This window comes from Luteibacter sp. NPDC104163, from assembly GCF_055584245.1.
In genome coordinates this window covers 63,184-118,179 of the sequence record NZ_JBVJMK010000002.1, presented here as the reverse complement: position 1 = coordinate 118,179, position 54,996 = coordinate 63,184, and the positions used below count along the sequence as shown (strand labels likewise).

Here is a 54,996-nt window from a genome sequence, read left to right as displayed (position 1 = left end):
CCTGGTGACGCGAAAAGCATCGATCTTCATTGCGTAGTGTTCCTTCGTTTGCCCGTAGGAATGCCGCGCACATTGCGTGGCGGCGTTGTCACTGCAGGGCGCTCCAGCGCAGGAATTTGCGATCCCCCGAGCCGGCACGCCGACTTCCCCCTGTCGATCGAGCAGGCACGGTTGAAACTTTCGCCAACCTTTCCCGAAAGTCGAACAGGTTGACGGTGGACGCGGTCTTGTGACGGCGTTCGTGCACGCCAGGTGAAATCGGCAACGCGTCTGCTAGGGCGGAGAAACGTTGGAGCTAACGCATGCGCAAGTTCTTGCGCGGAGAGCCGCGGCTACGAGACGTCCGCAAGCGGCAGGTAAATCTCCGTCACCGCTTCGTGCTCCGGTACATCAGGGAAAAACGTCACGCGCTTGAAGAACAGCGGCGCGTCGCGCGGGGTCTCACCGCTGGCACTAAGCCACTCCCCATAGAGGAAGCGCACGCTGTCACCCAGCTGCGCATCCGAACCGGTATGGCGAAGAACGGCACAACGCCCAGCCCCGATCGTCGCCGCCACGACGCCTTGCTCGTTCGGCGCGACCTCCGCGCAGGTGCAACAGAGGTCCATGCGGTACGCGTCCGGCGGGGTCTCATCCGGGTCGTCGTAGGCAATGTTCCAAGTGGACGAACGCGATGGCGGCAGGCGGTTCTCCTTACGCCACGCGATAAACCGGCGGATCGTTTCGCCGATCAGCTCCGGCGCACCCCGATGCGGCAGGCACGCCACGGCGGTTTCGGGGAAATCGATAATGCGCACATCGTCATGGTCGTGCGTTAGCGGCATGGCGAACCTCCTCACCTGGTCAAGATCCTGCCAGGCGCGCGCCCAGCGCGCCCAGTCCGGTTGTTCGCGAAACGCAGCAGGCGACGCGCCCAACCGTTGGCGAAACGCGCGTGAGAACCCCTCCGCACTTTCATACCCGGCCTGCAGTGCCATCTCGGTGACTGACACATCGGGGCGGAATGCCGCCTGCCATGCCGCCCGTTTGAATCGCGAGAGCTGCACATAGCGGTGCACGCCCATACCCGTGAGCGCCGCGAAGCGGCGGTGGAAATGGAACGGCGAATAGGCTGCCTTGCCGGCGAGAACGTCAAGCGACAGCACCTCATCGAGGTGGCTATCGATGTAACCAAGCAACTGGCGGAAGCGGTCGTCATTCATGGGCAAAGCGTAGCCGCTGCCGCGAAGCTACGCATGACCGATCTTGCGCATGTGCCGCAGCGATCCGGAAAAAGCTCAACCCGGACGGCGGCAGGTAGCAACCTCAACCCAGCGCACGTGCAGCCATCCTGGATGCAACAAGAGGACGCACTGACCACCCACAGCGACGTCACCATCCGGAAGCCGGTCGAGAGCAAATCGCGCCGACAAACCGAAAGTAAAGCTCGTTGAACTACCAAGTTCGACGGCAAGGCTTGCGGGGCTTGAACGCGAAGCGGCGCTCTCGGAAATGGAGAGTACGCTTGCTACCTCAGCCCGCGTCCCACGCGGAGAATCGAAATGCCTGTTCGCATACGAGATCATCTGCACGGACCAGTACGCGGTGCCGACGAAGAGGATGGCTGAAAACAGAGCGCTTCCAAATAAGTGTTTCGGCGCAAGCCCGCGCCAGGGCGGGATCCCCGCGATGATCCAGACGACCGCTGCTACCGACCATCCGGCGGTGGCGAAGCCCGGCGCAAGCGTCTGCCAGCCATACATCGCTCGCGTGAATACCACGCCCGGCAGCAAGCTGATCAGCACGAGGACGATGCCGTGGATAGCTTCAGCTGCACCGCAGGAAGTCAGCACCAGAAGACGGCGGATGAGCACGAGTGCGGTCGCGACAACGACATTAGCGATGGCCAGCGCCCAGGCGAACGTGTGTGCTGGAGCCAGCAGGACATAGACGGAAAGTAGCCCAGTGCCCCCGACGATGATCCGCTCGATGAGCTTGCTGCGGTGCCAGTTTGTGAGCCGCTCATCGGGCGACTCACCGTAGGCCCGGTTTCGCTGCGCCGCGGAGCGCTCGAGCACATCGGAGAAGGCCCTGACTTCATCAGGCGACATCGAATCGAACGGGCTATTTCGAACCTCGTTGCGCAACGCCTCGACCCAGGTACCGCGAAGACCACGGACAAGCGTCCCGGGCAGCACACGATCCGTCCCCCCGAGCGTGATCAGGCAGAGCGGGCCCTCGATGATCCCTTTCGTCGGAATGGCCGAATATACATCGCTCCTTTTGACCCGCCACATCTCGATGAAGAAACGGCGGAAGACCAGCGAGTCGTCTTCTACGACGGCAGCGGCCGTGAGCTGCCGCAGGGACAAGACGAGTGGCAAGCCGAAGGCCACCATGACGGCGACCGGGACGAGAACCATCACGGTTCCATCCCATTCAATGATGCGAAACACCGAGAACACCAGCAAGCCGAAAATCAGCGCACCCATGCCGTACCAGATCAACGCCGGGACATGCGGCCGCGATACCACCCTCGCACTGCTTTGCAGCGCCTCCCGCCGCCTATTCGCTTCCATACCCCACCCCTCGCAACATGCTGCGATTCTATCCCCCCTGGTTCCCAGGCACTAGATTCCGCGCTAGTACGGTCAGGAGCACGGCTGATGCGTGGCCATGGGCGTGGCCAAACGACTGAACCGAACATCCAAGCCCCCTCCCTGGCCTGAAGGCACTGTAAGTCGCACGCCTGATCCGCCTGTCAAGCGACTCAGCGCCGGGATGACGTATTCGTCGTCGGCATCGCCATCGGAGGCTGCGCGGGTTCGGGGCGGAACGACTCGGGCGGCATGCCCATCAGGTCCGAGCTGGGCGTGGCGCGCTCCACATGGATGGACCCCAGGGCCGCCATGGCGTCGAAGAAACGCCACGGCGTGCCATCGCCCACGGCGAGCGCGATGTGGGTGGAGTCGTAACGGCCCTGCGCCGAGTCGAAGCTGACCCAGCGCCCCTTGATCCACGCTTGCATCCACGCGTGGGGAATGAAAACGCGATTCGCGCCGGCGAATCGATCGACATAGACGAGCCCGGTAACGACGCGCGCGGGAATGCCCAGGGACCTCGCCATGGCCGTCAGGAGTACCGCATGTTCGGTGCAATCGCCCTTGAGCGTATGCAGGGTATCCAGGGCCGAGGCATAGCCAATATCCATGCCCTTGGTATCGATGCTATCGGTCAGGTAGGTGCGGAGCCGGCGCATACGAGCAAGATCCGAGGACGAATCACCGACGATCTTCCGGGCCGCGGCCTGGATCGCCGGGTCATCCGATTGCACCCATGGGTTCGATTCCAGATCGTCCTTCGTCGGGCCCGGCTCATCCCCGTGGGGCATGGGCTTGCCCACGTCCAGCTGGTACACCCCTTCGCTGATGTCGCTGACGCGCTGCTCGTCCGTGTCGATGAATGGCAAAGGATGATTGCCCTTCACGGAAATGCGGTAACGGATCGGCGCGACGCGCAGCGCCCCGGGGATCAACCGTGGTGAAGGCGACATGGCCGTGCGGAGGACATCCACATCGGCATCGGGTGCCGATGCGCAGGCTTCGTCACATGCCGCCATCTCGATGCGATAAGCGAACATCGGCGCGACCGACCGGCGAATGGCGCCGTCGTCATTCACCCAGATGTCGGTCCACTGTGAGCCGTTCGACCCCACCAGCTCCTCGCGCAGGTGGTGCAGCTGCTCCCTGCCCCCGGGCAGGTCGACGAGTTCATCGCCCACGACGGTCACGTCCAGGTTAGCGACCTGCTGGCGGTCGGCCTGGAACGTACGCATGGTGTACTTGGTACCCGGAGCGAACCCGTGCGCTTTCATCGCGATCCGCTGACCCTCCGACAGCGTTGCGCCATCGGGCCACGTCATCAGGCTGACCTTGGTCTGGCCGGCAAGTGTGGATGTCACCTGGAACACCTTGTCGCCGTGCGGCTCGCCCAGGACTTCGGTGGCCTCGGCACCCTGCCCTGATTTTGTGGAAAACGCGAGCGGATTTCCATCCAGCGACTCCACCAGCCGCGCATCGCTGTGCGTTATCAGCGGTGTCTTGAACCGCGCGACACGAAGATCCAGTGTCTGCGTCGTCACCACCTGGTCGCCCTGCACATCCCGCTCGACGTGCACCTTGCCGACCTTCTGGCCGTCGAGCATGACGCTCATCCATGTGTCGGTCGCCAGCGCGCAAGCAGGCGCAAGGCAGAGCCAACCCACCACAACAGCATGCGAAACGCGCATGGGAATCCTTTCTGCGTTGGATTCCTCATAAACGACATGCGGCGACAGCACGTCAAGGCCAAAAGGCCAACATGACAGCGAATTTAATCAGTAGCCGCCGGGTTGCCGTTCGACAAACCGGCGGGAAGGACGCCAGCCACTGACCGCCAGGCCGATGGCGCGACCGCTGCGGCAAGGCTGATGAGGAGGAACATGCCCCACAGCCGCTGCTTCCAGTCGAGCAGTTTCCGAACGTCGGTTTCGATCGTGCCTACCTTGGAGCGGAGCTCAGCGATTGAAACTTCGACGGACCCCATCCTTGTCTCGAGGGAGCCGATGCGCGCGTCGACAGCATCGAACTTCGCCTCCAGGCGCGCGATAGAGGATGCGATGCCCACGAGCATCTCGACGTCGACATGCGCGGGAACAAAGGGGGCATCGGATAGAACACTCATGGGCAGACCTCCGCAAAGGGACGCCCACTGTAAGCGCATGCCAAAAAAACCGATGTCAGCCCAGGGCGATAATCCGTGTAGTCCAGGCAAGAAAAAAGGCGCTGACCAAAGTCAGCGCCTTTTTATTGAAACTGGTAGCGGGGGTAGGATTCGAACCTACGACCTTCGGGTTATGAGCCCGACGAGCTGCCAGACTGCTCCACCCCGCATCAGAGAAAAAAAGTATAGCGACGTGGCCGGATTCTTGCAAGCCCTTTCTTACACATTCATGAAGAAAGGGCTGCAAAACATCCTTTAGCCGCCGAACGCCCTCTGGCACCACGCGAACAGCGGGGCCCAGGTGAAGCCCAGCACGAGCAGCGCGAGTGCGTTGATCGAGAGCATCCAGCGCGAAGCGACGTCCGAGGTAGCACGCACATCGGTACCTTCGTTCGGCGTATCGAAGTACATGACCTTCACCACGCGCAGGTAGTAGTACAGGCCGATGATGGCGAACACCGCGCCGGCGAGGGCCAGCCAGAGGTAACCCGCATCCATCGCGGCCTTCAGCACGAGCAGCTTGCCGAAGAAACCGAACAGCGGCGGCACGCCGGCCAGCGAGAACATCACCAGCAGCATCATGAAGGCGAACCACGGCGAACGCTGGTTCAGGCCCTTCAGGTCGTCGATCTCTTCGCACTCGAAGCCGGCGCGCGACAGCACGAGGATCATGCCGAAGGCAGCGGCGCTGGTGAGCGCGTAGCTGACCGCATAGAACATCGAGGCCGAATAGCCTTCCGGACCGGCGTTGACCAGGCCGACCAGCAGGTAACCCATGTGCGAGATGGTCGAATAGGCCAGCAGGCGCTTCAGGTTGGTCTGCACGATCGCGACCAGGTTACCGATGGCCAGCGAGAGCACGGCCAGCACGGCGACCATGAGCTGCCACTGCGCGGCAAGGCCCGAAGCGCCACCGGCGATGTCGCCCATGCCGGTCGACAGCAGGCGATACGCCATGCCGAACGCGGCGAGCTTCTGCGCGGAACCGATGAAGATGGTCACGGCGGTCGGCGAACCCTGGTACACGTCCGGGATCCACATATGGAACGGGGCGGCGCCGAGCTTGAAGCCGATGCCCACGATCATGAACACCAGGCCGAACAGCAGCAGCGTGTGCCACTCCGTACCGACGATGGCGGCATGGATGCCGTGCAGGTCCAGCGTGTGCGTAGCACCGTAGACCATCGACATGCCGTACAGCAGCATGCCCGAGGCCAGCGCGCCCAGCACGAAGTACTTGATCGCCGCTTCGGAGGACAGGCGCGAATCACGGTTCAGGGCGACCAGCGCATACGACGACAGCGTCAGCAGCTCGAGGCCCAGGTACACCGTGACCAGGCTGCCCGCGGCGACGAGGAACATGATGCCGATCGTGGCGAAGATCGACAGCGTGTAGAACTCGCCGAACGGAATGGCCCGCTCTTTCAGGTACGGCCGCGCGTAGATGAAGATCACCGCCATGAGCAGCAGCGAGAACAGCTTCAGCACTTCGGCCACGCCGTCGCGGACGAACATGCCGCCGAACGCCGTGGCGCTGCCGTCCGGCTGGCCGCTCACGACGAGGTAGGCGCCGATCAGCAGCACCAGCACGGAGAGCCAGTGCACCGCGCCCTTCTGGTCCGGCTTCAGGCAGGCATCCAGCAGGAGCAGGACGCAGGCCGCGACCGTGAGGTAAACCTCGGGGAGCAGGATAAGGATGTCATTGATACCAGGCATGGACTATTTCCCGCTCAGACTTTCGTAATGGCCAGCTGCTCGACGAGGCGAGACACCGACGCATCCATGAGGTGGACCAGCGGCTCCGGCCAGATACCGAAGAGCAGCACACCGGCGGCGAACGCGGAGAGCATGAAGATCTCGCGGCCGTTGACGTCGGTCAGTTCCTTCACGTGCGGGTTGGTGATGTCACCCCACAGCACGCGCTTGACCATCCACAGCGTGTAAGCCGCGCCGATGATCAGCGTGAAGGCGGCGAACAGCGCGATCCAGGGGTTGGCGCTGAAGGCGGCCAGGATGACCATGAACTCACCGACGAAACCGCTGGTGCCCGGCAGGCCGCTGTTGGCCATGGCGAACAGCACGTAGAACGGGGCGAAGATCGGCATCACGTTGATGACGCCGCCGTAGTCCTTGATCTGGCGCGAGTGCAGGCGGTCGTACAGGACGCCGATGCAGCTGAACATCGCACCCGAGATGAAGCCGTGCGAGATCATCTGCACCATCGCACCCTGCATGCCCAGGCGGGCGGCATCCGGGTTGTTGGCTTCACGCACCAGCATGAACGCGATGAAGATACCCAGGGTCACGAAACCCATGTGCGCGATGGACGAGTACGCCACAAGCTTCTTCATGTCGCCCTGGACCAGGGCCACGTAGCCGATGTAGCACACCGCGATCAGCGACAGCACGATGATCAGGCCGGCGAAATGCTCGGAAGCATCCGGCACGATCGGCAGCGAGAAGCGCAGGAAGCCGTAGCCACCGATCTTCAGCATGACCGCCGCCAGCACCACGGAACCGCCGGTCGGCGCTTCCACGTGGGCGTCCGGCAGCCAGGTGTGCACCGGCACCATCGGGACCTTGATGGCGAAGCCCAGCAGGAAGGCGAAGAACAGCCAGCTCTGCTCGGTCAGGGTGAGCGGCACCTTGGCCATGTCGGCCAGGGCAAAGCTGCCGCCGGTCTTGTGGTACAGGTAGATCAGGCCGATCAGCATGAAGATCGAGCCGAAGAACGTGTAGATGAAGAACTTCAGCGTGGCGTAGACGCGGCGCGGGCCACCCCAGATACCGATGATGACGAACATCGGGATCAGCATGGCTTCGAAGAACACGTAGAACAGCAACGCGTCCGTCGCGCAGAACACGCCGATCATGCAGCCCTCGAGGACGAGCATGGCAGCCATGTACTGGTGCGGCTTGTTCTGGATCACTTCCCACGCACCCACGATTACGAGGATCTGGGTGAACGAGGTAAGGATGATCAGCGCGACGGAGATGCCGTCGACCGCCAGCGAGTAGTTGATACCCAGCGACGGGATCCAGCTGAACGATTCGGACAGCTGCATCGTGCCGGTCGCGGCATCGTAGGCAGGCAGGAGGGCCAGGCTGGCGGCGAAGGTGGCAACCGCGACCAGCAGCGAGATCCAGCGGGCGAGGCCTGGGCGACCGGCGCCGGCCAACAGCACCGGGATGGCGCCGACGACCGGGAGCCAGATCAGCAGGCTGAGCAAGTGATTCGACATAGAGCTCGTTTCCCTTATTGCCCGATCAGCCAGTACCCGCCCAGGAGCAGGATGAGGCCGAGGATCATGGCGAACGCGTAATGGAAGAGGAATCCGGACTGCAGGCGGCGTGCGCCACCCGCGATGCGCTGCACGAGGCCGGCCGAGCCGTTGACGATGGCGCCGTCGATGAGGGCCTGGTCGCCCACCTTCGAAAGACCTTCGCCCAGCTTGACGCCGCCCTTCGCGAACACCGCGAAGTACAGTTCGTCGATCCAGTACTTATTGTTGAGCAGGTTGTAGACCGGCTTCAGCGCGTTCTTCGCCTTGTCAGCGACGGACGGGTTGAAGAGGTACACGTAGGTCGCGACGGCGAAGCCCGCGAAGGCGATCCAGAACGGAGCCTGCGTGAAGCCATGGAAGCCCGCGGCCACCGCGCCGTGGAACTCATGCGCGAGTTCGCCCAGCACGTTGTTTTCTTCGTTCACGTGGATGGCCTTGCCGAACCAGCCATCGAACAGCATCGGCTTGACGGTGAACAGGCCGACCAGGATCGAGGGGATCGCCAGCAGCACCAGCGGCACCGTCACCACCCACGGCGACTCATGCGGCGCATGCTCGAGCACGCCCGGCGTACCGTGGCCGTGGTCGTCATCGTGGTGCGCATCATCGTGGTGGTCGGCATGGGCATCGTGGCCGTGGTGGCCATGCGCCTTGTGCTCCACCGTAAAGCGCTCCTTGCCATGGAAGGTCATGTACAGGAGGCGGAAGCTGTAGAGCGAGGTCACGAACACGCCGGCGAGGACGCAGAAGTGTGCGTAGGAAGCGCCCCAGCGGTGCGATTCACCAACGGCCTCGATGATCGCGTCCTTCGAGTAGAAGCCCGAGAAGAACGGCGTACCGGCGAGGGCCAGCGAACCGATCCACATGGTGATCCAGGTGATCGGCATGTACTTGCGCAGGCCGCCCATGTAGCGCATGTCCTGCTCATGGTGCATGCCCATGATGACCGAACCGGCGCCCAGGAACAGCAGGGCCTTGAAGAACGCGTGGGTCATCAGGTGGAACACTGCGCCGCTGTAAGCGGAGACGCCGAGCGCCACGGTCATGTAGCCGAGCTGCGAGAGCGTGGAGTACGCGATGACGCGCTTGATATCGTTCTGGACGATACCGATCAGGCCGGTGAACAGCGCCGTGGTCGAACCGATGACGAGGATGAACGAGAGCGCGCCCTCGGACAGCTCGAACAGCGGCGACATGCGGGCGACCATGAAGATGCCCGCGGTCACCATCGTGGCCGCGTGGATCAGCGCCGAGATGGGGGTCGGGCCTTCCATCGAATCCGGCAGCCACACGTGCAGCGGCACCTGGGCCGACTTACCCATGGCACCGATGAACAGCAGGATGCCGATCACGGTAGCCGCATCCCACGCATGGTTCTGGGTGATCTGCAGGGTCTTGCCGACCAGTTCCGGCGCATGGTCGAAGGCGGTCTGGTAATCCAGGGTGCCCAGGAAGAACAGGATCGCCGAGATACCGAGCAGGAAGCCGAAGTCACCCACGCGGTTGACCAGGAAGGCCTTGAGGTTCGCGAAGATCGCGGTCGGGCGCTTGTACCAGAAGCCGATCAGCAGGTACGACACCAGGCCCACCGCTTCCCAGCCGAAGAACAGCTGCATGAAGTTGTTGCTCATGACGAGCATCAACATCGAGAAGGTGAACAGGGAGATGTAGCTGAAGAAGCGCTGGTAGCCCGGGTCTTCCGCCATGTAGCCGATGGTGTACAGGTGCACCAGCAGCGACACGAAGGTGACCACCACCATCATCATGGCGGTGAGGCGATCGACCATGAAGCCGACGGAGGCATGGAAGCGGCCAATTTCGAACCAGGTGTAGACATCCTGGTTGAAGTTATCCGCCCCACCCCACACCAGCTGGTAGAGCACGTAGAACGACAGGCCGCAGGCGATGGCGACGCCGAGGATGGTGGCGCAGTGCGCCCCCGCCCGGCCGATCACCTTGCCGAAGAGGCCCGCCAGGATCGCACCGGCCAGCGGGGCCAGGGCGATCGTAAGCAGGATTGAAAGCGAGAGACTCATCGGATCAACCCTTCATGCTGTCGATTTCGGCGACATTGATCGTGCTGCGGTTACGGAACAGCAGGACCAGGATCGCCAGGCCAATGGCGGATTCCGCCGCGGCCACGGTGAGGATGAAGAACACGAACACCTGGCCCTGCACATCGCCAAAGAAGCGCGAGAAGGCCACGAAGTTGGTATTCACCGCGAGGAGCATGAGCTCGATCGCCATGAGCAGCACGATCACGTTCTTGCGGTTGATGAACAGGCCAGCCACCGCGATGCAGAACAGGATCGCGCCGAGCACGATGTAATGGGAAAGCGTGATCACTTGCTGTTCTCCTGCGTCGGTTCGGCAGCCGGCGGTGCCGGCGGCGGTACCACCGAAGCCACCTGGCTCGGGGCCATCTTCACGACACGCACGCGGTCGGTCGCCTGCACGGCCACCTGCTGGGCGGCCGACTGGTGGCGCACGCCAAGGCGCTGGCGCAGGGTCAGGGCCACGGCGGCGACCACGCCGACGGTGAGGATCAGCGCGGCGATCTCGAACGGCAGCAGGAAGTCGGTGTACAGGGCCTGGCCCAGCCACGCGACGTTCGAGTTGCCGGCCGGGTTCGGGCCAAGCGTGTGGGCGTGCATGGCCTTGACGCCGATCATGGCCAGCATTTCGACCAGCATGACCAGGGCGACGATGATGCCCACCGGCAGGTAGCGGATGAAGCCCTCGCGGACGACCTCCTGCTTGATGTCCAGCATCATGACCACGAACAGGAACAGCACCATCACCGCGCCGACGTAAACGACGACCAGTGCGATGGCGAGGAACTCCGCTTCGGCCAGCAGCCAGACGCAGGCCATGCTGAAGAAGGTAAGCACCAGCGACAGCACGGCATGGACCGAGTTGCGCACGGTGATGACCATCAGGCCGGCGATGACGGCTACGCCACCGAAGAGGTAAAAACAGATGAGTTGAAGCAGATCGGTATTCATCGTATTCCCGGGCCCCTTAGCGGTAAGCCGCGTCCTGGGCGCGGGCGGCAGCGATGTCCTGCTCGAAGCGGTCACCGATGGCCAGCAGCTGGGCCTTGGTCACCACGTTCTCGCCGCGATGTTCCATGTGGTACTCGTGCACGTGCGTCTCGACGATGGAATCGACCGGGCAGCTCTCTTCGCAGAAACCGCAGAAGATGCACTTGAACAGGTCGATGTCGTAGCGCGTGGTGCGGCGCTGGCCATCTTCCGGGCGCGGGGCCGAGTCGATGGTGATCGCGAGCGCCGGGCACACCGCCTCGCACAGCTTGCAGGCGATGCAACGCTCTTCACCGTTGGCGTAACGGCGCAGGGCGTGCAGGCCGCGGAAGCGGTTCGACTTGGGGATGTGCTCGAACGGATAGCGCATCGTGTACTTCGGGCTGAACATGTAGCGCATGGTCAGGCCCATGCCCTTGAACAGCTCGAGCAGCAGGAGGCTCTTGAAATAATGGGTTACGCGGGACATGGCTCTTTAGGCTCCCGTGCCGATGTGGACCCAGCCGAAATACTTCATGCAGCCGGCGACGAGGACCCAGACGATGGTGATGGGAATGAAGACCTTCCAGCCGAGGCGCATGATCTGGTCATAGCGGTAGCGCGGGAAGCTGGCGCGGAACCACAGGAACAGGAAGGCGAAGAGGAAGACCTTGGCGAACAGCCAGAGGATGCTGGCGTGGCCCAGGATGCCGAAGCTCTCCGGGAACGGCGACAGCCAGCCACCCATGAACAGGATCGAGGTCAGGAACGAGACCAGGATCATGTTGGCGTATTCGGCCAGGAAGAACAGCGCGAACGGCGAACCGGAGTATTCCACGTGGAAACCGGCGACGATTTCCGATTCGCCTTCCGCCACGTCGAACGGTGCGCGGTTGGTTTCCGCCACGCCCGAGACGAAGTAGATGACGAACACCGGCAGCAGCGGAATCCAGTACCAGCTGAGCAGGCCGCCGTGCTGTGCATCGACGATCGCGGTGAGGTTCAGGCTACCGGTCAGCACCAGTACGCAGACGATGGACATGCCCATCGACAGTTCGTACGAGATCACCTGCGCCGCGGCGCGCATGGCGCCGAGCATCGCGTAGCGCGAGTTGGAAGCCCAACCGGCGAGGATGATGCCGTAGACGCCCATCGAGGTCATCGCCAGCAGGTAGAGCACGCCCGCGTTGACGTTGGCGAGCACCACGCCCGGGGCGAACGGCACCACGGCCCACGCCGCCAGTGCCGGTACCAGGGCCAGCATCGGCGCCAGGAAGTACAGGAACCGGTTCGCGTTGGTCGGCAGCACCACTTCCTTGATGAGCAGCTTGACGACGTCGGCGAAGGCCTGCAGGAGGCCGGCGGGGCCGACCTTGTTGGGCCCCATGCGGACGTGCATCCAGCCGAGCACCTTGCGCTCCCACCACACGTAAAGCGCGACGGTGATCACGAGCGGCAGCACGACAGCCAGGATGAACAGCACCGGCAGCAAGAGGTGGTCGAAGAGTTGATCGGCCATGGTTTACGCCTTGCTCAGGGTGATGGCGGCGCCGTACGGCGGCAGCATCGCGGTTTCGGGAAGCGCGGCATCGATCCACACGGCACCGGCAGGCACCGCGGCATCGACGACCACCGGAAGCACGCTGTCACCGATGCGGCCGTTGCCGCCATCAGCCAGGCCGAGCTTGCCGGCGTCGTCCGCGCTGACGCGGATGGCGGCGGCGCGGTTAAGCGGATGCGAGTTCAGCGCACCGGCGCGGCGCAGCACGGCGTCACCGCGATAGACCGGCACCGTGGCGATACGCGAGAGCGTAGCGGCCGCGGCACGCTGGCCAAGCACCGGGCGGACATCCGCCGTGCGCTCGACCATGCCATCACGCAGGCCCGCCAGGTCATCGAACTCGAAGCCGGCGACGTTGAGCGAACCGCCCAGCGCGCGCAGCACCTTCCAGCCTTCGCGGGCTTCGCCCGGCGCCTTCGCACCGGCGAGCACGGCCTGGGCCGTACCTTCGGCGTTCACCAGCGTGCCTTCCAGCTCCGGCGTGAGCGCGATCGGGAGGATCACGTCGGCCGAATCCTTAAGGGCATCCGAAGCGTAAGCGGCGAACGCGACGACGGTCTGCGCCGAGTGCATGGCCTGCACGGCCTGGGCACCATCGGCGAAGTCGTACGGCGGCTCGACGTTGTACAGCACGTAACCCTTGCGCGGCTGCGCAAGCATGGCGCGCACATCGAGGCCACCCGCGGTCGGCAGGACGCCCACCGTGGAGAGACCGACGGCGTTGGCACCTGCCGGGATTTCGTTGAACGCCGCACCCGCGGCCTGCGCGATGAAACGCGCGATGGCACGCAGCCACGAGGCTTCCGGGTGGTTGGCGGCGGCATGGCCGAAGATCACCACGGCGCCTTCGACCGCGAACTCCGCGTACGCGGCGCGGTGGTCGTCGGTGGTCGTCGCGGCGTTCACCACGCTGGCGATCGACTCCGGCACGGCCGCACCGTTTTCAGCGGCGACCTTGGCGAACTGCAGCAGCTCGGCGACGAGCTCGTGCGGCGGCGCAACGGCTTCACCGGCGAGATCGAAGTTGAAGTTGAAGTGCGCCGGATTCACGGCAAACACCTTCGCGCCCTTCTTCGCCGCCTGGCGGATGCGGTGGTTGAGCAGCGGCACTTCGTAACGCAGGTCGGAGCCGACGATGAGCGCCGACTTGACCTTGTCGAGCGAGGCGATCGGCGACGCGAACGGACGCGCGAAGGCGTTGTCGGCGAAGTCGAGCTGGCGCAGGCGGTGATCGACATGGGCGCTGCCCAGGCCACGCGCCAGGCGGACGAGCAGCTCGCCCTCCTCGTTCGTGGTCGCCGGGTTCACCAGGATGCCGAGGTCGGCACCCGAAACGCTCTTCAGCGCCTCGCGGGCGACCGACAGGGCGTCGTCCCACGTGGTGGTCGCCCACTGGCCGTTGCGCTTGACCATCGGCGCCTTGACACGATCCGCCGCGTACAGGCCCTGGTGGCTGTAGCGGTCACGGTCGGACAGCCAGCACTCGTTGATCGATTCGTTATCGCGCGGCACCGTGCGCAGCACTTCGCCGCGGCGCGTGTGCAGCCACAGGTTCGAACCCAGCGCGTCGTGGTAGGCCACAGACGGACGGGCGACCAGCTCCCAGGCGCGCGCCTGGAACTGGAACGGCTTGTTGGTCAGCGCGCCGACCGGGCAAACGTCGATGATGTTGCCCGACAGTTCGCTCTCGATCGTCTTGCCGATGTAGGTGCCGATCTCGAGGTTTTCACCACGGCTCATGCCACCCAGCTCGTACGTGCCGGCGATCTCGCTGGTGAAGCGGACGCAGCGCGTGCACTGGATGCAACGGGTCATCTCGGTCGCGATCAGCGGGCCGAGGTTCTCATCGGCCACCGTGCGCTTGCGCTCGACGTAACGCGACACCGACCGGCCGTAGCCGAGCGAGACGTCCTGCAGTTCGCACTCACCGCCCTGGTCGCAGATCGGGCAATCCAGCGGGTGGTTGATCAGCAGGAACTCCATCACGTTGCGCTGTGACTTGAGTGCCTTGTCCGAGCGGGTGAAGACCTTCATGCCCTCGCCCACCGGCGTGGCGCATGCCGGTGCCGGCTTCGGCATCTTCTCGATCTCCACCAGGCACATGCGGCAGTTGGCGGCGATCGGGAGCTTGCGGTGGTAGCAGAAGCGCGGAATGGCGATACCGACGGCGTCCGCCGCCTGGATGATCATCGACCCCTTGGCTACCTGCACCGGAACGCCATCGATCTCGATATTGACGAGATCCGGCGCGGCATTGGCTACGGGCTGCGCACTCATGCAGCGACTCCAGTGGTGGCCGTGTCAGCCGGGCCATCCACGATGGAACGGCCATGCTGCACGTAGTATTCGAATTCGTGCCAGAAGTGGTACAGGAAGCCCTGCACCGGCCACGCCGCGGCTTCACCGAAGGCGCAGATGGTGTGGCCTTCGATCTGGCCGGCGACGGCCTTCAGGCGGTGCAGGTCATCCTGCGTGCCCTTGCCTTCGACGATGCGCGACAGCACGCGGTGCATCCAGCCGGTGCCTTCGCGGCACGGGGTGCACTGGCCGCACGACTCAGCCATATAGAAGCGCGAGATGCGGTGGCAGGCGCGGACCATGCAGGTCTTGTCGTCCATCACGATGACGGCACCCGAACCCAGGCCCGAACCCGCCTTCTGCAGCGAGTCGTAGTCCATGGTGCATTCCATCATCTTGTCGGCCGGCAGCACCTTCATCGAGGAGCCGCCCGGGATGACCGCCTTGAGCTTGTTTCCCGTGCGGACACCGCCCGCCATCTCCAGCAGTTCGGAGAACGGCGTGCCGAGCTTGATTTCAAAGTTGCCCGGGTTGTTCACGTGGCCGGAGACCGAGAAGATCTTCGGGCCGCCGTTGTTCGGCTTGCCGATGTTGAGGAACCACTCCGCGCCGTTGCGCAGGATCGCCGGCACCGAGGCGTAGGTCTCGGTGTTGTTGATCGTGGTCGGGCGGCCGTACAGGCCGAAACCGGCCGGGAACGGCGGCTTGAAGCGCGGCTGGCCCTTCTTGCCTTCCAGCGATTCCATCAGCGCGGTTTCTTCGCCGCAGATGTACGCGCCGGCGCCGAGGGCGTTGTAGATATCCACGTCGATGCCGGAGCCATCGATATCCTTGCCGAGCAGGCCAGCGGCGTACGCTTCCTTCAGGGCTTCCTCGATGTGCTCGAACGGCTCGTGGTGGAACTCACCGCGCAGGTAGTTGTAGGCCACGGTGGAACCAGTGCAGTAGCACGCGATCGCCAGGCCTTCCAGCACGGAGTGCGGGTTGAAGCGCAGGATGTCGCGATCCTTGCAGGTGCCCGGCTCGGATTCATCCGAGTTGCACAGGATGTACTTCTGGCCCGGCGCATTGCGCGGCATGAACGACCACTTCAGGCCGGTGGGGAAGCCGGCGCCGCCGCGGCCGCGCAGCGAGCTCTTCTTGATTTCTTCGATCAGCGCAGCCGGATCCGGCTTTTCAGCCAGGATCTTGCGCCACGCCTTCCAGCCGTCGACCTTCTCGTAGCTCTCGAGCGACCAGGGCTTCTCGAAATGCAGGGTCGTGTAGACGACCTGGTGTTCCTTGGGTGCGGGTCCGACCGGACCAGTGGTGCTAGCCATTGCCCTTACCTCACTTGAGACCGTCGAGGATCGCGTCGACCGATTCGGTCGTCAGCTTCTCGTGGTAATGACCGTTGACGACCATCATCGGCGCGCCGGCACAGGCGGCCAGGCATTCCTCTTCCTGCTTGAGGTAGATGCGGCCGTCGGCGGTGCTCTCGCCGGTCTTGATGCCCAGCTTCTTCTCGCAATGGCGCACGAGGCCTTCGGCACCGTTGAGCCAGCACGAGATGTTGGTGCAGATGGCGACGTTGTTGCGACCGACCGGCGTGGTCTCGAACATCGAATAGAAGCTCGCGACTTCGTACGCCCAGATCGGCGGCAGGTCGAGGTACTTGGCGACGGCGGTGATCAGCTCGTCGGTGAGGTAGCCCTGGTTCTGCTCCTGGGCGGCCATCAGCGACTGGATGAGCGCCGAGCGCTTGCGGTCCGGCGGGAACTTGCCGACCCAGTGGTCGATATGCTCCCGGGTGTGATCGTTGAGCACGGCGATCGGATCGACGTCCTTCACCTGCTCGAAATGACCGGTGGCTTTCATGATTCTGTGTACTCCGTCGACTTAGCGGTCGACTTCGCCGAAGACGAGATCGTAGGTGCCGATCATCGCGACGACGTCGGCGAGCATGTGGCCACGCACGAACGCGTCCATCGAAGAAAGGTGGGCGAAGCCCGGCGCGCGCAGGTGCACGCGGAACGGCTTGTTCGCGCCATCCGACATGAGGTAGCAGCCGAACTCACCCTTCGGCGCTTCCACGGCGGCGTAGGTTTCGCCGGCCGGTACGCCATAGCCCTCGGTGAAGAGCTTGAAGTGGTGGATCAGCGCTTCCATGTCGTTCTTCATCTCGACACGGCTGGGCGGGGCGACCTTGTAGTTCTGCACCATGACCGGGCCCGGGTTGGCCTTCAGCCACTCCACGCACTGGCGGATGATGCGGTTCGACTGGCGCATTTCTTCCACGCGCACCAGGTAGCGGTCGTAGCAATCGCCATTGACGCCGACCGGGATATCGAAATCCATCTGGTCATAGGCGGCATACGGCTGCTTCTTGCGCAGGTCCCATGCGATACCCGAACCGCGCAGCATGGCGCCGGTCATGCCCCAGGCCTGGGCCTTCTCGGGGTCGACCACGCCGATACCGACCGTACGCTGCTTCCAGATACGGTTGTTGGTGAGCAGCAGTTCGTATTCGTCGACGCGCTTCGGGAAGTCGTTGGTGAACTCCGTGAGGTAGTCCAGCATCGAGCCTTCGCGCCACTGGTTCAGGCGCTTGAGGTCACCACCCTTGTGCCACGGCGACTCGCGGTACTGCGGCATCTGCTCCGGCAGGTCGCGGTACACACCGCCCGGGCGGTAGTACGTGGCGTGCATGCGCGCGCCCGACACGGCCTCGTACACGTCCATGAGCTCTTCGCGCTCGCGGAACGCGTAGAGGAACACGGCCATGGCGCCCAGATCGAGCGCGTTCGAACCCACCCACATGAGGTGGTTCAGGATGCGGGTGATCTCGTCGAACATCGTGCGGATGTACTGCGCACGGATGGGGGCCTCGATGCCCATGAGGTTCTCGATGGCGCGCACGTAGGCGTGCTCGTTGCACATCATCGAGACGTAATCGAGGCGATCCATGTAACCGATGGACTGGTTGAACGGCTTCGATTCGGCAAGCTTTTCGGTGCCACGGTGCAGCAGGCCGATGTGCGGATCGGCACGGACGATGGTCTCGCCGTCCATTTCCAGCACCAGGCGCAGCACGCCGTGCGCAGCAGGATGCTGCGGGCCGAAGTTCATCGTGTAATTGCGGATTTCTTCCACGGCTTAATTCTCCCGCCAGCGGTCGGCGGCTTCCGCCCTGGCCTGATCGAGGTCGGCATCGTTGCGGATCGTGCGCGGCACAAGCACGCGCGGCTCGATCGAGACCGGTTCGTAGACGACACGCTTCTGCTCGGCGTCGTAGCGGACCTCGACGTTACCGATGAGCGGGAAGTCCTTGCGGAACGGATGGCCGACGAAACCGTAGTCGGTAAGGATGCGGCGAAGGTCCGGATGACCGTCGTAAATGATGCCGTACAGGTCGAACGACTCGCGCTCGAACCAGTCGGCGCCCGGCCAGATGCCCGTCACGGACGGCACGACCGGGAAGTTGTCGTCTTCGCAGAAACTGCGCAGGCGGATACGCTGGTTGTGCTCGATCGACAGCAGCTGGTACACCGAGGCGAAGCGGCGCGGCAGCTCGGCCGGGCGCGGGCGCTCGGCCCAGGTGAAGCGGCCGACGGCCTGGCCTTCCACGCCACGCGAGAAGCTCTCGCCCTGCGCGGTGTCGGTGTCCCACTCGGTCTTGCCGTAGCTGAGGTAGTCCACGCCGCACACGTCGATGAAGACGGTGAAGCGGAAGCCGGCTTCGTCACGCAGCGCGGTGGCCACGGCGAGCAGGTCGCGCGGGGCGACCTCGGCGGTGACTTCGTTGCGTTCGACCTTCACCGTCAGCATGTCGCCGAAGCGCGCGGCGAGGCGTTCGACCAGCGAGGTCTCGTTATTAACGCTCATGTGCAGGCCCTGTTAGCGCGCGATCGTGTGGGTGCGGCGGATCTTCTTCTGCAGCTGCAGGATGCCGTGGATCAGCGCTTCGGCCGTCGGCGGGCAACCCGGCACGTAGATGTCGACCGGCACGATGCGATCGCAACCACGCACGACCGAATACGAATAGTGGTAATAGCCGCCGCCGTTGGCGCACGAACCCATGGAGATGACCCACTTCGGCTCGGGCATCTGGTCGTAGACCTTGCGCAGCGCGGGGGCCATCTTGTTGACCAGGGTACCGGCCACGATCATCACGTCGGACTGGCGCGGGCTGGGGCGGAACACGACGCCGAAGCGGTCGAGATCGAGGCGGGCCGCGCCCGCGTGCATCATCTCAACCGCGCAGCACGCCAGGCCGAACGTCATCGGCCACATGGAGCCGGTGCGTGCCCAGTTCATCAGCGCGTCGACACTGGTCACGCCAAAGCCGCGCTGCGGCAGCGGCGCGTCGCCATTCGGACGGATGATGTCGTCGACGAGGTTGAGCGGTTCCGGGTTGTGCATCACCCGGTCGATGGTGGTCATCACTCCCATTCGAGCGCTCCCTTCTTCCAGACATAAGCGAAACCGACCACGAGCAGCGCCAGGAACAGCGCCATTTCCACCAGGGCGACGATGCCGATCTTGTCGAACACCACGGCCCACGGGAAAAGGAAGGCGATTTCGAGGTCGAAAATAATGAAGAGGATCGCGATGAGGTAATAGCGCACGTCGAACTTCATGCGCGCATCCTCGAAGGCCTCGAAGCCGCACTCATAAGGCGAGAGCTTTTCCGCATCGGGACGCTTCGGGCCGGCGAGCATGCCGAGCACCATGAGGACGACGCCTAGGCCGACGGCCACGGCTATGAACAACAGGACGGGCCAATATTGGGCGAGCACGATGCTGCGTACCTCCGCGCCTCGCTGGGCGCATCAGTGACCGTCGACGGGGACGAGCGGTCCGGCTAGGGGCGCCGGAGCTTTTTTCGAATCGATCCAAATGGACCGGTCCGCGACGACGCGCCAGGCGCGCCAACGACTCCGGAGATCCACAATCTCACGTTGGGGAACCGATCTATTGTACCAGTGCGTGCAGGTATGCCGACAAGTCTTAATGAAGGAAAAACCGGTCCACGATGGTGCAATACCCGTTTTTCACGCCGGCCTGCCGGTTACATGGTCTGGGTGGGCCGCTCGGAATTGAGGGTGCCGGCCAGGAGGGCCTCGATACGCTGGCGGGCGGCCTCGCTCTCGGGCGATTCGTTGAACTGGATGCCCACGCCCGCGGTACGGTTACCCTGCGCCCCCACGGGGGTGATCCATACCACCTTTCCGGCAACCGACAGGCGCTCGCTATCGTCGATCAGGGTCACCAGGAGGGCCACTTCGTCGCCCAGGTTGTAGCGCTGGGCGGTAGGGGCGAACAGCCCGCCGGTCTTCAGGAACGGCATGTACGAGATGTACAGGGAATTCACGTCCTTGATTTTCAGCGACAGGATGCCCTGGCGGGGCGACGGGCTGGTGGCATTCATGGAGGCTATGGATTCCCTTGACTGGCGGCCATCCTAGCTAGCCCACGGGGCGGGCCACAAGCCCGACGGGCTCGGGATCCTGCGATACCCAGCCGTAACGGTCGAAGATCCACGGGGTCGACAGGTCGGCGGTCAGCTTGACGAAGGCAGGGCCGGGCACCGGCCGCAGGGCGAGGAGCCAGTCTTCGCCATCCCGTTCCAGGGGTGCGCTGCGCCAGGCCCAGTGGCGGGCGCCCTGCCCGTCCGCCAGCAAGACCCTCAGGCGGGCGCGGGCTAGCGGCCCGGGGTGCCACGGCAGGCGCAGGGTGTCGCCCACCGGCGCCGGGGGCGGTCGGTCGTAACGCTCGGGCCGCGCGGCGATGCCGAGCATCCGCTCGCGACTCAAGGCCATCTGGGTGGCGTGCTCGAGCACCGCGGCAATCTTCGTGGCCTGCCGGCCCTCATCCTGGTCGGGAACCAACAGGTCCTCCGGCGCGCTGGCCTCAGTGCCGTGGACCATGTATGTCAGGACGTCCGCCGTTGACCCTGCCGCATGCAACGCGAGCCGGGCGAGTACGTGGGCCGCGCCGTGGTCCGGGTGGCGGTCGCCGAGGTCGGGGATCACCAGTACGGTAGGCCGCACCCTTTCGATCACGCGCCGCAGGGCGCCCACGGCCGGCCCGTGCTGGTGGCGGAGCTGGGACGTGACCTGCATGTCGTGCCAGCCCTGGGCGTGCAGGCGGTCCGCCGCCACGCCCAGCCGACCCAACGCTGCAGCCACCTCCAGCCGGCGCCGCGCACCCCACCGCCTGCGCCCTTCCGCACCGATGAAGACACGCTTCTCCAGCCAGCGCTGCGGCCAGGGATTGTCATCACCATCGGTCAACAGGACGACATCGACCGAGCCGCCCGCAGCCAGGCAGCGCTGGATGAGCATGCCCGCCGCCAGCGATTCATCGTCCGGATGCGGCGCAACCACGAGGAGGCGCGTCGACGCATCGATACAGGGGGCGTGGGGCACGGCGATACCGGGGCGCAGTGGGGATTCGATTAGGGCCGATCGGGCGAAAAGGCCACGTCAACGCCAGGCGGCGATGAGTTCGAGCAGGACCAGGTCGGCTCGCAGCGGGCCACGCAAGGCATCGCGCGCACGGTTGGCGCGGCTGTACCACGCATCCAGCGACTCATCGTCCAGCTGGCTTTCAAGGGGTGCGGCACGGCCCGCCGCGCGGGCACGCAGCTCATCGGTCGCGGCCTGTGCGGCGAACCACACGTACCGGGTGGGGTCGGTCGCCTGCCAGCGCTTCACCACTTCCATGGGATCACTACGGCCGGCCGCCAGGCCCTTGAGGTCGTTGCGCACCTCAGCGCGCTGCTTCAGCGCGCCATCGGTGGCCCAGTCACGCGCCAGGCCGGGGTTCCCGCCCGCTGCATCTAGGGCGGCTGCCGCGTCGGGCACGCCCTGCACACGGAGCCATTCGAGCGACACCTCGCGCGAAGGCACCAGGAAGTCGATCCGCTGGCAGCGGCTGCGGATCGTCGCCGGCAGCCGTGCCGGCTCATCGGCGACCAGGATGAGGATCGTCGATGGCGTCGGCTCTTCCAGGGTCTTGAGCAAGGCATTGGCCGCCGCGGCGTTCATGGCGTCGGCCGGATCGATCGTCGCCACCTGCCAGCCACCGAACTGGCTGGACATGGCGAGGCGCTGCGACAGGTCACGCACCTGGTCGACCACGATCTCGGTACGCGTACCGCCATCCTTGCGCAGGCCAAAGGTCAGCGAGGTCACATCCGGGTGCGTGCCCGCCGCGAGCAGCAGGCAGCTGCGGCAGACCCCGCATGCAACGCCATGGTCTGGCTGCTGGCAGAGCAGCCCGTTGACGAAGCCCGCCAGGAAATCTCGCTTGCCGAGCCCAGCCGGGCCGGCCAGCAGGAGGGCGTGGGGCAGCGCGTCGCGCTCCCGCCGCGCCTGGAGGCGGGCCCACGCATCGGCATGCCACGGCCGCGCCGTCACGTCGCACCCTGCCCGAACAAGCCGGCGACGCCGTCGATCGCCTGGGCGAGGACGGCATCCGGCATGGCACTGGCGTCCAGCACGCGAAAACGCGCGGGATCGGCGGCTGCACGTTCGCGGTAAGCGCCGCGGATCCGTTCGAAGAAGGCATCGCCCTCGACCTCGATGCGGTCGGCGTCGCCGCGGCCTGCGGCGCGCGCGCGCCCCTGGCTTACCGGGAGATCGAGCAACAGGGTGATATCGGGACGCAGGCCGAGCGCCGCCCAGCGCTCGAGTTCCGCGATGCGCTCGACGGGCTGGCCGCGGCCACCGCCCTGGTAGGCGTAGCTGGCATCGGTGAAACGATCGCACAGCACCCACCGACCCGCGGCGAGCGCCGGCTCGATGACCTGGCGCACGAGTTGCGCGCGCGATGCGAACATCAGCAGCAGCTCGGCCTCGGCGCAGAGATCGTTGTTGGCGGCGGCAAGGACCACGCCGCGCACCGACTCGCCCACCACGGTGCCACCGGGCTCGCGCGTCACGACCAGGTCGATGCCCTGGCCACGCAGGTGGGCTTCCAGCCCGCGCAACAAGGTGCTCTTGCCGGCGCCTTCGCCGCCTTCGAGGGTAATAAGCCGTCCGCGCTGTCCCTGGTTCACTGGCATCGTTTCAACTGGTAGCAGGCCACGGCCTTGTTGTGTTCTTCGAGGGTGGCCGAGAAAACGTGGCTGCCATCGCCGCGCGCGACGAAATACAGCTCCTTGCCTTCGGCCGGGTGCAGCGCGGCCTGGATGGCGGCCCGGCCCGGGAGGGCGATGGGCGTGGGAGGCAGGCCGGCGCGTGTGTACGTATTGTACGGGGTGTCGGTGGTGAGGTCGCTCTTGTGGATGTTGCCAGCGTAAGCGGCACCCATCCCGTAGATCACGGTCGGATCCGTCTGCAGCAGGACATGCTGCTCGAGGCGGCGCACGAAGACCCCCGCGATGCGCGGGCGCTCATCCGCCCTGCCCGTCTCCTTCTCCACGATGGACGCGAGGATCAGCGCCTCGTACGGGCTGGCCAGCGGCAGGTCCGTGGCGCGCGCCGGCCACGCGGCATCCAGGGTTTTCGTCATCGCGGCGTGGGCGCGCTTGAGGATGCTGGTGTCGGTATCGCCCTTCACGTACGCGTAGGTCTCCGGCAGGAACCACCCTTCCGGGTTATCGCCCTCCGCACCCACCCGCTTCATGATCTCCGCATCGTCAACGGCGGCCGTATCGTGGGTCAGCGTATCCACCGCGGCGAGTGCCCGGCGCAGGTCGGCGAACGTCCAGCCATCGACGATGGTGAAGTTCCGCTGCATGACCTTACCGGCCGCCATATCGGCGATGAGCTCGCGCGGCGTCATGCCCTGGCGCAGGGCGAATTCACCGGCATGCAGGCGCCCGGAAGCGTGCATCTCCATCGCCAGGACGCGCCAGTACAGGGGCGAGGCTTGCGTCACGCCACGGGCGCGCAGGTCGCTCACGATGTCCTTGAACGACGAGCCACGGGCTACATCGATGCTCTGCCCCGCCGTGGGCACGGAGAGGGGCGTACGGGCGAAACGCGCCCAGTCGAACCAGAGCCAGGTGCCTGCCGCGATGACCGCGAGCAGCACCAGTAGCAAGATAGCGCGCCACACGGCGGCGCCACGCACTTTCATCGATCGGGATCCTTGGCACGGTTCGGTAACGGCAGGCCCAGCGAAACCCAGTGCGCCTGCAGGGCACGCGCCACGGGGCCGGGTTGCCACGTCCGGGCGCCGAGCGCCCGGACAGGGAGAATGCCGCGAACCGCCGAGGTGAGGAAGACCTCCGACGCCCGCAGCAGGTCCGCCACACTGAACGAGGCGACCGTGACCGGCCGGACGGCCATGACTTCGGCACGCGCCACGCCGGCCACGCCACAGCGATCGACGGGCGGTGTGACGAGCTCGCCATCGATGACGACGAAGAGGTTGGCGGCCGTTGCACAGGCCAGGTTACCTTCCATATCGCACAGCAGCCCCTCGCCGATCGCGGGATCGTTCCACTCTGCGCGCGCCAGCACCTGCTCCAGGCGATTGAGGTGCTTGAGCCCGGCAAGGGCGGGCTGCACGGCCAGGCGCGTGGTACACACGCGAACGGCCAACCCATCATGCGTCGCGTCGCGATCGAGCGCGAGCGGCGCGGCTGAGACCACCAATGTCGGATGCTGCCGCTGCGGAAGCGCGTAGCCGCGTTCACCCACGCCGCGACTTAGTGTGACGCGCACTACGGCATCAGGCAGGCTCGTGCACAATCGCAGGATCTCATCGCGCACGGCAGCCAACGCAGGCGGTTGCAGTTGCAGGCGCTCGCAGCCCTCCAGCAGGCGTGCCGCATGACGCGCCCACAGCGGCACCACGCCATCCACGACACGGAGCGTTTCAAACAGTCCATCGCCATAGGTGAAACCGCGATCGGCCGCGGACACGCTGCCTCCGTCGCGAAAATCCACCGAGAAGCGCGCGCTCATGCGGCGCCGAAGATCCGCAGCAGCCCACGGGCCTTGGCCCGCGTCTCGTCCAGTTCTTTTTCCGGCACGGAATCGGTGACGATCCCCGCCCCCGCGCGCAGCGATACATCCGGCCCTTCGGCCAGCAACGTGCGGATGAGGATGTTCAGGTCCATGTCGCCATTGTCGTCGACATAGCCAAGCGCGCCCGTGTACGCGCCGCGCGGCTCCTGCTCGATATCGCCAATGATCTGCATGCAACGCACCTTGGGGCAGCCGGTGATCGTGCCACCGGGGAACGTCGCGGCGATGACCTCACCCGGGGTGATGCCCTCCCTTGCGTGGCCACGGACGTTGGACACGATGTGGTGCACGTGGGCGTAGCTCTCGACCACCATCAGTTCATCGACACGCACGCTGCCCGGCACGCATACGCGCCCCAGGTCATTTCGCTCGAGGTCGATCAGCATGACGTGCTCGGCGCGCTCCTTCGGGTGCGCGGTGAGTTCACGGATACGCTCGGCATCATCGTCGCCCGGCACCCGCGGACGCGTGCCTGCGATCGGCCGCGTCTGCAGCACCCCTTCGCGCGACTCTACGAGGCGCTCCGGCGAGGAACTCACGATTGCCCAGCCAGGCTGTTGCAGCAGGCCGGCGAACGGCGCGGGATTCGCCGCGCGCAACGCCTGCATGAGCGCGGCGGGTGCCGGCGCTTCGGCAAATCGTGCACGCCAGCGCCGCGACAGGTTGACCTGGAAGGTATCGCCGGCGAGCAGGTGTTCGTGAATGCGGTTTACGCCTTGCAGGAAGCGCTCGGGCTCGTCCTCATCCACGCGCTCCGGCGCGGCGAGCGGCACGGCAGGCATGGGCGCGACGAGGTCGGCCTCGAGCACGTCCAGCCAGTCCTCGGCGCCCTCTTCCGCGATCAGGATCGTGCACCCTTCAACGTGGTCGACGATCGCCGCGGCGGGTGCCCGCAACGCGCACGCCACCGGCGCGGCGCCGCGGGGCGCCGGCAGGCGGAGCGATGGCTCGATCTGCGCGACGAGTTCATAGGCGAGATAGACCACCCAGCCGCCATGGAACGGCAGGCCGTCATCCACGCGCGGGCGGCGACGGGCTGCCCACGCCTTGTCGAAGGCATCGAGGAATGCGCCGGACACGACCTGTCCCGCCGAATCGCGCACGACACCGTCGGCGTGCAACGTCAGCGATGCATCGCCGCTCGCGAAAAGGATGTCGAAGCGGGATTGCGCGGTGCCGGTGACCGCAGAGGCGAGCAGCGCCGGGTACCGCTCCGGAAACAGCGCGGCCGGCGCGAGGAGATCGCGCCGGCCGGCCAGGGTTCGCGTGGAAAACGCCACGCAGGGATCAGACGCGACGGAACATGAGCGTCCCGTTGGTGCCGCCGAAACCGAACGAGTTGGACATGACGACCTGGAGGTCGGCCTTTTCGGCCTTGTTCGGCACGAGGTCCATGCCCAGCGCCTCGACTTCCGGATCGACGTTCTCGAGGTTCATGGTCGGCGGGATGATGCCATCGCGCAGGGCCAGGACCGAGAAGATCGCTTCCACGCCGCCGGCGGCACCGAGCAGGTGCCCGGTGACCGACTTGGTGGAGCTGACGGCGAACTTGCCCTTCTGCGTGGCGTGGTCGCCAAACACGTTACGGATCGCCTTGGCTTCGCCCAGGTCGCCCACGGGCGTGGAGGTGCCGTGCGCATTCACGTACTGCACGTCTTCCGGCTTGAGGCCGGCATCGTGCAGCGCGTTACGCATGGCGAGTTCCGCGCCATCGCCGCTCGGCGAGGTGATGTGGTACGCGTCGCCGCTCATGCCGAAGCCGATGAGCTCGGCCAGGATGTTGGCGCCACGCGCCTTCGCGAACTCGTATTCCTCGAGCATGAGCATGCCCGCGCCGTTCGACAGCAGGAAGCCATCGCGGCCGGTATCCCACGGACGGCTGGCGTGCTCCGGATCGTCATTGCGCGTGGACATGGCCTTGGCCGAGCAGAAGCCCGCCATCGCCGTCGGCGTGGTGGCGAACTCGGCGCCGCCGGCCAGCATCGCGTCGGCATCGCCGTACTGGATGAGGCGCATGGCCATGCCGATGTTGTGCGCGGCCGTGGTGCAGGCCGACACGAGGGCGATGTTCGGGCCCTTCATGCCGTGGTAGATGGAAAGGTTGCCCGCCACCATGTTGATGATGGAGCTCGGCACGAAGAACGGCGACACCTTGCGGGGGCCCTTCGCTTCGAGTTCGAGGGCCGTGGCCTCGATGGTGTGGAGACCACCGATGCCCGCGCCGGCGGCGACGCCGACACGGCCGGCGTTCTCATCGGTGATGACGAGGCCGGACTGGCGGAACGCATGCGTGCCCGCGACGATGCCGTAATGGATGAACGGGTCCATCCGCTTGAAGTCTTTCGCGATGGAACGCTTGTCATCGTCCGGCGTATCGGTACCGGCGAAATAAGCTTCCACGGCATCAAAACCGCGCACCTCACCCGCGATACGGGTGGCATAGGCGCTTGCGTCGAAATCGGTGACCGGGCCGATGCCCGTATTGCCTTCGACGACGTTCTTCCAGGCGGTGGCGAGATCATTACCGACCGGCGAGATGATCCCCATGCCGGTCACTACCACGCGTCGCTTAGTCATGCATTTGTTCCTTCACTGTACCCGTGCAAACCATACGCGGGCGCAGGTTACGGTATGCGGAAACGAAAACTGCGCCATGACGGCGCAGCTTCCATGTCGCTCGGAGATCGACGGGAGGACGAACCCCCGATCGACGACCAGTCAACCCGATCAGGCCTTGACGTGGGCCTTGACGTAGTCGACAGCCTGCTGAACCGTCGTGATCTTCTCGGCATCTTCGTCCGGGATCTCGCACTCGAACTCTTCTTCGAGAGCCATCACGAGTTCGACGGTATCCAGCGAATCGGCGCCCAGATCGTCCACGAACGAAGCGTTCGGTGTGACTTCATCTTCCTTGACGCCCAGCTGTTCGACGACGATCTTCTTGACGCGTTCTTCGATGGTGCTCATGTCGCTATAACCTCCCGAGGGGAAAAATCCGGCGCATTGTAGTGGCTAAGGTCCATACCCGCCAGCACGTGGCCGTGTCGTGGATAGCGCCCCGGATGGCCGGGGCGCGAAAGGGTGATTGTCTCTCAAAATTGGCCCGCTGGCGACTGCCGGGGCCGGCCGGTCAGGGCATGTACATACCGCCGTTGACGTGAAGGGTCTCACCGGTGATGTACTTGGCCGCCGGCGAGGCCAGGAAGGCCACCGCTTCAGCGATATCGCGGCCCTCGCCCAGGTGGCCCAACGCGATCCCGGCCAGCAGGGCTTCACGCTGCTCTTCGGGCAGCGCGCGGGTCATGTCGGTGTCGATGAAGCCCGGCGCCACCACGTTCACGGTAATGCCCCGCGAGCCGATTTCCCGGGCCAGGGACTTGGAGAAGGCAATGATGCCGGCCTTGGCCGCGGCGTAGTTCGCCTGGCCGGGGTTCCCGGTCACGCCGACCACCGAGGCGATGCTGATGATGCGGCCCTTGCGCGCCTTCATCATCCCGCGCATCACGGCCTTGGAAGTGCGGAATACCGAGGTCAGGTTGGTGTCCATGATCGCGCTCCAGTCATCCTCTTTCATACGCATGAGGAGCTGGTCGCGGGTGATGCCCGCATTGTTCACGAGCACACTGATCGCGCCCGAGGTCTTGGCGATCTCGTCAACCAGGGTGTCGATGGCTTCCGGGTTGGTCACGTCGAGCACGCGGCCGTGGCCGCCGTGCGCCGAAAGGCGCTCACCAATGGCCTTCGCGCCGCTTTCGCTCGTGGCAGTGCCGTAAACGGTCGCGCCTTGCTCGGCCAGCAGATCGGCGATGGCGGCACCAATGCCGCGGCTCGCGCCGGTGACCAGGGCGATCTCGCCCTTCAGGGAGTGGGTCATGGGGTGGTCCTGCTACAGGGAAATAGGGATCAGGCCTGGATGGCCGCGTCGAGGTCGGCAGGCAGGCCAATGGCCTTCGCGTCGATGGACTTGTCGATACGCTTGATCAGGCCGGCAAGCACCTTGCCCGGGCCGCATTCGAGCACATGGGTGACGCCGTTCGCGGCCAGCGCCTGGACGCATTCGGTCCAGCGCACCGGCAGGTACAACTGGCGCTGCAAGGCGCCCCGGATATCGTCGAGCGAGGCATGTACCTTCGCATCGGCGTTCTGCACCACCGGGATGGAGGGCAGCTGCCAGGTGATCGCAGCCATCTTCTCGCCCAGCTTATCGGCGGCGTCGCGCATAAGCATGGAGTGTGACGGCACGGAAACGGCAAGCTTCACCGCCTTCTTCACCCCGAGCTCGGCAAGGCGCGCCAGGGCGCGATCCACGGCCTCGGCATGGCCGGCGATCACCAGCTGGCCGGGCGAGTTGAAGTTAGCGGGCGCCACGATCTGGCCCTGGGCCACCTCCTCGCAGACCTGGGCGATCTGGGCATCATCGCCGCCCAGCACGGCGGCCATGGCACCCACGCCGGCCGGCACGGCCGCCTGCATGAGCCGGCCACGCTCGGCCACGAGGCCCGCGGCGTCCTTCAGCGAGATGGCGCCGGCGGCGACCAGGGCGCTGTATTCGCCCAGGCTGTGGCCGGAAAGGTAGGCCGGCAAGGCCCCGCCCTGCTTCAGGTAGACGCGCCATACGGCAACGCTGGCGGCCAGCAGGGCCGGCTGCGTGTTCTCGGTGCTGTTGAGCTTCTCTTCGGGGCCGTTCTGGCTGATGTCCCAGAGATCGACGCCCGCGCCCTCGGAGGCCTCATCGAAGGTGGCCTTTACCTCGGGATGGACCGCGGCCAGATCGGCAAGCATGCCGATGGCCTGGGAACCCTGGCCGGGAAAGACGATGGCGAGCGAGGCACTGGTCGAGGTCATGCGAGGCGATTCCGGTCGTTCAAACCGCGAATGGTGCCAGCAACCCATGGGCGAATGCACCATTCGCGAGGGTTTGGAGCCTGGAGGGGCACTGCCAGAACGGCGCCCACAATGAAAAACGGCGCACCAGGAGTGCGCCGTTTCTTATCCAGCCCTGCGGGCAGGATCAGTCTTCGACTTCAACCGCACCGCGGGTGTCGATGACCTTCTTGCCACGGTAGAAGCCATCCTTCGTGACGTGGTGGCGCAGGTGGACTTCACCGCTGGTCGGGTCGGTCGACAGCTGCACGCCCTTCAGGGCGTCGTGCGAACGGCGCATGCCGCGGGTGGACGGGGTCTTGCGGCTCTTGGCAACGGCCATGGCGAATCTCCAGCGAAATTACTTGTTTATAAGTCCGCGGAGGGCCGCGAACGGGTTATCGGATGGGTCCTGCGGAGAAGGCTCTTCTTCCTCAGGCGCATTTACGTCTTCAGGCAGCTCAGCGTCCGGGTTGACCGGAACAAGGGGCAATGCCAACAACAGTTCGTCCTCGATCGCGGCGAGCGGATCCAGCTTGCCGTCCTGCTCCAGGAGGAGCGGTTCGTAGCCGGGCGGAAGCGAGGCCTCCTCACGCTCTTCGACGATCAGTCCGAGACGGGTGTCGACCTCCACCGGGAGCTGGAACGGCTCCAGGGAACGCTGGCAGACCAGCGTGGGCGAAGCCTTTGCGCGAACGGCCACATAGGCGACACCCAGGTCATCACGACCGAAATCCAGTTCGTAGGTTACGTCGCCTTCGGGCGATGCCACCACATCAGCCAGACGCTTGAACGCCGACAGTGGGAGCTGGCCCTGGAACGAACGCCGCGCACGTACTTCGCGCCAAGCGTCCACGGACGATGGCAGAGTCACGGACATAATCGGGAGATGGTAGGCATCAATCTGCCTGAAGTCAACCGGTTAGCCACGGCAATGCACACGCCCTGGCATTTTTGCGGAGTGGCCCGGGTTTCGGGCAGACTCGCGCTGAGCGGGAAGTTTGCCGCAGCACGCCCAACAGGGGGAAGAGGCAGCGTGTTTTCCTTTGCATATTATGCACTTGCCGCAATGGCGATGATCGTCATCGGGCTGTGCGGCTGGCTGGTGGCTCACCACCGCCGCCGACGGAGGCATGGCGCCCTGCAAGACCTCATGGACCAGGCAGACCGCCTGGAGACCGACCTGAAGGACTGCCGCGACCGCCTGCAGAAGGCCCACGCGGTCATGCAGTTCAGTCCGGACCAGCCGGCCGTGGGTGAAGTCGAGGCCCAGCAGGCGGTGGATTCGGGGCTGCGGGCACTGCTGCAGCAGCGCCTCTGGATCCGCGACCGGGCACCCAGCGCCAGCCAGCGCGAACTGGATGATGCCGTGAGCGCCCTGGTCAGGGCCCGCCACCAGCTCGAACCCCGCCTCCAGGCGCTCGACGATGCCCAGACGGCGCTGGATACGGCCGTTCGCGAACACTTCCAGCCGGATCGTTAACCCTTGTCCCAGCCCGCCGTCATCCTCGCCTCGACCTCGGCCTACCGGGCCGCCCTGCTCCGCCGCGTGCTCGAGGCCTTCAGCCAGGCCGCGCCCGGCACCGATGAAGCCGCCCTCGCGCAGGAAGGCCCTGCCGCCCGTGCCGCACGCCTGGCGGAAGCCAAGGCACGTGCAGTGGCCACCTTGCACCCCGGGTGCGTGGTGATCGGCTCCGATCAGGTCGCCGACCTCCATGGGTCCGTGCTGGACAAGCCGGGCACGGTACACGCGGCGCATCGACAGCTAGAGGCGAGTTCGGGACAAGAGGTGGTCTTCCATACCGCGGTGTGCGTCATCGATGCCCGCGGCGACGCCCATGGCCACGTGGACGAGACCCGCGTCGTTTTTCGTACGCTGACCCGCGAAGACATCACCCGCTACGTCGAACGCGAGCGCCCCCTGGACTGCGCCGGCAGTTTCAAATGCGAAGGCCTGGGCATCACGCTCTTCGAGCGCATCGCCAACAACGATCCCACCGCCCTTATCGGCCTGCCGCTTATCGCGACGTCACGGCTGCTGCGCGCCGCGGGAATCGCCCTGCCCTGACGCGCGCCACGCACGCATCCACACCATGCACTCGTCCGGCAAACGGGGCGCTGCCATCCCAGCCCGCGCCATCGCTTCGTAGTAGGCGATGCGCCGACGTCCGGCGAACGCATCCACGCGGCCAAGCGGCCGCACGATATCGACGCGCGCGCAGACGGAACCCAGCCACGCACGCGCATCGTCGTCCCTTAGCGCGGTTTCATCGACGGCAAGGATCATGCGCGTGCCGGGCCGCGCATCCAGTGCGACCTCGTCCAACCCCCACGCGCGCAGCTGCGGCGCACGCCCGTGCTTGGTGTTGAGCGGGCTGTCGAGCGAGTAGACCGTTGCTGACGGTCCCAGGACGAAATGAAGCTCCGCCGCGAGCATGAAATTATCCGCAACCAGCACGGTGCCTGCGGGACGCGGCGGCAGCGCCGCAGCCGCTTCGCGCCACCCGACGAAGTGCGACGGAAACGCCTTGGCATTGGCGAGCACCAGGGCACCGCGCGGCGAGGCCGCAATACCGAGATACGCCAGGCCGGCAATCAGCCCCAGGCCCGAAGTGGCCAACGCGAGCACGGCAAAGCGCCTGGCCGTAACCGAGGCACGCGCGAGCACGGCGGGAACGGCCGCGCACAGGAACAGGTAGCCCGGCAGCGGCCAGTGGGCGCGGAAACGCAGGTCGTCGGCGAAAAGACCCAGCACGAAATACGCGACCAGGAACGTGCCCGACAGCGCCGCAACCACATCGAACGGTGTTTCGGCCCGGCGTCGCCACGCGCTGTACAGCACCCACAACAGCAGGCCATACATAAGTGGCGTGCAGGCAACGGCCTGCTCCAGCGGTTGCACCAGCGCATCCGCGTGAAAGGCCCAGGGGTTGCGTTCCACCAGCTGGAAGGCGACACCGGCACCACTCGCCCCCACGTTGTAGATGATGATGGGCACGAGCCCGAACGCAGCGACCAGCAACGCGACCCAGAGCCCCGACCTGCGCCACGTCGCACGCCCGCGCCGCATGCATGCGAGAAAGACCAGGCCGGCGAGCATCGCCATGGCGGCGCGATAGTGCGTGGCCCACGCGAGCGCAAGGCCCGCGCCGAGCAGCACCCAATCCCGGATACGATTTGTCTCAAGTGCTCGCACCAGGCCCTGTGCAGCGAGCAGGATCGCGAAGGTCAGTGGCACATCAGGGAGTGCCATGAGGCCCAGGCTGCCGACCAGCGGCAGGAGCAACGCAAAGGTCGCGGCCTGCCACCCTGCCCCTGCGCCCCCCATGCGGCGCGCCAGCGCGCCGACCTGCCACGGCAGCAGGGCGCCAAGCACGAGGAACGGCAGGCGCATGGCGAACACGCCGTGCCCGAAAACGGCCTCGGACGCACCAATGAGCCAGGCCGTGACCGGCGGCAGGTCGCTGTAGCCCCACGCAGGCCTCAGGCTCTCCTGCCAATAGAAGGCTTCGTCACCGAAGGGCGACAGGGTGGCCGCTATGACAACCTTGCAAACGGTGACAAGGACGAACAGAGCGAGGAATACGCCTCGCCAGCGCCGCGCGCGCACCGCTAAACTCGACGGCTCATCCATTGGCATGGCCAGGCCGGGGGGCACACGCAACGATCATGTCTGCCATTACTCCACTCAACGACGAAATGCTGCGCCACCGCCTCGATGCCGCGCTCGCGCAGGTCAACGGCGTACTGCTTGGCAAGCCACGCCAGGTGAAGCTCGCCTTCACCTGCCTGGTGGCCGGCGGCCACCTCCTGCTGGAAGATGTGCCCGGCGTGGGCAAGACCACCCTCGCCCATGCACTCGCCGCCACCTTCGACCTGGAGTTCCAGCGGATCCAGTTCACCAGCGACCTGCTGCCCTCGGACATTATCGGGGTGAGCGTGTACGAGCGCGAGACCGGCGCGTTCCGCTTCCACCCCGGCCCCATCTTCACCAGCCTGCTCCTCGCGGATGAAATCAACCGCGCGACGCCCAAGACCCAGAGCGCCTTGCTCGAGGCGATGGCCGAGGGCCAGGCCACGGTCGATGGCACCACGCACGACCTGCCAAAGCCCTTCTTCGTCGTCGCCACGCAGAACCCGCTAGATCTGGCTGGTACATTCCCGCTCCCGGATTCGCAGCTGGATCGCTTCATGCTGCGGCTGTCGCTCGATTACCCGGACCCCGCCGCCGAACGCGCCTTGCTGATCGGTGAGGACCGGCGCGACATGATGGCGTCGTTGCGTCCTCGCCTTGATGTCGAGGCCATCGGGCACCTGCGCGCGGCGGCGCAGGGCGTCAAGGCGACCGGCACGCTGCTCGATTACCTGCAAGCCCTGCTAGCGGCCAGCCGCAAGCACAGCGAGGTCCGCGTGGGCCTTTCGCCGCGCGCCGGGCTGGCTATCCTCGCGGCATCGCGGGCGTGGGCGATGCTGAGCGGCCGCGACCATGTGATCCCCGAAGACGTACAGACTGTCTTCATTCCTGCCGCGGCGCACCGGCTTGTCCCGGGCCGCGGGAGCCATCGCGAAGCGATCGCCCGCACTATCCTGGCCGAGACCGCGGTGCCCTGATGGAACGCGCGGCGCCTCGCGTGCTGGCCTGGGCGGAACGAAGGCTGCCCGCCCTCACCCGTCTTCGCCCACGCGAGGCGCTGCCGATCGTATTGCACCGGCGCCGCATCTATATCGTGCCCACGGGTTTCGGGGTCGGCTTCGCGGTGCTGTTGGGCGTGATGCTGATCGGTGCATTGAACTATGCGAACAATGCGGCGCTCATGCTGACCTGCCTGCTCGGTGCGGCGACGGCGGGCAGCATGCTCGTCGCATTTCGCGTGCTCAACGGCCTGGTCATCGGGACGCTTCGCGCGGATACTGCGCGCGCTGGCGAACGCATCCGCCTGTCACTGGATCTTTCGGCGAACCAGCGTGAGCGCAGCGCGGTACGCGTCGACGTCGCGGGAACCGAACACGCCGCCAACGTTCCCGGGGGTGGCCACGCGACCATGGAGTTTGCCCTGCACGCCGAGCGCCGGGGCTGGCTGCCGCTACCCCGCATGCGCATCCACACGCGCTGGCCTTTGGGGCTGTTCCGCGCATGGAGCTGGATCCACCCCGACAGCACCGTCCTCGTGTATCCCATGCCGGAAGCGATGGGGCCCTCGCCGTTTGAACCGCAGGGTGATGCCGACCGTGGTCGACCCAGGATCGGCGACGAACTTGCCGCGCTGCGCGATTACCGCCCCGGCGATCCGCGCCGGCACATCGCATGGAAGTTGAGCGCTCGCCACCACGGCCTGCTCGTGAAGGACATGGAACAGCCCTCACCGCAGGAAGATTGGCGACTGGATTGGGACAGCGTGCGCGGACTGGACGATGAGTCACGGATCAGCCGGCTAGCCCGCTGGATCGATGAAGCCCACGAGAGCGGCCGGCGCTGGAGCCTGAAGCTGCCGGATGCCTATTTCGACGTGGCGCACGGCGACGAGCATTACCACCGCTGCATGACCGCGCTGGCACTGCGACCATGACCCGATTCCGTCTTTCGCTGACGCAGAAGCTGGACTCAGAGCCACGGCTCGACCCACGCCCGTTCAGCCTGCTTTGCCTCAGCATGGCTTTCGTCCTGGCAACGCACGCCACGCACCTGCCGTGGTGGTTTTCCACGACGCTGGCCACGACGCTCGCCTGGCGCTGGTGGCATCGCCAACATGGCGGCCGCCCCGTGTCCATGTGGATCAAGCTGCCGATCGTCGGTTTGCTGCTCGCCGTGGTCATCGCCACCTACGGCACGATCTTCGGCCGTGAGCCCGGCGCGGCCTTCGCGACGGGCCTGCTCGTGCTCAAGACCCTGGAGACCGAGCATCGCCGTGACGCCCGGGTGGGCATCGCGTTCGGCGGCTTCGCGCTCATGAGCGCACTGCTTTTCAATCAGTCGCTGGTAGCGACGTTCGTGGTGGCGATCGGACTGGTGCCTGCCCTGGGCACGCTGCGCGCGATCGAGGAGCTTTCCCCTCCACGCGATGTCTGGCGCGGGGAGTTTGCGCCCGCCCTGCTCATGCTTGCATGCGCCATTCCGCTCGCCGCATTCGCGTTCCTTTTCATCCCCAGGCTTGAATCACCGCTTTGGGGCGCACCCAATCCGCCCCGTGCCGTGACCGGCCTTGCCAACACCATGTCACCCGGCGAGATGGCTGAACTACTGGTCGACGATACGCCAGCCATGCGCGTCGCGTTCGATGGCCCGATACCGGTCGCCGAAGCACGGTATTTCCGCGCTTACACGATGCTCACTTTCGACGGGCGGCAGTGGAGTCCGGGCTTCGGGGCCTACTCGCGAAATGGCGGCACATTCGAAGGCACCGCACGCTTTTTCTATCACGTGACGATGGAGCCCACCCAGCAACGGATCCTGCCCATGCTGGACATGCCCTCCACGGCGCCTGTCGATGCCTCGCTACAGTACGACCGCACCGTCGTCGCCAACCAGCGCGTGCAGGCCGCCAGGACCTATGACGCGGTGTCCGCGACGGGCTACACACTCGACGCCGGGATCAGCCCAGCCCTTCGCCGGGCCGCGTTGCAGTTGCCCGAGGGGACAGGCCCGCGTGCCAGGGCACTCGCGCAGGACTGGGCCACCCGGTTCAACCATGATCCCATCGCGATCGCCCGAGCGGCCCTCGGCATGTTCCGTGATGGCGGATACCGCTACACGCTCGCGCCGGCACCGCTCGGCGCCGACAGGATCGACGACTTCCTGTTCGGGACGCGCGAGGGCTACTGTGAGTACTACGCCTCGAGCTTCACCTTCCTGATGCGCGCCGCGGGCGTCCCCGCGCGCGTGGTCACTGGATACCAGGGCGGGTACTGGAACAAGCTCGGCTCGTACCTGCTCGTCCGCCGTTCCGATGCCCATGCCTGGACGGAAGTATGGATCGCGGGTCGGGGCTGGGCACGCTTCGATCCCACCGGTGCCGTGCGCCCCGAGCGTGTCAGCCTTGGCGCCGCCTCCGCCGCATCGGCCAGCGGCGAGGGCATGTCATTCTTCGACGGGGGATGGCTGCGTCCATTGCGGGACCGCTGGGATGTCGTCAACCAATGGTGGAACCAGGCCGTTAACGGTTTCGACGCGCTACGCCAGCGCGGCATGCTTCAGCCGTTCGGTATACGGCGCACCGATGTCGGCGACCTCGCCATCATCTTCGCCGTGGGCTTCACGCTCCTCATTGCCACCGCACTGGGGTGGGCCCTGTTCCAGCGACGTGAAGGCGATGCGCTGGACGCGTGGATGCGCCGCCTGCAACGCAAGCTTGCCAGGGCAGGCGTGGTGCGACGCACGGGCGAAGGCCCAAGGCATTTCATGGCAAGGGCGGCTCGCTCACTGCCTGCGCATCGAAATGCATTGGAAAGGTTGAGCGAGCTTTACTTGAGTTCACGCTACGCGCACGACGAACCGCCACCTGAACTGGTCAAGCAATTCCGGCAGGCGGTGAGGGAATTCCGGGCGCGCGGCGTGGTCAAATAGGTCATGGCGACGGCTGTGTCCGTCGCCTCCAGGAGAGTGACATGTCCATGTACAAACCGCTGGCCATCGCCGCTGCCACCCTCGCGCTGGGCGCGTGCGCCACGGTACCGCAGCCGCTGCAGGGCCAGTTCAACGATGTGAGCACCGTCAGTGCGCAGCAGGGTGGCGCGCCGGGAGCCAAGGTGCGCTGGGGTGGCGAGATCATCAAGACCGAGCCGGGCCCGCAGCAGACCTGTTTCTTCGTGCTTTCCCAGCCGCTCGATGATGAGGCCCGCCCGACCGCCAGCAAGGCCGAGAGCCAGGGTCGCTTCGTCGCCTGCCGCGATGGTTTCTACGATCCGGAAGTCTTCACCCGCGGCCGCGAGATCACGGTCACCGGCACCCTGCATGGTGCCGTCTCGCAGAAGGTGGGCGATTTCGATTACGCCTACCCGCGCGTGGAAGCCGACGTCGTCTACCTGTGGCCGAAGCGCGTACCGGTGACCCGCTACCCGCCAGGCTTCTACGACCCGTTCTGGGGCCCAGGCTGGGGTCCGGGTTGGGGTCCAGGCTGGGGCCCGTATGGCTATGGCCCGTGGGGTGATCCGTTCTGGTACCGCCCGCGCACGGTGATCGTGCGCCCGGCGCCGCCGCCGCGCCCGCACAGGTAACCGCCAACGAAAAAGCCCGGCTCGCGCCGGGCTTTTTCGTTATCCGATGAACCTCAACCTGGCGGCCAGTGCATCTGGCGGCCCGCCAGCAGATGGACATGGATATGGAACACCGTCTGGCCACCGTGGCCGTTGGTGTTGATCACCGTGCGGTAGCCGTCCTTCCCGAGCCCCTGCGCCCGGGCATACGCCGCCGCGGCCAGCAACAGCTTGCCAAGCAGCTCCGCATCACCGGGGACAGCATCATCCAGCGTGGCAATCGCCCGCTTGGGAATGAACAGCACGTGCACCGGCGCCTGCGGATTCAGATCGCGGAACGCGAGTACCTCGTCGTCCTCGTAGACGATATCGGCCGGGATCTCCCGGCGGACGATCTTGGCGAAAATCGTATCGGTCACTGCCATCTCCTAAGGGTTTCAGCCGAGCGATTGCCGGCTGCCGAAAGCGTGGGCCAGCGTGCCCCGGTCGACGAACTCGAGTTCGCCACCGAGGGGCACGCCGTGCGCCAGCCGCGTGGCGCGGATGCCGGCCGCCCGGGCCAGCTGGCCGATGTAATGCGCGGTGGCCTCGCCTTCGACGGTGGGGTTGGTCGCGATGATCATCTCTTCCACCTCCCCCTCGCCCAGGCGCTCCACGAGCAGGGGCAGGCCCAGCTCTTCAGGGCCCAGGCCATCCAGCGGGGAGAGCCTGCCCAGGAGCACGAAATAGTGCCCACGGAAGCCGGTCGCCTGCTCGATGGCCGCGAGGTCCGAGGGCGATTCGACCACGCAAAGCACCTGGCGATCCCGCGTGGCGCTGGCGCACAAGGTGCAGACGGGCGTCTCGCTGAAGTTACGGCAGCGCGTGCAGTTGCCGACGTCCCTCATGGCGGAATCCAGCGCGGAAGCAAGGCGCAAGCCTCCCTGCCGCTCGCGTTCGAGCAGGTGGAAGGCCATGCGCTGCGCGCTCTTGGCACCGACGCCCGGCAGGCAGCGCAGGGCATCGATCAGTTCGCCGAGCAGGCGGGAACCGTTGCTCATCGTGACGTGCCGCCTGCTTAGAACGGCATCTTGAAGCCGGGCGGCAGGTTCAGGCCCGACGTCACGCCGCCGAGGCGGCTCCGGCTGACTTCAGCGATCTTGTTCACCGCATCGTTTACCGCAGCGGCAACGAGATCCTCTGCCATCTCCGGGTCGTCGGCGAACGTCTGGCGGTCGATATGCACGCTGCGCACTTCGTGGCCGCCGGTCATGGTGACGGTCACCAGGCCGCCACCCGCGCTACCCGTGATTTCCGTCTTCGCCAGTTCTTCCTGCGCACGCTTCATTTCGTCCTGCATGCGCTGGGCCTGCTGCATCAGCTGACCGATTTGACCTTTCATGTTCCTGGCTCCACGGGTTTGATCGATTGGGGAATAACGCGCGCACCGAAGTCGCGCTTGAGCGCCTGCACGAGGGGATCCGCATCCATCGATGCCTCGGCGTTGGCCTGGGCATCGCTCGCGGCCCGTGCGCGGCGCTCGGCAGGGGTGCCGAGGTTGCCGCCTTCCGCGACGAAGCGGAAGCGCACCCGGCGACCCAGGGCATTCGAAACCTTCTCTTCCATCTGGCTCGTAAGCGGCTCGACGGCAAGATGCATGTGTTGCGGCTGCAGGGCGAGCACCATGGCGTCACCCTCGAGCCCGCGCAACGTGCAGTTCTGCGCCAGCTGGCCGATGGGGCCGCGCAGGTGCGCACGCTCCACGATGTCGTGCCAGTCCGGCAGCCCGTTGGCATCGGTACTGATGGGACGCGGCGGCGCGGCGGGCGCCGGCGGCGGTGCAGCGGGGGCGGCGGTGGGCGCGGGGGCGCGGGCAGCCTGTGCCTGGGCCGGTGCGGCGGGAGCCTGGCGTGGTGCCGCTGCAGCCGGCGGTGGCGACTGGCGCGTTGCGGCCGGGGTGGTGGCTTGCGCCGGCACGCTCCGCGGTGCGGGCGCGCCCTGCCCTGCATCCGCCGGGCGGAACGCGTGCATGCGCAGCAGCACCATCTCGAAACCGATGCGCGCATCCGGCGCCATCGGCAGCTCGCGGCGGCCGTTGGTGGTGATCTGGTAGTAAAGCTGCACGTCCTCTGGCGAGAGGGTTTCGGCGAGCGCAGCCAGGCCGGCATCGCTTTCCTCGCCGCGGTAGCCCGGCACCAGTTGCAGGAGCTGGATACGGTGCAGCACCGTGGCGAGATCATCGAGCACGCCGCCGAAATCCGGCGAGAACGAGGCGATGCGATCGGCCTCGGCCATCAGCGCGGCGCCATCGCCCGCTGCGAGCGCCTCGATCACGCCCAGTACCTGGCCACGTTCGACGCTACCCAGCATGGCGCGCACATCGCCCGCACGCAGCACGCCGCCGCCATAGGCGATGGCCTGGTCGAGCAGCGAAAGGCCATCGCGGAGCGAACCATCCGCGCCATGCGCGAGTTCAGCGATCGCCTCGTCGTCGTACTCGATGGCCTCGGCGCCGAGGATGTGCTTCATCTGGCCCGAGATCTGGTCGGGAAGCAGGCGCTTCAGGTTGAACTTCAGGCAGCGCGACAGCACCGTGACCGGCAACTTCTGCGGGTCGGTGGTCGCGAGCAGGAACTTCACATGCGGGGGCGGCTCTTCCAGCGTCTTCAGCAATGCGTTGAAGGCCGGCTTGGAGAGCATGTGCACCTCGTCGACCAGGTACACCTTGAACCGGCCGCGAGACGGCGCGTACTGCGCGTTCTCGATCACTTCGCGCACGTCGTCGACACCCGTGTTGCTGGCGGCATCGATTTCGAGCAGGTCGACGAAGCGGCCGGCATCGACTGCGGTACACACCGCGCATTCGCCGCAGGGATCCGCGGATTCGCCACGCTCGCAGTTGAGCGACTTGGCGAAGATACGGGCGATCGTGGTCTTGCCCACGCCGCGCGTCCCGGTGAACAGGTAGGCGTGGTGCATGCGCCCGCTATCGAGCGCATTGGTGAGCGCGCGAACGACATGTTCCTGGCCCACGAGTTCAGCGAACTTCCGTGGGCGCCACTTGCGTGCGAGAACCTGATAGGACATGCGATCTACCTTGGGGCGACAGTCGATTGTGCCAAGGAGACGTGGCGGGCGAAAGCGCCGGCCTGAAAAGGCGATGACCCTGCCAGCCACACCCCGGCACCCGAATCATCCGCTACCGTTGCTTCCTTCCGGACCTGGCGGAGTTTACGGACTATCGTCGCGGGGGGACCGACAGGGCCACCATAAAGACGTGAAACTGGCGGAGAGGGCGGGATTCGAACCCGCGATACGCTATTAACGTATACACACTTTCCAGGCGTGCTCCTTAAACCACTCGGACACCTCTCCGCACGGGTACTTCCTCTTCCCGGCATCCGTCCCGGCAAAGAAGCGGAAGGATAACGGCATGCGCCGCCCCGCACAAGCGCCTACCCCGCGGTGGGGCGCACCGGAGCGGGCTCGGGCAGGGGCAGGCGCTCGCCGGGGCGCGCCACGCGATAGCCTCGCGCCACCAGCGTCTCGCCGTCGGCGACACTGCCGTAGTGGTAAAGCGCCATGCGTGCGCGGAGCTCGCTCGCATATTCACGTTCGAGGTCATCGACGCCCGTATGCGAGGGGTTGCCGACCACGCCGCAGTCATGGGCGATCAACTCGCCGGAGGCACCGTGGAGCGCGAGTGCCTCGGGGACTGGCCGGGTATCGCCGGTAAAGACGAAGCTGCCGCGCAGCGCCAGCCCGAACGACGTGCCCTGCACGTGGTGGCGGGTGGGGAAAACGTCGAACCAGAGGCCCTCGTGCCAGAAACCACGGGTGCACGGGACCAGGTGGAAGGCCTCCCAGTAGTTCACACCGCCCTCCGCCAGGGCGCCCGGATAATCGGCCACCCTGCCCTGCAGCCACGGCAGCAGCGCGGCGTGGAGGAACACCTTCGTTCGGCCGCGCAGTGCTTCATCGAACCACAGGCGGAAGAACAGCCGCTCCATGCCCGCGACGTGATCCATGTGGGTGTGGGTGATGTACAGCGCCGCCGGCGGCGCGCCGTAGGTTTCCACGTAGCGATCCAGCGTGTCCGGCCCGCAATCGACCAGTAACAGGGGCTTGCCATCCCGCTCCAGCACCACGGCTGAGGAGCCAAGCTCCACGGCGTGTGCCGCACCCGCCCCGAGGAATCGAAGGTCGTAGGTCACGCGCGGAATCCCTCCTCGTAAGCCAGGACCACGGCGGGCCAAAGCACTTCATCGAACATGTCGCCGCCCTCGCGAGCACCCACCTTCACCAGCGAGCGCTTCAACCTGGCGAGGTTGGCCCGGCGCCAGCGCGCCGATGGCCGGCGCAGGCGGCCGCGATCGAAATCGATCAGGTACAGGCCGTCGCCGTTCACGAGGATGTTGTGGGCGTTGAGGTCCGCGTGCCATGCGCCCTCCCGATGGAAACGCGCCACGAGCTCACCGACCCGGCGCGCCAGCGCTTCGTTGAAAGCGCCATCGGCCACGCGTTCGGCCAACGTTCGCGCCTCGGGGATACGCAGCGTGATCAGATCGGCGCGATACGCCAGCCCATGCCGCACGTGCCTGGCGGCCAGGGGCGCCGGCACCGGGAGGCCACGGCGGGCCAGCTCCGCCAGCAGGCGGAACTCCCGGCTGCTCCGGGTGCGTTCGGCACCCGTGAAGAGATAGCTGTCGCCGAGCAACGCGGCCACCATGCCGCCACGCCGATAATGGCGCAGCACCGCCTCGCCCGCCGGCGTATCTATAATGGCGACGCCACCACGTCCGCCGGCCTGCGCGCGCAGCGCGCCCTGCCTGGCCCAGGCGTCCGGCGTGAACCAGTCATCATCGACTTGAGCTGCGCGGGCCGCGTCGAACAGAATCGTGCCGCCCGCGGCCTCCATTACTCGTTGGTCTGTCATCTGAAGGGCCGCCCGCCGGGCGGCCACCTATCCGGTAACCCGATCGTGTCCAGTCTAGCAAGCCGCCCCCTCCCGTCGGGAGATTCCAGCCTCTGCATCCTGCGGACATCCGCCATCGGTGACGTGACGCACGTGGTGCCGATCATCCGCACCCTGCAGGCGGCGACGCCGCAGACCCGGCTCACCTGGATCGTGGGCAAGCTGGAGCAGAAGCTCGTGGGCGACCTGCCCGGCGTGGAGTTCGTCCTGTTCGACAAGGGCAAGGGCCGCGACGGCGTGCGCGCGGTGCGCGAGGCCCTGGCCGGCCGGCGCTTCGATGCGCTGCTGCATATGCAGGTCGCGCTACGCTCGAACCTGCTGAGCCTTTCGGTGAAGGCCGACCGGCGCATCGGCTACGACCGGGCCCGGTCCAAGGACCTGCATGGGCTGTTCGTCAACGAGCGCATCCCCGCACGCACCGGTGAGCACGTGCTCGACGCCATGGCCAGCTTCATCGAGCCGCTCGGCCTGAAGCAGACCGAGGTGCGCTGGGATATCCCCGTGCCGGACGAGGCGCACGCGTGGGCGGCCGAGCAGCTGCCGGGCGATGTGCCGACCTTGCTGGTCAGCCCCATGTCGAGCCACACGGTGCGCAACTGGCGCGTCGACCGCTATGCCGCCGTCATCGACCATGCCATGGCCCGCGGCATGCGCGTGGCCCTCGTGGGCGGACCCTCGCCCGCCGAACGGGAGCTGGCTGACCAGATCCTCGGTGCGGTAAAGGCTCCGCCCATGGACCTTACCGGCAAGGACACGCTGAAGCGTTTCATGGCCCTGCTCGGCCGGACGAGCATGATCCTGACACCGGATTCCGGCCCCATGCATATGGCCAATGCGGCCGGCACCAAGGTGCTCGGCCTGCATGCGGCGAGCAACCCGCATCGCTCGGGGCCGTACTCCGACCGACGCTGGTGCGTGGACAAGTACGACGCGGCGTCACGGAAGTTCTTCGGCAAGCCTGCCGCTGAGATTCCCTGGGGCACCAAGATCGAGAAGCCCGGTGTCATGGATCTCGTCGAGGTGCCGGAGATGATCGATCGCTTCGAGGCCTGCGCCGATTTCCTCAGGATCCCCTTGCGGGGTTGATCAGAACGACTTCGGCTTCGCGCCGTAGTCCTTGTACGACTTCTCTTCGACCAGGGTGGAGCCGAGCTTCAGGTTGATCTCGCGCTTCACCGCGGCGCGCTCATCGTTCTCGAAATAGACGGAACGGGCGAGCTGGATGAAATCGTTATCGAATTCCTGCGCCTTTTCCTTCACGCGGATGCGGTCTTCGATATCCCACAGGCGCTTGTTCACCGCCAGCAGCCGGCCGGTCTCGTCCTTGATGTCCGTCTTCGAGGCGGCATGGTTCGCCCAGGTGGTCTCAAGCAATTCGAGCTCATTGCGGACGTTGGCCAGCTTGGCCTCGTCCTTGATCTCCTGCAGCTTGATCTGAAGGATGGTCATCTTGTCGATAAGCTCACCGTAAGACACCGGGGTTTCGATCAGGCTCATGGGGCGCTCTCCGTCAGGTCAGGCGCGGGAGGTTAGCAGTTTTGGCTGGGCTACAGCGACACGAGCCCGAACGTATCCAGCAATAGGACGACGTTGAGCGCGAGCACGACCAGCGCCGAGATCACCGCCAGCACGGTCGTCGCCGCGCTTATCCGGAATGCGCCCATGATCCGCCGGCGGGCCGAGAACCACACCAGCGCGATCATCGGGAACGGGAGGGCGATGCTCAGCGCCACCTGGCTCAGCACCAGTGCCCGCGTCGCATCGACGCCTGCCGCGACCACGGCGAAACTGGGCACCATGGTGACCGCCCGGCGCAGCCACAGCGGGATCCGGAAATCCACGAAGCCCTGCATGATCATCTGCCCGGCCATGGTTCCGACCACGGAGCTCGAAAATCCCGAAGCGATCAGTGAAATGAGAAAAATCGTCGCTGCCGCACCGCCGAGCAAGGGCACGAGGGTCTGGTAAGCGGTCTCGATTTTCGCGACATCGGGGTGCCCACCATGGAAGGCGCTGGCCGCCATGATCACCATGGCGAGATTGATCAGGCCGGCGACCGCGAGCGCCAGCACGACCTCCAGGTTGGACAGGCGAATGATCCGCTGCCGTTCGACATCGTTGCCTGCCCTTACGCGTCGCTCGGTCAGGCCCGAATGCAGGAACAGCGCGTGCGGCATCACGGTCGCGCCGATGATGCCCACGGCCAGCGCCACCGCCATGCCGTCCGGCAGGTCGGGCTTGAATACGTGCAGGCCGACAGCCGCCCAATCGACCGGCGCGATGAACAACTCGACAAGGTAAGACAGGCCGACCACGCCAACGAGCGCGCCGATGGTGAGTTCCAGGCGCCGCGCGCCCTGCCCTTCGAGCAGGAGCAGGAGGTACGTGACGATGCCAGTGATGACCATGCCCGCGAGCAGGGGCATGTGGAAAAGGAGGGCAAGGCCGATCGCCCCACCGAGGAATTCCGCCAGATCGGTCGCCATGGCGGCCAACTCACTGACGACCCACATGACCCAGACCAGCGGCCGTGGCAGGTGCTGTCGACATAACTGGGCGAGATTGGAACCGGTCACGATGCCTATCCGGGCGGATAGGCTCTGGAACAGCATCGCGACGAGATTGGCCAGGACGACCACCCACAGCAAGGCGTATCCGTACCGGGCACCGGCCTGGATGTTGGTCGCGAAGTTACCAGGATCGATATACGCGACAGAAACGACCATCGCCGGGCCGGCGAACGGCGCCAGCGCGGCCAGCCCGCGGCGCCGGCCGTGCAGTACCTCCTGCATCACCCTGGCATCGCGTGCCTGCCTGACGTCTTGTTTCACCCGGTCGCCTGCGTATACGCACATCGCGTTCACGGGCATTACAGCCCCGGGAGCGTGCAAGGCGCGTGGAAAACCCTGCCCGCTACCCGACGGGCGAGGCTTCGCAAGCCATCGACGCGGCCGGGCTTATACGTGCAGTCCGCCAGGAGCCGCCATGACCACGATCACCCGCCATATCCCCCGTATCGCCGGGTTCCACGCCGCCCACCAGGACGACATCGGCTTCTGCATCCTGGCCGAGCTGGATACCGCGCCCGGCGAGCGCTGGCTCGCGCATTTCGCAGGTCGCTGTGACGAGACGTTTTCGAGGCACACCTCACCCGACATCCGCTGGGTCGAAGGCCGGATCTGGTTCCGCGTACCGTCGGAAGACCTTGTGGCGGAATACGCACGCCTGATTGTTGAAGCGGTGAACGCCGCCGGGCACGACGAGGCCGAGGAGCAGGAGCGGGAAGTCGAACGCGCGCGCGTCCTGGCGCAGAAGGCCCACGACCTCGACGCTCTGCTGAACAACGTCAACGCCGCCCTCCCAGGCTGGATGGAAGGGCAGCGCACCGCCTGAGGCGCTTGCCTCAGGGCGAAGGGCTTCTCGCACTGAACAACGCGACGCAACCCACGGTATCGACGCGCACGTCGTTGAAGCGGCTGGCCAGCGCAAGGCGCAGGTCATCCAGCGAATCGCGTGCGTTACCGAAGATGCCCTTCTTGTTATAGAACCCCATGAGCTTCACCGCCGTGCTCGTGCGCGGCACGCCCTGGGCGAGGATGGTGGCGCCGAACAGGGTGCCACCCGGCGCCAGCAGCGGGATGAGGTGGTCGAAGACCACGGCCTTCTGGCGAATGTCGCCCGCCAGGCAATGCAGCAGGTAGGTCACGCCGATCGAACCGTACGTCGTGTCGTGTCCTTCGATGGGCCTGAGCACGTCCACCACGTGTGTGTCAGGCGAATACCGCTCGACGCGGCGCGCCGCGGCTGCGAGTGAGTTCGGGTTGAGATCCATCAGGGTCAGGCGCGGCTCTGGCGGAAAGCGGCAGTGATCCATGTACCAGCCTGTGCCCACGCCGACGTCGAGATGCGACGCCGAGACGTGCTGGTTATACAGATCGAGGATGCGCGAGGTCGGGCAGCGCCACACCAGGGGATTGGAGATCCGGAGGACCAGGGTGTCGTAGATGGCAAGGGTGCCGGGCGAATAGACGGACTGGCTGTCGTAAGCCTTGGAGGACTGGGCGGGCATGGGGGCTTTCGTCGTGGGGTGGGGATCAGGGAGCCTCGCATGATGACGCCGCAGTGCACCATGCCGATTGCCGAAAATGTGCTTCACGTCCGTTTCTGGCGCCCTCTTGGCGGGCACGCTAAAGCCCGCGCCATCTCCGCCGATGTGCTCTGTACAGTCAGGGAATCCACCTCCGATGCCGGTCCAGCACGCTCGCCATCAGAACTTGCGCAAGGTCCTCGCCCAGCTCGAGCGCGAGGGGATCGAGGGCTATGCCGACCAGGCGGAGCACCTTGGCAATGTCACGGCCGGAAAACTCGCGGCCATGGACCAGGGCGCGCCGATCGACGTGCTCTTCTCCGAACACGTCGAATGGGTCCTCCACCGCCGACGTGGTTGGATGGACGAACTGCACGAAGACGACCCGCTCGAAGCCTGACGCCTGCGGTAGGAGCGCGCTTGCGCGCGATCCACGCCTCCTAGACCTACCCATGGTTAGGCTGCACGAATGATTAGCCCTCTGGCCATCTTCCTGCGCCTGGCCGTGGCAGCCGCCCTGAGCGGAGTCATCGGCATCAACCGCGGCCGCCTCGAATGGACTGCCGGCCTGCGCACTCACATGCTCGTTGGCGTCGGCGCGGCGCTCGCCCTCATCGTCTCCGCCTTCGGCTTCAGCGACGTACTGGGCAACGAGCACGTCGTGCTGGACCCATCGCGCATCGCGGCACAAGTGATCAGCGGTATTGGTTTCCTCGGCGCGGGAACGATCCTGTTCGTGGAGCGCGACCAGATCGTGCGCGGACTGACGACCGCGGCCAGCCTATGGGCGGTGGCCTCCGTGGGGCTCGCCGCTGGTGCCGGGCTCTACTGGGGCGCGATCATCGCGACAGCGCTTATCTGGGTCATCCTTGCCGTGCTGAAGCCGCTCGAGCATCGGCTGACCGGCAAACGCAGCCGACGTCCGCGCGTCGTAGCCACGCTAAGCGGCATCAACGCGCTAGCCGCATGCGAAACTGCTCTCGCGGATCAGCATCTTCCGTTCTCGAAAACCGTGCTGCGCCGCCAGCCGGATGGTGATGACCGCGTCACGATCCTGTTCGCCAAGCCAGTACGAAGGGAGCAGCTTGCCGCGCTCGCCGATGCGATGCGCGGTGTGGAGGGGGTTACGTCGGTGACGTATGAGGGTTGAGTACTCGCGCAAGACTCCGATCTTCCGTAAGCCGCACCCGCCCAGTGCTGACACCGACTGCTTGCGACGCGCCATCCACCGCGGGCAAGCGCAGCGCTGACAGCGACTAATGGCAAACTCTGGCTTGCACGCAACGCCACGGTGCCTATGATCGGAAGCAAGTCCAGCCGCCCATGTGCCTCCCATCGACGTGAACGTACGCACCAACATCTCGGAACGCATCGCCCAGGTCGAAGCCATCCTACCGACGCTCGCAACAAAGGCGGATATCGGCGAAGTGCGGGCGGATCTCCACAAGGCCATCGCAACGACCAATGCCTGGATGATCGCGACGGTGATCAGTCTGTTCCTGGGCTTCTCGGGCCTTTTCCTGGCCGTCAATTCTGCATCACGCGCATCAAGCACCTCGCCCGCCGCGTCATCGGCGATACCACCGATGATCATCCAGGTGCCAGCCTATGTGCAGGCAAGCGGTACGCGGTTACCTCCGCACTAATGCGCGCTAAGCCCGGGCTTCTTCGCGGATGCCGACATCACGCTGTCTATCCATGGAACATATCGTGAGATCCGCACGGCATACACGATGACGCCGTAGAGACCTTCGACGAACGGCCGGTCCGGCGTCCATGTCTTCCAGAATGGGTGGTTCTTCGGATACCTGCTCCAGGAAGCCAGTCCGATCAGTTGCTTCGCGTTTCCTTCCCCGACGAACAACGGACCACCGCTGTCGCCACTTCCGGTGATCGCTTCCAGTGGTAGCGCGGAAGGGGGTGCATCGAAGCGATACCAGACATAGCGCTCATCGGACCCCAGGATCACATTGAAGCCGCGGCGCAGAACGGTGCGGTGCGAGCTGCCAGGATCCTGGCCCCTGGCACCATCGCCGGTGGCTCCCTTCCCCATGAGCGCCGCCGTCATACCGACCTCAGCGTCTCCTCGATAAAGCGGCACCGGTGCTATGCCGGTCACCGGCGATACGAGTTCGATCAGTGCGATGTCGTTGGAAGATGCGAGGAACGCGGAAATCCTGGAAAGGTCGCCCGATTTGAGCGCCTCATCGACCAGGGCGCTGGGCAGTTTCTGGTAGCCCGGATAAATGACGACGCGCTTGATCTTGCGCGCGACGCCGCCAATCGAGACGTCAGTCTCCATGCCCTGCATCTGCATGGGCGCTGCATGTGCGGCGGTGACGACCCACGTCGGTGCGATGAGAACACCGTGGCCCTCCCCGGGCAGGTCCGCCAGTGCGGGGAACGACGACGCGGGAACGCGATACTTCGCGTCATCGACGTCCGCCCGGGTGATAACCGCGCCAGCCGCGCTCGAGACCACCCACAGGCAAAAGACAAGAGTCCACTTCATGCTTCCATCCCCATCGTGCCATTCCATGCGGCGACCGACCTGGTCCCCTAAACGAAAAACGCCCAGCGATCTCTCGATCTCTGGGCGTTCAACGATACAGATAATGGCGGAGAGGGTGGGAAACAGTTCTCCCCTTCCCTCCCATACCTCACAGGCCCAAACCGGTGTACTGGTATGTGACCCGGATTCTTGGGTCTGCGAAGACCACCGTCAACCCCGCCGTTTATGGCATAAGGGAAGTCTTGGGTGCCAACACCGATGCCGGCGGCATCGGCACAGGAGCGCCGAGCACGTGCAGTTGGGCCCGCATCAATGTCACACCTAGACTTTTTACGCCCAAGGCGAAGAGTGCTTTTGTCCGTTTGATGTATCCGGCCTTTCTCAGCTCGTATTCGTCCGGGGGAACACCATCCGCCGCGCCATAGGTAGGCATGACGTTGAGGATGTCCTGGATGGAATTGAGGCTTTCCACCAAGGGCTTGAATCGGCCATCTGCAAAGTCGACCTTGGCCGGCGAATGGGCGAACTCGTTGCGGATGCGGCGGATGAGTTCGAGGTCATCGAACGCCTTCCGGTCTATCAAACCCATCCCGTATGCCATTTTGATTTTGGCCGAGAAGGTCGACAACGGACCGTTGGCGTCAAACAGGGACTTTTCGACCTTGCCTGGAATGGCATTTTTCTTGAAAACGACCTTGAAAAGCTCCGCAAGCCCTTCTTCGAGCATGGCAGCGCCCACCAGGACACATCCCCGGTCAGATTCTTCAATCAGGTCGGCGGCGGGTGCCGTCTCGGTCATACCACGCCCTTTTTAATGTTGGCCGGCGCATCATGACCAGCCACGGCTCCGACATTCAAGGCCGGCCTGGGCCGGCAAAAAGCTTTCCTTGCCGGGTCGGGAAGGCCCCGCTGCACTGGCACGGCGCCCCTCGCGTTGCCTGCCGACAAACCTCCCGAAAGAAGGAAGGCCGGCTAATGCCGGCCTTCCCACATCACGTCAGCCCTTGCTGGACTTCGGGTCGTCGGACCGCTGATAAGTCCGCTCCTCCTGGAACTGGCCATTTTCCTTGTGGATGCGGACCGTGGCGTGCTTGTCCGCCATGAAATCCTGCGTTTTCTGCATGATTTCGGCTTTGGTGTCAGCCTTGAACGTGGCACGCTGGCCGCCGTGGGCCGTCAGGTCCCAGCTGTCGCCCTTCTTGGTGATGTCATACCGTTTCAGAGTCATTGGATGTCTCCATGAAGTTGGATGACACCACGGCCGCCGCCGGTTGACGGCGTGCAGGGGGAATCGGTACCGTGGACATGCTCAACCGTCCCAGACCAACGCCACCTTACCGTGGTGCTGTTTGGGCACGCCGGCCGTCTGGTCTAGCCACCAGGCGGCTTTTTTGTGCCCGTCCTCAACATATCGAGGCGCGGTGACGGGGTCAACACAAGATATAGGGGATTTTTTCCAGCATCTTGCTGGCTCAAGAACTTAGAGGCGGACGCCTTCCGGAAGAGCCATCTCCAAAGGCACCGTCCCGGCCTCGACCTCGGCCACCGCCAGGTCCACGGTCAGCCAGAAGACCCGGGACGCCGTCGCGTAGCTGGTCCAGGCAAGAACGACGAGGACAAAAAACACCCCCGCCACGATGGCCCACCCGGCGGCCTCACTTCGCGTGGTCTGGGCCACACCGTTTCCCAGCACCCAGGTGAGCACCCACCAGGTCAGGCCGCCCCAAAGAAGACCAACGACGGCCTGTAACCGGGCATTCCGCGCGGCCGCCAGCGGCTGGAGTGCGGCAATGGCCGATTTGACCCCGGCCAGGCCCTCCTCGGTGGGACAACGGTTCCGGACAAAGACCGCAAGCAGCAGGACGGCGGTCCGCTTGACCCCATCGAGAGCCCCGCCTGCCGGGAGGCGGAACACCATTGTCCCCATCGCCATCAGGGCCGCAGGCCACCACAGTCCACCGGACGACGGCCGGCCCAGCGCGCTGTCGTAGAGCGCGATGGCCGAAAGAATCAGCCACCAAACCGGAACCATGAGGGCGGTCAGTCCCAACCGCTTGGCATTGAGACCAAGCCCCAGGAACAGGAAACCCGGCACATGCCAAACCGAGTCCATGACCACGAGGGCTTCGGGAGATTGCACCTTCACCCGCTTGACCAGAAGGTGCTCTGCAAACCTCAGCGTGTCGCCGGCCCGGTCAAAGACGGGATCCAGAATGGAGGGGGCCGGCGTGACCGGTTCAACCTTCACGGCTGGTCCGACCTCATGGTGTGGACCGGCTGGCAGCTGCCTGCCACGCACTCCATGACAAGGTCAAAGGAATTGCACGTGGCCCGGTAGCCTGTGCCATACCGGCGGACGTTGGAGCACTGCTGCTTGGCTGCCACGGTCTTGGCGCTCATCAGTTCTGCCGGGTCGCCGTCCATGGTCTGGGCGGCTGCCGGACCTGCCGGAACAGGAGGAGCAGAGACGGCGGCCGGGGCCGCTGTCACCGGGGCCGTGCTCCCCGCCCCCTGACCTGTCGCCGGACCGGCCACGGCCGCACCCTGCGGATGCTTGGTATTCCAGGCGTCTACGGCTGCCCGGAGGATGTTGCCGGCCATGCCGGGGCCGACATCGTCCCGAGTGGTCTTCCCGAAAGCGTTCTGGTGCTCAATCCAGGTGTGGGCGGTCGCCAGGGTGCCCTCGGGCGAATCGATAAAGGTCCACTGATAGTGGAAATCCGGGTTGGACGCGCCCCGCTGCTCGACCACCAGCGCCCGGTACATGTTTTCCTTGAAGGAGTCGCCCATGGGCATGGTGCACTCGACCAGGGTGACCGTGTTGGTGACCAGACGGCCACCCCCGACCGCACAGGCTGTGGCCATGCGGGGAGCGATGTAGGACGCCTGTCCACCGGGAAAGAGGAGCGAGGACGGCGGCGGCGGACCGCTGGGTGCGGTGGCGCAGGACGATAGAAAAAGGGGCAGCAGAACCGCCGCTCCCTGGCGAAGTCTCGGATGCATGGATTTTCCCCTGTAACCGCCCAAAGCCGGCGGCGGGGTCAGTTTACCCCGGTCCGCAGGCAAACCGGTCCCTATTTACTCCAGTGCCCCAGGACCCACTCCCAACGATGGGTCCCGTAGTCCCACCGCCAGTGGGCCCGGACCCATTTGGTCTTGCCGATGGGGCGAACGGTCTGGATATTCTGGATGCGGTCCGGCGGCTTCGGGGGCCGGGGAGGACGCGGTGGCTGGGGTCGCCGCAATGCCATCGGTACTCTCCTCTGGTGGATACAGCTTTTCTGAAGGTCGGTGGCGGGCAAACGGGCACCGGTTGCGCGACAGGGACCCTGCGTGTCTCCCTTTCGCCCGAATACCTCGCCTAACCTCATCGGGTCAAAAGAAGGCCGGTATGCCCCGGCCCTCCGTCGTCAACTCACCCCTTGCTGGAACGGGGGTCGTCCTTCCGCTGGTAGGTCCGCTCCTCCTGGATTTGGCCGTTCTCCTTGTGGATACGGACCGAGCCGACCTTGTCGGCCATGAAGGCTTGCGTCTTGTGGATGGCTTCGGCCTTGGTGTCAGCCTTCAGGCTGGCCCGCTGCGCGCCCTGGGCCGGTCAATGCCCAGCCATCCGCTTTCTTCGTCAGGTCATACCGTTTCATGGGGAGCCCTCGATGGGTTGCATGGGTACAACAGGCGGCCTCGGGTGCCGCCAAAGAAAAGGCCGCCCCTTTCGGGACGGCCAGAGGGTCAAGCTGCAATCACGTCGGGCGTCTTGGCCAGGGCCGTTCCGACCGCCACTCCAAACGACTTGTCGAAGTGAGACATAGCCATCTCGATGAAGCGCCCATGGTAGACGGCATAGAGCAGCCTGGTCTGCTGCTGCCCGCTGGGGAACAGGATTCCGAACTGTAGCTCACCGGAGACGACCTTCGGGCGGAGCCAGGCCTTTCCGCGCCACTGGTCCGGGGCGTGGGTGAAATCACCGTCCGAGTCGTACTTCCACGTCGTGACATGGCCCTGGTCGATGGCCTTCTTCATCGCGGCGAGAAGCCCCTGGGGATTGCTGGTCGTAAAGCTAAGCATGGTGTTTTCCTTTTGGGATGGAGGTCCCGGAATCCATGAAGCAACAACCCGTCTGGAATGCCCTGCTATTGCCTATTGATGGTCAATAGGAATAATTTGCAGATGCACCCTGTCCCCAAGACTGGCTGCGCCGCGCGCCTCCGGGTGCGCGCCGGAGGGTTGAGTTCCAAGGCTCAACCCTCCTTTTTTTTGCCCCATGCCGGCGGCCGATTCCCTTCACACGAACCTTATGCCTGCCAAGGTCTCCCGTAAAGACTTGACAGCGACTTGATTTTTCGCGAAAAAAATGCTACTTAGTTCTTGTTTTTCTCGTTTTGAAAGGGACTTCGAAAAACAAGAACGAAGCTAGGGTTGCGATACTGACCGAAAACTGAATGAATCACGTCACCTTCTTGGCGCCCGCCCCGCCCTTCTTTTCCACGTCCGTCGACGCCTTTGCCGCTGCCTTGAATTCGGGAGCCAGGGCCTTGAGCCGGGCAACCAGTCCGGACAGGTCGTAACCATTCGGCCGCTTGCCGTGGTTGGTGATTTTTTCCACCCGCCGGACCAACCCCGCCTTCTCCAATTCGGCCACCTGTCGCTGGAGTTGCCGTTCGGAGATGCCGATGCGGTCGGCCAGGGTCTCCTTCTTCGACCAAGGATGCTTTTTTGCATCCATCCACCAGTCGATGAGCTGGAGAAGAATCGCAAGCTGGGTGCCGGAGAGGCCAAGTCGCCCTTGGGCCCGGAGCAGGATGGAGGGGATGATGACGAAACCCCGTGCCATGACCATCTTTCCCCACTTCGCGTCCGCCGAATTGGACGAGGGAGGCTTCTTCGGTTCGGGTTCCTGGGCGGGTCTTTTCTTTTTCGGGGTCGTCGTCATGGAGGTATCCTTGCGTCACGACTTCAATCTAGGGCCGCCGGGGCGCAGCCACAAGGATTCGCGAGGAGACATCCACGCCTCCTCCGACCGGGCGTAAAAGTCTCCTTCTAGGAGGAGACGGGAATGACCGGTAAGAAACACCACCAGACCCCACCACGGTTAGCAGGACCACAGAACCATAAGCGACTGGACACCAATGACCAGTCCAGGGGCACGAGGGGCACGCCAAGAAAGGAAAGTCTTTCCTAGACGGTCAGGCCCGGCTTTTGCAGCCGCTCCAGTTTTTCCAGCCGATGCACCAGCAGCTCCGCTCCTGAGTGGTCGACAAAGTCCTCATAAAGGACTGTGGTGTCCCGGTAATGGTGATGGAGGGCGTTGAGAACCTTGCGCAGTGAATCGAGCATGCGTTCCACTTTAGCCCGACTGATGCCGGAAAGCGGATGGGCCTTTTGGTCTACTGCGTGACGATGGTCCCGGTGGGCGATTCGCTTGTTCCGGTGTTCCCTGGCGAATTCACATTCCTCCAATGCGTCCGCACACAGGGCATCGACCCGGGACCGGAAAGCCATGTCGGCAATCAACGGACCAA

General features: G+C 65.3%; 62 protein-coding genes, 2 tRNA genes and 1 other RNA gene (2 of these 65 cut by a window edge). 11 read left to right on the top strand and 54 right to left on the bottom strand.

Annotated features, from left to right (window positions below):
* From ACZ6YI_RS03715 to ACZ6YI_RS03555, 33 genes are all read right to left on the bottom strand, one after another.
* On the bottom strand, positions 1-30 hold the start of the coding sequence (locus ACZ6YI_RS03715) for a protease pro-enzyme activation domain-containing protein (protein ID WP_465777475.1). It extends 2,466 nt beyond the left edge of the window; 30 of the gene's 2,496 nt are visible here — the first part of the coding sequence; its start codon is at positions 28-30; its stop codon lies beyond the left edge, outside the window.
* Positions 31-332: 302 nt separating this feature from the next.
* The gene (locus tag ACZ6YI_RS03710) at positions 333-1,202 is read right to left on the bottom strand and encodes an AraC family transcriptional regulator (RefSeq protein ID WP_465777474.1); all 870 of its coding nucleotides are present in this window, start codon (positions 1,200-1,202) and stop codon (positions 333-335) included.
* A gap of 75 nt (positions 1,203-1,277) precedes the next feature.
* Positions 1,278-2,558 carry a hypothetical protein gene (locus ACZ6YI_RS03705; protein ID WP_465777473.1) on the bottom strand — a complete coding sequence of 427 codons (1,281 nt, stop codon included), beginning with the start codon at positions 2,556-2,558 and terminating at the stop codon, positions 1,278-1,280.
* A 191-nt stretch (positions 2,559-2,749) separates the two neighbouring features.
* Complete coding sequence (locus ACZ6YI_RS03700) at positions 2,750-4,267, bottom strand: transglutaminase-like domain-containing protein (RefSeq protein WP_465777472.1); 1,518 nt, start codon at positions 4,265-4,267, stop codon at positions 2,750-2,752.
* A gap of 83 nt (positions 4,268-4,350) precedes the next feature.
* Entirely contained in the window at positions 4,351-4,701 is a 351-nt protein-coding gene (locus ACZ6YI_RS03695; RefSeq protein ID WP_465777471.1) for a hypothetical protein, read from the bottom strand.
* A 132-nt stretch (positions 4,702-4,833) separates the two neighbouring features.
* A tRNA-Met gene (locus ACZ6YI_RS03690) sits at positions 4,834-4,910 on the bottom strand.
* A gap of 85 nt (positions 4,911-4,995) precedes the next feature.
* Entirely contained in the window at positions 4,996-6,456 is a 1,461-nt protein-coding gene (gene nuoN / locus ACZ6YI_RS03685) for an NADH-quinone oxidoreductase subunit NuoN (RefSeq protein WP_440326697.1), read from the bottom strand.
* A 14-nt stretch (positions 6,457-6,470) separates the two neighbouring features.
* The gene (locus ACZ6YI_RS03680; protein ID WP_440326698.1) at positions 6,471-7,982 is read right to left on the bottom strand and encodes an NADH-quinone oxidoreductase subunit M; all 1,512 of its coding nucleotides are present in this window, start codon (positions 7,980-7,982) and stop codon (positions 6,471-6,473) included.
* A 14-nt stretch (positions 7,983-7,996) separates the two neighbouring features.
* Positions 7,997-10,060, bottom strand: a complete 2,064-nt coding sequence (gene nuoL, locus ACZ6YI_RS03675; protein WP_465777470.1) for an NADH-quinone oxidoreductase subunit L — start codon at positions 10,058-10,060, stop codon at positions 7,997-7,999.
* A 4-nt stretch (positions 10,061-10,064) separates the two neighbouring features.
* Entirely contained in the window at positions 10,065-10,370 is a 306-nt protein-coding gene (nuoK, locus tag ACZ6YI_RS03670; RefSeq protein WP_247327437.1) for an NADH-quinone oxidoreductase subunit NuoK, read from the bottom strand.
* The gene (locus ACZ6YI_RS03665) at positions 10,367-11,029 is read right to left on the bottom strand and encodes an NADH-quinone oxidoreductase subunit J (RefSeq protein WP_465777469.1); all 663 of its coding nucleotides are present in this window, start codon (positions 11,027-11,029) and stop codon (positions 10,367-10,369) included. The genes nuoK and ACZ6YI_RS03665 overlap by 4 nt, the downstream gene beginning before the upstream one ends.
* Positions 11,030-11,045: 16 nt before the next feature.
* Complete coding sequence (gene nuoI / locus ACZ6YI_RS03660; protein WP_139983578.1) at positions 11,046-11,537, bottom strand: NADH-quinone oxidoreductase subunit NuoI; 492 nt, start codon at positions 11,535-11,537, stop codon at positions 11,046-11,048.
* Between the two features lie 6 nt (positions 11,538-11,543).
* Positions 11,544-12,566: an NADH-quinone oxidoreductase subunit NuoH gene (gene nuoH, locus ACZ6YI_RS03655; RefSeq protein ID WP_465777468.1), complete on the bottom strand. Its 1,023-nt coding sequence runs from the start codon at positions 12,564-12,566 to the stop codon at positions 11,544-11,546.
* Positions 12,567-12,569: 3 nt separating this feature from the next.
* On the bottom strand, positions 12,570-14,885 hold the full coding sequence (nuoG, locus tag ACZ6YI_RS03650; RefSeq protein ID WP_465777467.1) for an NADH-quinone oxidoreductase subunit NuoG: 2,316 nt from the start codon (positions 14,883-14,885) through the stop codon (positions 12,570-12,572).
* Entirely contained in the window at positions 14,882-16,225 is a 1,344-nt protein-coding gene (gene nuoF / locus ACZ6YI_RS03645) for an NADH-quinone oxidoreductase subunit NuoF (protein WP_465777466.1), read from the bottom strand. The genes nuoG and nuoF overlap by 4 nt, the downstream gene beginning before the upstream one ends.
* A 10-nt stretch (positions 16,226-16,235) precedes the next feature.
* Positions 16,236-16,763 carry an NADH-quinone oxidoreductase subunit NuoE gene (gene nuoE / locus ACZ6YI_RS03640; RefSeq protein WP_429243081.1) on the bottom strand — a complete coding sequence of 176 codons (528 nt, stop codon included), beginning with the start codon at positions 16,761-16,763 and terminating at the stop codon, positions 16,236-16,238.
* A gap of 21 nt (positions 16,764-16,784) precedes the next feature.
* A complete protein-coding gene (locus tag ACZ6YI_RS03635) occupies positions 16,785-18,014 on the bottom strand; it encodes an NADH-quinone oxidoreductase subunit D (RefSeq protein WP_440327905.1) in 1,230 nt (409 codons plus the stop codon).
* Between the two features lie 27 nt (positions 18,015-18,041).
* Positions 18,042-18,770: an NADH-quinone oxidoreductase subunit C gene (locus ACZ6YI_RS03630; RefSeq protein ID WP_440327902.1), complete on the bottom strand. Its 729-nt coding sequence runs from the start codon at positions 18,768-18,770 to the stop codon at positions 18,042-18,044.
* A 12-nt stretch (positions 18,771-18,782) separates the two neighbouring features.
* The gene (locus tag ACZ6YI_RS03625) at positions 18,783-19,337 is read right to left on the bottom strand and encodes a NuoB/complex I 20 kDa subunit family protein (protein WP_139983592.1); all 555 of its coding nucleotides are present in this window, start codon (positions 19,335-19,337) and stop codon (positions 18,783-18,785) included.
* The gene (locus ACZ6YI_RS03620) at positions 19,328-19,684 is read right to left on the bottom strand and encodes an NADH-quinone oxidoreductase subunit A (protein ID WP_440327904.1); all 357 of its coding nucleotides are present in this window, start codon (positions 19,682-19,684) and stop codon (positions 19,328-19,330) included. Before ACZ6YI_RS03620 ends, ACZ6YI_RS03625 begins: the two co-directional genes overlap by 10 nt.
* A 272-nt stretch (positions 19,685-19,956) precedes the next feature.
* Positions 19,957-20,325 carry a PilZ domain-containing protein gene (locus ACZ6YI_RS03615; RefSeq protein WP_440327906.1) on the bottom strand — a complete coding sequence of 123 codons (369 nt, stop codon included), beginning with the start codon at positions 20,323-20,325 and terminating at the stop codon, positions 19,957-19,959.
* Between the two features lie 28 nt (positions 20,326-20,353).
* Positions 20,354-21,316 carry a PIG-L deacetylase family protein gene (locus tag ACZ6YI_RS03610; protein WP_465777465.1) on the bottom strand — a complete coding sequence of 321 codons (963 nt, stop codon included), beginning with the start codon at positions 21,314-21,316 and terminating at the stop codon, positions 20,354-20,356.
* 57 nt (positions 21,317-21,373) lie between these two features.
* Complete coding sequence (holB, locus tag ACZ6YI_RS03605; RefSeq protein WP_465777464.1) at positions 21,374-22,309, bottom strand: DNA polymerase III subunit delta'; 936 nt, start codon at positions 22,307-22,309, stop codon at positions 21,374-21,376.
* The gene (gene tmk, locus ACZ6YI_RS03600; RefSeq protein ID WP_465777463.1) at positions 22,306-22,950 is read right to left on the bottom strand and encodes a dTMP kinase; all 645 of its coding nucleotides are present in this window, start codon (positions 22,948-22,950) and stop codon (positions 22,306-22,308) included. The genes holB and tmk overlap by 4 nt, the downstream gene beginning before the upstream one ends.
* Positions 22,947-23,975 (bottom strand): endolytic transglycosylase MltG, encoded by a 1,029-nt coding sequence (mltG, locus tag ACZ6YI_RS03595; protein WP_465777462.1) that lies wholly within the window; start codon positions 23,973-23,975, stop codon positions 22,947-22,949. Before mltG ends, tmk begins: the two co-directional genes overlap by 4 nt.
* The gene (pabC, locus tag ACZ6YI_RS03590; RefSeq protein WP_465777461.1) at positions 23,972-24,808 is read right to left on the bottom strand and encodes an aminodeoxychorismate lyase; all 837 of its coding nucleotides are present in this window, start codon (positions 24,806-24,808) and stop codon (positions 23,972-23,974) included. The genes mltG and pabC overlap by 4 nt, the downstream gene beginning before the upstream one ends.
* Positions 24,805-26,151, bottom strand: a complete 1,347-nt coding sequence (locus ACZ6YI_RS03585; RefSeq protein ID WP_465777460.1) for an aminodeoxychorismate synthase component I — start codon at positions 26,149-26,151, stop codon at positions 24,805-24,807. The genes pabC and ACZ6YI_RS03585 overlap by 4 nt, the downstream gene beginning before the upstream one ends.
* A gap of 7 nt (positions 26,152-26,158) precedes the next feature.
* Positions 26,159-27,448: a beta-ketoacyl-ACP synthase II gene (gene fabF, locus ACZ6YI_RS03580; RefSeq protein WP_465777459.1), complete on the bottom strand. Its 1,290-nt coding sequence runs from the start codon at positions 27,446-27,448 to the stop codon at positions 26,159-26,161.
* A 150-nt stretch (positions 27,449-27,598) separates the two neighbouring features.
* Positions 27,599-27,838 (bottom strand): acyl carrier protein, encoded by a 240-nt coding sequence (acpP, locus tag ACZ6YI_RS03575; RefSeq protein ID WP_291140085.1) that lies wholly within the window; start codon positions 27,836-27,838, stop codon positions 27,599-27,601.
* Between the two features lie 163 nt (positions 27,839-28,001).
* Positions 28,002-28,745, bottom strand: coding sequence for a 3-oxoacyl-ACP reductase FabG (fabG, locus tag ACZ6YI_RS03570; RefSeq protein WP_440324255.1), 744 nt, complete (start codon positions 28,743-28,745; stop codon positions 28,002-28,004).
* Positions 28,746-28,774: 29 nt separating this feature from the next.
* Positions 28,775-29,716 (bottom strand): ACP S-malonyltransferase, encoded by a 942-nt coding sequence (gene fabD / locus ACZ6YI_RS03565; RefSeq protein WP_465777458.1) that lies wholly within the window; start codon positions 29,714-29,716, stop codon positions 28,775-28,777.
* Between the two features lie 166 nt (positions 29,717-29,882).
* Complete coding sequence (gene rpmF / locus ACZ6YI_RS03560) at positions 29,883-30,077, bottom strand: 50S ribosomal protein L32 (protein ID WP_139983614.1); 195 nt, start codon at positions 30,075-30,077, stop codon at positions 29,883-29,885.
* Between the two features lie 18 nt (positions 30,078-30,095).
* A complete protein-coding gene (locus ACZ6YI_RS03555) occupies positions 30,096-30,614 on the bottom strand; it encodes a YceD family protein (protein WP_465777457.1) in 519 nt (172 codons plus the stop codon).
* A 189-nt stretch (positions 30,615-30,803) separates the two neighbouring features.
* Here ACZ6YI_RS03555 and ACZ6YI_RS03550 point away from each other — a divergent pair, with 189 nt between their 5' ends.
* Positions 30,804-31,217, top strand: a complete 414-nt coding sequence (locus ACZ6YI_RS03550; protein ID WP_465777456.1) for a hypothetical protein — start codon at positions 30,804-30,806, stop codon at positions 31,215-31,217.
* A gap of 3 nt (positions 31,218-31,220) precedes the next feature.
* Positions 31,221-31,802 (top strand): Maf family protein, encoded by a 582-nt coding sequence (locus tag ACZ6YI_RS03545; RefSeq protein WP_465777455.1) that lies wholly within the window; start codon positions 31,221-31,223, stop codon positions 31,800-31,802.
* Here ACZ6YI_RS03545 and ACZ6YI_RS03540 read toward each other — a convergent pair.
* A complete protein-coding gene (locus tag ACZ6YI_RS03540; protein ID WP_465777454.1) occupies positions 31,764-33,374 on the bottom strand; it encodes an ArnT family glycosyltransferase in 1,611 nt (536 codons plus the stop codon). The two genes, ACZ6YI_RS03545 and ACZ6YI_RS03540, sit on opposite strands and share 39 nt — an antisense overlap.
* Positions 33,375-33,403: 29 nt before the next feature.
* Here ACZ6YI_RS03540 and ACZ6YI_RS03535 point away from each other — a divergent pair, with 29 nt between their 5' ends.
* Genes ACZ6YI_RS03535 through ACZ6YI_RS03520 form a run of 4 tightly spaced genes read left to right on the top strand, consistent with a single transcriptional unit; the run spans position 33,404 to position 37,945 of the window.
* Complete coding sequence (locus ACZ6YI_RS03535; protein ID WP_465777453.1) at positions 33,404-34,345, top strand: AAA family ATPase; 942 nt, start codon at positions 33,404-33,406, stop codon at positions 34,343-34,345.
* Entirely contained in the window at positions 34,345-35,301 is a 957-nt protein-coding gene (locus tag ACZ6YI_RS03530; RefSeq protein WP_465777452.1) for a DUF58 domain-containing protein, read from the top strand. The genes ACZ6YI_RS03535 and ACZ6YI_RS03530 overlap by 1 nt, the downstream gene beginning before the upstream one ends.
* Positions 35,298-37,295, top strand: a complete 1,998-nt coding sequence (locus ACZ6YI_RS03525) for a transglutaminase TgpA family protein (protein ID WP_465777451.1) — start codon at positions 35,298-35,300, stop codon at positions 37,293-37,295. The genes ACZ6YI_RS03530 and ACZ6YI_RS03525 overlap by 4 nt, the downstream gene beginning before the upstream one ends.
* 41 nt (positions 37,296-37,336) lie before the next feature.
* Complete coding sequence (locus ACZ6YI_RS03520) at positions 37,337-37,945, top strand: Slp family lipoprotein (RefSeq protein WP_440326438.1); 609 nt, start codon at positions 37,337-37,339, stop codon at positions 37,943-37,945.
* Positions 37,946-37,998: 53 nt separating this feature from the next.
* Here the strand turns inward: ACZ6YI_RS03520 and ACZ6YI_RS03515 are convergent, their stop codons facing one another.
* From ACZ6YI_RS03515 to ACZ6YI_RS03480, 8 genes are all read right to left on the bottom strand, one after another.
* Positions 37,999-38,343, bottom strand: coding sequence for a histidine triad nucleotide-binding protein (locus ACZ6YI_RS03515; protein ID WP_465777450.1), 345 nt, complete (start codon positions 38,341-38,343; stop codon positions 37,999-38,001).
* A gap of 18 nt (positions 38,344-38,361) precedes the next feature.
* Positions 38,362-38,964, bottom strand: a complete 603-nt coding sequence (recR, locus tag ACZ6YI_RS03510; RefSeq protein WP_465777449.1) for a recombination mediator RecR — start codon at positions 38,962-38,964, stop codon at positions 38,362-38,364.
* Between the two features lie 17 nt (positions 38,965-38,981).
* Positions 38,982-39,305 (bottom strand): YbaB/EbfC family nucleoid-associated protein, encoded by a 324-nt coding sequence (locus ACZ6YI_RS03505; RefSeq protein WP_440326442.1) that lies wholly within the window; start codon positions 39,303-39,305, stop codon positions 38,982-38,984.
* Positions 39,302-40,990: a DNA polymerase III subunit gamma/tau gene (dnaX, locus tag ACZ6YI_RS03500; RefSeq protein ID WP_465777448.1), complete on the bottom strand. Its 1,689-nt coding sequence runs from the start codon at positions 40,988-40,990 to the stop codon at positions 39,302-39,304. The genes ACZ6YI_RS03505 and dnaX overlap by 4 nt, the downstream gene beginning before the upstream one ends.
* 77 nt (positions 40,991-41,067) lie before the next feature.
* An RNA gene (ffs, locus tag ACZ6YI_RS03495) (signal recognition particle sRNA small type) lies at positions 41,068-41,164 on the bottom strand.
* A gap of 23 nt (positions 41,165-41,187) precedes the next feature.
* Positions 41,188-41,278 (bottom strand) — tRNA-Ser (locus ACZ6YI_RS03490).
* A gap of 80 nt (positions 41,279-41,358) precedes the next feature.
* Positions 41,359-42,117, bottom strand: a complete 759-nt coding sequence (locus ACZ6YI_RS03485; RefSeq protein WP_465777447.1) for an MBL fold metallo-hydrolase — start codon at positions 42,115-42,117, stop codon at positions 41,359-41,361.
* Positions 42,114-42,839 carry a 3-deoxy-D-manno-octulosonic acid kinase gene (locus ACZ6YI_RS03480; protein WP_465777446.1) on the bottom strand — a complete coding sequence of 242 codons (726 nt, stop codon included), beginning with the start codon at positions 42,837-42,839 and terminating at the stop codon, positions 42,114-42,116. The genes ACZ6YI_RS03485 and ACZ6YI_RS03480 overlap by 4 nt, the downstream gene beginning before the upstream one ends.
* 45 nt (positions 42,840-42,884) lie before the next feature.
* Here ACZ6YI_RS03480 and ACZ6YI_RS03475 point away from each other — a divergent pair, with 45 nt between their 5' ends.
* A complete protein-coding gene (locus tag ACZ6YI_RS03475; RefSeq protein ID WP_465777445.1) occupies positions 42,885-43,964 on the top strand; it encodes a glycosyltransferase family 9 protein in 1,080 nt (359 codons plus the stop codon).
* Here ACZ6YI_RS03475 and ACZ6YI_RS03470 read toward each other — a convergent pair whose 3' ends face one another.
* Together ACZ6YI_RS03470 and ACZ6YI_RS03465 are read right to left on the bottom strand one after the other, a co-directional pair.
* Positions 43,965-44,375: a DUF6165 family protein gene (locus ACZ6YI_RS03470; protein WP_465777444.1), complete on the bottom strand. Its 411-nt coding sequence runs from the start codon at positions 44,373-44,375 to the stop codon at positions 43,965-43,967.
* Between the two features lie 50 nt (positions 44,376-44,425).
* Positions 44,426-45,709 carry an Nramp family divalent metal transporter gene (locus ACZ6YI_RS03465; RefSeq protein WP_465777443.1) on the bottom strand — a complete coding sequence of 428 codons (1,284 nt, stop codon included), beginning with the start codon at positions 45,707-45,709 and terminating at the stop codon, positions 44,426-44,428.
* Between the two features lie 154 nt (positions 45,710-45,863).
* Here ACZ6YI_RS03465 and ACZ6YI_RS03460 point away from each other — a divergent pair, with 154 nt between their 5' ends.
* Positions 45,864-46,271 (top strand): hypothetical protein, encoded by a 408-nt coding sequence (locus tag ACZ6YI_RS03460; RefSeq protein ID WP_465777442.1) that lies wholly within the window; start codon positions 45,864-45,866, stop codon positions 46,269-46,271.
* A gap of 10 nt (positions 46,272-46,281) precedes the next feature.
* Here ACZ6YI_RS03460 and ACZ6YI_RS03455 read toward each other — a convergent pair whose 3' ends face one another.
* Entirely contained in the window at positions 46,282-46,947 is a 666-nt protein-coding gene (locus ACZ6YI_RS03455) for a class I SAM-dependent methyltransferase (protein WP_465777441.1), read from the bottom strand.
* A gap of 175 nt (positions 46,948-47,122) precedes the next feature.
* On the opposite strand from ACZ6YI_RS03455, the gene ACZ6YI_RS03450 reads away from it, so the two are divergent.
* The 3 genes from ACZ6YI_RS03450 (at position 47,123) to ACZ6YI_RS03440 (ending at position 48,611) form a co-directional block, all read left to right on the top strand.
* Positions 47,123-47,365 (top strand): hypothetical protein, encoded by a 243-nt coding sequence (locus ACZ6YI_RS03450; RefSeq protein WP_440328841.1) that lies wholly within the window; start codon positions 47,123-47,125, stop codon positions 47,363-47,365.
* Positions 47,366-47,434: 69 nt separating this feature from the next.
* Positions 47,435-48,115 (top strand): MgtC/SapB family protein, encoded by a 681-nt coding sequence (locus tag ACZ6YI_RS03445; protein ID WP_465777440.1) that lies wholly within the window; start codon positions 47,435-47,437, stop codon positions 48,113-48,115.
* A 190-nt stretch (positions 48,116-48,305) separates the two neighbouring features.
* Positions 48,306-48,611 carry a hypothetical protein gene (locus ACZ6YI_RS03440; protein ID WP_465777439.1) on the top strand — a complete coding sequence of 102 codons (306 nt, stop codon included), beginning with the start codon at positions 48,306-48,308 and terminating at the stop codon, positions 48,609-48,611.
* Here the strand turns inward: ACZ6YI_RS03440 and ACZ6YI_RS03435 are convergent.
* The 9 genes from ACZ6YI_RS03435 to ACZ6YI_RS03395 form a co-directional block, all read right to left on the bottom strand.
* Entirely contained in the window at positions 48,608-49,477 is an 870-nt protein-coding gene (locus ACZ6YI_RS03435; protein ID WP_465777438.1) for a S1 family peptidase, read from the bottom strand. The genes ACZ6YI_RS03440 and ACZ6YI_RS03435 overlap by 4 nt on opposite strands.
* A 223-nt stretch (positions 49,478-49,700) precedes the next feature.
* Positions 49,701-50,276, bottom strand: coding sequence for an MltR family transcriptional regulator (locus ACZ6YI_RS03430; protein ID WP_465777437.1), 576 nt, complete (start codon positions 50,274-50,276; stop codon positions 49,701-49,703).
* A 198-nt stretch (positions 50,277-50,474) separates the two neighbouring features.
* Positions 50,475-50,705, bottom strand: a complete 231-nt coding sequence (locus ACZ6YI_RS03425; RefSeq protein WP_465777436.1) for a DUF2188 domain-containing protein — start codon at positions 50,703-50,705, stop codon at positions 50,475-50,477.
* A gap of 252 nt (positions 50,706-50,957) precedes the next feature.
* Positions 50,958-51,725, bottom strand: a complete 768-nt coding sequence (locus ACZ6YI_RS03420) for a hypothetical protein (protein WP_465777435.1) — start codon at positions 51,723-51,725, stop codon at positions 50,958-50,960.
* Positions 51,722-52,480 (bottom strand): hypothetical protein, encoded by a 759-nt coding sequence (locus ACZ6YI_RS03415; protein WP_465777434.1) that lies wholly within the window; start codon positions 52,478-52,480, stop codon positions 51,722-51,724. Before ACZ6YI_RS03415 ends, ACZ6YI_RS03420 begins: the two co-directional genes overlap by 4 nt.
* Positions 52,481-52,892: 412 nt before the next feature.
* Positions 52,893-53,018, bottom strand: a complete 126-nt coding sequence (locus ACZ6YI_RS03410; protein ID WP_465777626.1) for a DUF2188 domain-containing protein — start codon at positions 53,016-53,018, stop codon at positions 52,893-52,895.
* 188 nt (positions 53,019-53,206) lie between these two features.
* Positions 53,207-53,542 carry a hypothetical protein gene (locus ACZ6YI_RS03405; protein ID WP_465777433.1) on the bottom strand — a complete coding sequence of 112 codons (336 nt, stop codon included), beginning with the start codon at positions 53,540-53,542 and terminating at the stop codon, positions 53,207-53,209.
* A gap of 379 nt (positions 53,543-53,921) precedes the next feature.
* A complete protein-coding gene (locus tag ACZ6YI_RS03400; protein ID WP_465777432.1) occupies positions 53,922-54,407 on the bottom strand; it encodes a helix-turn-helix domain-containing protein in 486 nt (161 codons plus the stop codon).
* Between the two features lie 245 nt (positions 54,408-54,652).
* On the bottom strand, positions 54,653-54,996 hold the 3' portion of the coding sequence (locus tag ACZ6YI_RS03395; protein WP_465777431.1) for an AbiU2 domain-containing protein. 286 nt of this gene lie beyond the right edge of the window; the window shows 344 of its 630 coding nt (coding positions 287-630); the start codon falls outside the window, past its right edge; its stop codon occupies positions 54,653-54,655.

Excerpts from the sequence above, each read along its gene's own strand:
- ACZ6YI_RS03455 (WP_465777441.1), bottom strand. The coding sequence starts at position 46,947 with ATGCCCGCCCAGTCCTCCAAGGCTTACGACAGCCAGTCCGTCTATTCG.
- ACZ6YI_RS03540 (WP_465777454.1), bottom strand. The coding sequence starts at position 33,374 with ATGCCAATGGATGAGCCGTCGAGTTTAGCGGTGCGCGCGCGGCGCTGG.
- ACZ6YI_RS03520 (WP_440326438.1), top strand. The coding sequence starts at position 37,337 with ATGTCCATGTACAAACCGCTGGCCATCGCCGCTGCCACCCTCGCGCTG.
- nuoN (WP_440326697.1), bottom strand. The coding sequence starts at position 6,456 with ATGCCTGGTATCAATGACATCCTTATCCTGCTCCCCGAGGTTTACCTC.
- ACZ6YI_RS03460 (WP_465777442.1), top strand. The coding sequence starts at position 45,864 with ATGACCACGATCACCCGCCATATCCCCCGTATCGCCGGGTTCCACGCC.
- ACZ6YI_RS03470 (WP_465777444.1), bottom strand. The coding sequence starts at position 44,375 with ATGAGCCTGATCGAAACCCCGGTGTCTTACGGTGAGCTTATCGACAAG.
- mltG (WP_465777462.1), bottom strand. The coding sequence starts at position 23,975 with ATGAAAGTGCGTGGCGCCGCCGTGTGGCGCGCTATCTTGCTACTGGTG.
- ACZ6YI_RS03405 (WP_465777433.1), bottom strand. The coding sequence starts at position 53,542 with ATGCTTAGCTTTACGACCAGCAATCCCCAGGGGCTTCTCGCCGCGATG.
- ACZ6YI_RS03700 (WP_465777472.1), bottom strand. The coding sequence starts at position 4,267 with ATGCGCGTTTCGCATGCTGTTGTGGTGGGTTGGCTCTGCCTTGCGCCT.
- ACZ6YI_RS03505 (WP_440326442.1), bottom strand. The coding sequence starts at position 39,305 with ATGAAAGGTCAAATCGGTCAGCTGATGCAGCAGGCCCAGCGCATGCAG.
- ACZ6YI_RS03435 (WP_465777438.1), bottom strand. The coding sequence starts at position 49,477 with ATGAAGTGGACTCTTGTCTTTTGCCTGTGGGTGGTCTCGAGCGCGGCT.
- ACZ6YI_RS03445 (WP_465777440.1), top strand. The coding sequence starts at position 47,435 with ATGATTAGCCCTCTGGCCATCTTCCTGCGCCTGGCCGTGGCAGCCGCC.
- fabF (WP_465777459.1), bottom strand. The coding sequence starts at position 27,448 with ATGACTAAGCGACGCGTGGTAGTGACCGGCATGGGGATCATCTCGCCG.
- ACZ6YI_RS03555 (WP_465777457.1), bottom strand. The coding sequence starts at position 30,614 with ATGTCCGTGACTCTGCCATCGTCCGTGGACGCTTGGCGCGAAGTACGT.
- ACZ6YI_RS03710 (WP_465777474.1), bottom strand. The coding sequence starts at position 1,202 with ATGAATGACGACCGCTTCCGCCAGTTGCTTGGTTACATCGATAGCCAC.
- fabG (WP_440324255.1), bottom strand. The coding sequence starts at position 28,745 with ATGACCCACTCCCTGAAGGGCGAGATCGCCCTGGTCACCGGCGCGAGC.
- pabC (WP_465777461.1), bottom strand. The coding sequence starts at position 24,808 with ATGAGCGCGCGCTTCTCGGTGGATTTTCGCGACGGAGGCAGCGTGTCC.
- nuoE (WP_429243081.1), bottom strand. The coding sequence starts at position 16,763 with ATGAAAGCCACCGGTCATTTCGAGCAGGTGAAGGACGTCGATCCGATC.
- ACZ6YI_RS03680 (WP_440326698.1), bottom strand. The coding sequence starts at position 7,982 with ATGTCGAATCACTTGCTCAGCCTGCTGATCTGGCTCCCGGTCGTCGGC.
- ACZ6YI_RS03525 (WP_465777451.1), top strand. The coding sequence starts at position 35,298 with ATGACCCGATTCCGTCTTTCGCTGACGCAGAAGCTGGACTCAGAGCCA.
- ACZ6YI_RS03400 (WP_465777432.1), bottom strand. The coding sequence starts at position 54,407 with ATGACGACGACCCCGAAAAAGAAAAGACCCGCCCAGGAACCCGAACCG.
- ACZ6YI_RS03705 (WP_465777473.1), bottom strand. The coding sequence starts at position 2,558 with ATGGAAGCGAATAGGCGGCGGGAGGCGCTGCAAAGCAGTGCGAGGGTG.
- ACZ6YI_RS03450 (WP_440328841.1), top strand. The coding sequence starts at position 47,123 with ATGCCGGTCCAGCACGCTCGCCATCAGAACTTGCGCAAGGTCCTCGCC.
- ACZ6YI_RS03550 (WP_465777456.1), top strand. The coding sequence starts at position 30,804 with ATGGCGATGATCGTCATCGGGCTGTGCGGCTGGCTGGTGGCTCACCAC.
- ACZ6YI_RS03530 (WP_465777452.1), top strand. The coding sequence starts at position 34,345 with ATGGAACGCGCGGCGCCTCGCGTGCTGGCCTGGGCGGAACGAAGGCTG.
- ACZ6YI_RS03535 (WP_465777453.1), top strand. The coding sequence starts at position 33,404 with ATGTCTGCCATTACTCCACTCAACGACGAAATGCTGCGCCACCGCCTC.
- ACZ6YI_RS03480 (WP_465777446.1), bottom strand. The coding sequence starts at position 42,839 with ATGACAGACCAACGAGTAATGGAGGCCGCGGGCGGCACGATTCTGTTC.
- fabD (WP_465777458.1), bottom strand. The coding sequence starts at position 29,716 with ATGACCTCGACCAGTGCCTCGCTCGCCATCGTCTTTCCCGGCCAGGGT.
- ACZ6YI_RS03695 (WP_465777471.1), bottom strand. The coding sequence starts at position 4,701 with ATGAGTGTTCTATCCGATGCCCCCTTTGTTCCCGCGCATGTCGACGTC.
- ACZ6YI_RS03635 (WP_440327905.1), bottom strand. The coding sequence starts at position 18,014 with ATGAACTTCGGCCCGCAGCATCCTGCTGCGCACGGCGTGCTGCGCCTG.
- dnaX (WP_465777448.1), bottom strand. The coding sequence starts at position 40,990 with ATGTCCTATCAGGTTCTCGCACGCAAGTGGCGCCCACGGAAGTTCGCT.
- rpmF (WP_139983614.1), bottom strand. The coding sequence starts at position 30,077 with ATGGCCGTTGCCAAGAGCCGCAAGACCCCGTCCACCCGCGGCATGCGC.
- nuoG (WP_465777467.1), bottom strand. The coding sequence starts at position 14,885 with ATGAGTGCGCAGCCCGTAGCCAATGCCGCGCCGGATCTCGTCAATATC.
- nuoF (WP_465777466.1), bottom strand. The coding sequence starts at position 16,225 with ATGGCTAGCACCACTGGTCCGGTCGGACCCGCACCCAAGGAACACCAG.
- ACZ6YI_RS03665 (WP_465777469.1), bottom strand. The coding sequence starts at position 11,029 with ATGAATACCGATCTGCTTCAACTCATCTGTTTTTACCTCTTCGGTGGC.
- ACZ6YI_RS03430 (WP_465777437.1), bottom strand. The coding sequence starts at position 50,276 with ATGACCGAGACGGCACCCGCCGCCGACCTGATTGAAGAATCTGACCGG.
- ACZ6YI_RS03630 (WP_440327902.1), bottom strand. The coding sequence starts at position 18,770 with ATGAGCGTTAATAACGAGACCTCGCTGGTCGAACGCCTCGCCGCGCGC.
- ACZ6YI_RS03425 (WP_465777436.1), bottom strand. The coding sequence starts at position 50,705 with ATGACTCTGAAACGGTATGACATCACCAAGAAGGGCGACAGCTGGGAC.
- recR (WP_465777449.1), bottom strand. The coding sequence starts at position 38,964 with ATGAGCAACGGTTCCCGCCTGCTCGGCGAACTGATCGATGCCCTGCGC.
- acpP (WP_291140085.1), bottom strand. The coding sequence starts at position 27,838 with ATGAGCACCATCGAAGAACGCGTCAAGAAGATCGTCGTCGAACAGCTG.
- ACZ6YI_RS03415 (WP_465777434.1), bottom strand. The coding sequence starts at position 52,480 with ATGCATCCGAGACTTCGCCAGGGAGCGGCGGTTCTGCTGCCCCTTTTT.
- ACZ6YI_RS03625 (WP_139983592.1), bottom strand. The coding sequence starts at position 19,337 with ATGGGAGTGATGACCACCATCGACCGGGTGATGCACAACCCGGAACCG.
- nuoL (WP_465777470.1), bottom strand. The coding sequence starts at position 10,060 with ATGAGTCTCTCGCTTTCAATCCTGCTTACGATCGCCCTGGCCCCGCTG.
- nuoI (WP_139983578.1), bottom strand. The coding sequence starts at position 11,537 with ATGTCCCGCGTAACCCATTATTTCAAGAGCCTCCTGCTGCTCGAGCTG.
- nuoH (WP_465777468.1), bottom strand. The coding sequence starts at position 12,566 with ATGGCCGATCAACTCTTCGACCACCTCTTGCTGCCGGTGCTGTTCATC.